The following is a 53541-nucleotide window of genomic DNA, read 5'->3' as shown; positions in this document are numbered from 1 at the left end:
ACAAATCACAATTGGCAATTCAAAAATCTCTGGAAGAATTGGAAACCTTGAAAAAATCACTTATGCAGGAGTATTTCGGTTAAGAATTGAGATGAAATAGCAGTTTTACACTATCATTGTAATTACCGTAATTATTTGTTATAATACTTCAAAGGAGGAAATCAGATGGTCGTAAAAACAAGAAAACAAGGAAATTCAATCACCATTACGATTCCAAGCGAGTTCAATATTCCAAGTGGTGTTAAATACGAAGCGAAATTGTTACCAAGTGGTGAAATTATCTTTACTCCTGAAGAATTGGATCATCAGGTCTCTTATGTTTCTGATGATGCCTTTAACTTGAAATTGGATACAATTTTTGATGAATACGACGATGTTTTCAAAGCTTTGGTGGAAAAATGACAGTCTATTTAACAGAAAAGCAAATTGAAAAAATCAATGCTTTAGTAATTCAACGGTATTCTCCAAATGAGCAAATTCAAACAGTTAGTCCTTCAGCGTTAAATATGATTGTGAACTTACCAGAACAATTTGTTTTTGGCAAGCCTCTTTATCCAACAATTTTTGATAAAGCAACAATATTATTTGTCCAATTGATAAAGAAGCATGTTTTTGCCAATGCCAATAAACGGACAGCGTTTTATGTTTTGGTGAAATTTTTAAACTTAAATGGTTATCACTTTTCTGTTTCTGTGGAAGAAGCGGTTGATATGTGTGTGACTATGGCGGTAGAAGCTTTAACTGATGAAAAAATGATAAGATACTCTAAATGGGTTTCTCAACATTCTGTCAGAGAAAAGGTCAAAAAGTAAGATAGTATGCTGGATTGAAATGAGCATAAGAAAATAAATAAACAGACAATATTAGAATTCTGAAATGCAGAAACTGATATTGTCTCTTTTTATTGATGAGTAATAATGAAAGTGAGAATTTATGGAATCAAAAGTTACAATTATCATACAAGAAATGTTACCCTTTTTAAACAATGAACAATTACTAGCATTGCGAGAGAGTTTAGAACGCCATCTAGTGGATGGAAAAAAGAAGCAGAAGTATTCAAATAATAATCTGTTGCAACTATTTATAACTGCTAAGCAGGTGGAGGGCTGTAGCGCAAAAACAATACGTTATTACCAGAGAACAATTGAAAATTTGTTTCATCATATTAAGGAATCTGTGACACAACTGACAACAGATGATTTAAGGAGTTATTTAGCAAATTATCAGTCTGAAAAGGACTGTAGTAAGGCGAATTTGGACAATATTCGGCGTATATTGTCCTCTTTTTTTGCTTGGCTTGAGCAAGAGGAATATATCATCAAGAATCCTATTCGAAGGATTAAAAAAATTAAAACAGAACAAACTGTGAAAGAAACTTATACGGACGAACATCTGGAAATTATGAGAGATAATTGTGAAAATTTAAGAGATTTGGCAATGATTGATCTACTAGCATCAACAGGTATGCGTGTAGGTGAACTGGTCCAGTTGAATCGTTCTGATATTGATTTTGAAAACAGAGAGTGCGTTGTTTTTGGAAAAGGTAAAAAGGAAAGACCCGTATATTTTGATGCTCGTACGAAAATTCATTTAAGAAACTATCTCAATGATAGAAAAGATGGTCATCCAGCTCTTTTTGTAACGCTAGTTGGAAAAGCCCAGAGACTTGGAATTGCTGGTGTCGAGATTCGATTGAGAAAGTTAGGACAAAAACTTGGAATACAAAAGGTTCATCCACATAAATTCAGAAGAACTTTAGCGACAAAGGCTATTGATAAAGGAATGCCGATTGAACAAGTCCAAAAACTGCTAGGTCACAGTAAAATTGATACAACCCTTGCCTATGCCATGGTTAACCAAAGCAATGTCAAACATTCACACCAAAAATTTATCTCTTAACCGCAAATCCCGATTTAACGAGATGTTTGGGGATGTTATTCTTAATGACAAAGAATGGAAATTTAGCAAATGGAACGAGATTCTAACTATAAGAAATGGTAAAAATCAAAAAAATGTTGAAGATAAAAACGGACAATTCCCTATTTATGGAAGTGGAGGAATTATAGGATATGCTAAAGATTGGATTGTGAAAAAAAATTCAGTAATTATTGGACGTAAAGGAAATATAAATAAACCGATTTTAGTAAGAGAAAACTTTTGGAATGTAGATACAGCGTTTGGTTTAGAACCTACTTTAGATAAAATAAACTCAGAATATTTATTTTATTTCTGTCAATTATACAATTTTGAAAAGTTAAATAAAGCTGTAACTATACCTAGCTTAACCAAATCAGATTTATTAGATATTTCTATCCCCCTCCCCCCTCTCTCCCTCCAAAACGAGTTCGAGGACTTTGTGGATCAGGTAGACAAATCACAATTTGCTTGTGAGATAGTTATAAAACTGTGGAGAAATAGCTTGAAATCTAGTATAATATAGGTATATTTTTATTCAAAGTGAGAGAAAAATGGGAAATTTTAGCTTTCTTTTAAAAAATGCAGAGTACGAGTCATTTTCAAAGCCTTGTATAGAAGCTGAAAATATGATAGCGACATCTACTGTAGCTACTGCTTTTATGGCACGCCGTGCTTTGGAGCAGGCTGTTCATTGGATATATAGTCACGATTCATATTTAGAAGCTCCCTATCGTGCTACCTTATCTTCTTTGGTATGGGATGATGATTTTAGAGAGATTGTGGATCCTGAGCTCCATAGGCAGATTGTTCTTTTAATTCGATGGGGAAATCATGCTGCACATGGTGGAGAAATTAAGGAACGAGAAGCGATTTTGGCTTTGCATCATTTGTATCAGTTTGTCAATTTTATTGATTATTGCTACAGTGACGAGTTTGTGGAGCGTTATTTCGACGAGCAGTTATTGCCACTTTCAGCAAACATCAAGTTTCGAGAAACGCCACAATCTATGGCGAAATTACAAAATAGTTTGCCAAATCTTCCTGATTTCGATGAACAGATGGCTAGTCAGTCATTGGCTGTTCAAGAGACTTATACTGAAAAACGTGAAACAGCAGCTCTACGGCAAGATGTATCTTTCCATATCGATCAACTATCTGAAGCAGAGACAAGAAAACTCTTTATAGATATCGATCTCCGTTTAGCAGGTTGGACATTTGAGGAAAACTGTCGTGTTGAGGTAGCCGTTCATGGTTTGAAGCATGGTACAGGAACTGGATACTGTGACTATGTCCTTTATGGCAAAAATGGGAAAGTTCTAGCAATTGTTGAAGCTAAAAAGGCATCTGTAAATCCAGAAGTAGGGGAGGTGCAGGTCAAGGAATATGCTGAAGTTCTTGAGAAACAAATCGGCTATCGACCAATTTGCTTTATTACCAATGGTTTAAAGCACTACATACTTGATGGTGTTAATCGTCGACAGATTGCAGGGTTCTACTCTCAAGAGGAGTTGCAACTTTTGATGGACAGACGTCACTTGCAAAAACCACTCGAGGATATTTCTAGCAAAATTAGGGACGACATTTCTGGACGTCATTATCAGAAACATGCGATTACAAGTGTCTGTGAAGCATTCTCCAATAATCGGAGACAGGCACTCTTAGTCATGGCAACTGGGTCTGGGAAAACCCGTACAGCGGTTTCCCTAGTTGATATCCTTTCGCGTCATAACTGGGTAAAAAATGTTCTTTTTTTAGCTGATAGAACTTCCCTAGTTAAGCAAGCTTATGATTCGTTTAGGAAATTACTTCCAGATCTTTCAGTTTGTAATTTCTTAGAGGATAAAGATAGTGCTCGATCTAGTCGTATGGTTTTTTCAACCTATCCGACCATGATAGGAGCGATCAGCGATCAAGAAGAAGTAAATCAACGACCCTTTACTGTTGGGCACTTTGATCTCATCATAATTGATGAATCTCACCGTTCTATTTATCAGAAATACAAATCAATTTTTGATTATTTTGATGCAAGGATTGTAGGATTAACTGCCACTCCGCGTCAAGATTTGGATAAAAATACCTATGGTTTCTTTAACTTGGAGAATGGTGTTCCAACATATGCATACGATCTGGAAGAGGCTGTAAAAGATGGTTATTTAGTAGCTTATCATTCGATTGAAACTAAGTTAAAACTACCAACGGATGGTCTACATTACGATGATTTATCCCAAGACGAAAAAGAATATTTTGATAACCAATTTGAAGATGGTAGTTCTGAGAAAGATATTGATCCTGCGGATTTTAATACCTCTATTTTCAATAGAAATACAGTCGAAATTGTTCTAGATGAATTAATGACAAGAGGGATTCAGACAGCTTCAGGTGACGAAATTGGTAAAACCATTATCTTTGCTAAAAACCATCGACACGCTGAATACATCAGAGATATTTTTAACGAACGCTATCCTGAAAAAGGAAGCGATTATGCTCAAGTGATTGATTATAGCATTAAGCATTATCAAACCTTAATTGATAATTTTAAAATTAAGGAGAAATACCCTCAAATTGCAATTTCTGTTGATATGTTGGATACAGGTATTGATGTACCAGAGGTTGTTAATTTAATCTTTTTCAAGAAAGTGCGTTCTAAAACTAAGTTTTGGCAGATGATTGGCCGTGGAACCCGTCTTTGTAGAGATTTATTTGGCCCTGAGCAGGATAAGAAAAATTTCTTGGTATTCGATTATGGTGATAATTTTGAATATTTCAAGGCTGATCCAAGAGAGGGAGAAGGTCGTCACATTGTTTCTCTGACTCAACGTTTGTTTAACATCAAGGTGGATTTGATTCGAGAACTGCAGGGACTTCATTATCAAGATAATCAGTTTGCTAGAGAATACCGTCAACAACTCGTAACAGAACTTCATGGACGTATGGTGAGCTTAAATGAGTTAGACTTTAGGGTTCGTATGGTCTTAGATACAGTTTATACTTACAGAAAATTGGAAAATTGGCAAAATCTAACGACCGTTACAAGTGAAACAATCCAGAAAAATCTTTCTCCTCTTCTTTTTGAAGAAAATAAAGGGGATGAGATGGCGAGACGATTTGATTTATGGTTGTTTCAGATACAGTTAGGACAACTGTTGGCTAAGCCAGCAACTGCCCATATATCTCAAGTTATGAAAACAGCTAAAGCTCTTGCCAGGGTTGGCAATATATCACAAGTTTTTGCAAAGGCTGAAATTATCAGGAAAGTACAAGAACCTGAATTTTGGGAAGAAGTTAGTTTGTCTGAACTTGAAAAAATCCGCCTTTCTCTAAGAGATTTATTGCAATTCTTAGATAAAACGAGCCGAAAAGTCTATTATGTCAATTTTGATGATCACATTCTTTCCACTGTTCATGATACTAAGCCATATTTACAAGTCAATGACCTGCGATCTTATAATGAAAAAGTTGAACATTATTTGAAAACTCATCTAGATGATGAAGCAATTTCTAAGTTATACCATAATGAAAAATTGACCTCTCAAGATTTACTTGCACTTGAAACATTGCTATGGGAAAAATTAGGTAGCAAGTCTGATTACCAACAACATTATGAAAATAAGGCAATTCCTAGATTGGTTCGTGAGATTATTGGTTTAGATAGAGAAGCTGCCAATCAAGTTTTTTCTAAATTTTTATCGGATGAAAGTCTCAATGCCAAGCAGATTTCCTTTGTGAAATTGATTGTTGATTACATTGTAGAGAATGGTTGCTTAGAGACCAAAGTTTTAACACAAGAGCCGTTTAAATCGTATGGTTCAGTTCAACTACTCTTTCAACACCAACTCCCTATACTTCGTAATATTGTCCAAACAATTGAACTCATTAATGATCGAGCTGGAGAAGCAGCATAAATAATAAGAGGTTATAAATGCAAACTCAAGAAGAAATGAATGTTTTGGTACCGGAAAAATTAGCAGAAATTGAGCGTGATTATGGTGTCAGAGTTTTATGGGCTATTGAGTCTGGTAGTCGTGCTTGGGGTTTTGAGTCTCCCGATAGTGACTTTGATGTACGGTTTATCTACAAACACAAGCAAGATTTTTATCTCCGTTTAAATGAACAGCGTGATGTTATCGAGCTACCAATTGACGATACTTGGGATGTGAGTGGCTGGGATTTAGACAAGACTTTAAAACTCCTTTATAAGTCAAATCCTACACTGTTTGAATGGTTACAGTCTCCAATTGTTTATCAACAAACGGATTTTATTGAGCGCATACGTCCACTTGCCAACCAGTATTTTTCTGAGAAAAAAATGCTCCACCATTACTTGAACACTGCTAGAACTCAAATGAATAAGTATCTTTCAGGAGACAAGGTCAAACCTAAAAAGTATTTCTATGCGCTGCGTCCTATTTTAGCCTGTCGCTGGATTGAAAAATACCATTCTGTTCCACCGATTTTGTTTGATGATTTGGTCAAAGAATTACTTCCGTCTCAAATGCAGGAGCATGTATCAAGATTGCTAGACATTAAGATAAATGGGCCTGAAGGTATGGAAATTTATCCGATAATGCCAATTCAAGATTATATTTTAGCTAACATCCAAGAGCTGGATACATACGTTCAAAGTGTTACAGAGGAAAAGAAAGACTGGAAAGCTCTCAATCAATTTTTCCTTGAAGAATTAGGCATGACTGAGGTTGTTTATGGGTAAATGGACATGTAAATGCGGGCAAGCAATGAACAACCATAGAGCGCCTGATCCAAATGCTTATTCAGTTTATTCGGATGAGTTGTTTGAAGAAATCATAAATAAAGCTGACGACCATAATAAAATTTCTTATGAAGACATTTCAGAAGCTTCTTTTTATATGCGGAAGTGCCCTGAGTGTGGCAGTTTCATGGTTTTTGGCGAAGACGGGGATGGAGATCACTTTACTTTTTATGAGCGCCAAGAAGTAGAAAAGGTAGAGCCTCTCTTTGATCCAGATCAAGAGTTAAATCTTGTTGTGGTTGAGTTTCAGGAGGGAGGGAATGGTTATACTTATATTTGTGATGACCCAAATATCCATATAGGACACGCTGTTATTGTCCCAGTCGGGAAGGAAAATACTGAAAAAACTGCTTTAGTTGTACAGAAGTATCATGCCCTACCAAAGGATATCACTTTTCCTGTTGAGAAGTTAAAACGTGTCATTCGTAGGTATTCACATTTCGACCCAATCACTTCGAAAAACGTTTTTAGAAATTTAAAAAAGCTAGGAAGAATTCTAGATGTTTGCTCTAAAAACGCAAACCCCAACTCTCAGCAAACATATTATAGTATCAAAACTCCTTTAGGCTATTTCTGGTTAGAATTAAATGGAGTTCCGATTCCAATGAAAATCACACAGATTCAAGTCAAAGATAAAAAGTACCAAGTTGATAGCGCCCTTTATATAAAGCCTTCAGAGATTAACTGTAGAAGATTTTATGAACTGGAATTATGTGCAGATTTTGATATTGATGCTTCTAGATGGATCGATATTCTCTCTGATGAAAACGTTTGGGGAAATACTTGGGAACTAAATGGTCTTCAATTTGGTATTACTGCAGGGGAGTCTCCAGAATTTGAAGACGAAGTTGTAGCGAGAAAGTATAGTCGTGTCCCACTTTATTATGACTGGCACCCTGAATGTGAAGATTATTATGGCTTCAGTTTAGCTTGGAAAAAATACGAGTCTGATAGCGATTTGTCAATAGATTTCTATACAACGTAAGAAGCAGGAGGATATGTATGAATCAAGCATGGGATTTATTGTTTGAGGGTAAGATTAATGAGGCTAAAAAATTAGTTGAAGCTGATTTTTTATTGGAAACTTGCACAGATTTTAGTTTGTTAAATTTGATGGGGTATATTTATCTTGAAGAGCAAAAATACAACGAGTGCTTAAGTATCTATCAGCGTTACATTGACTTAGCACGAACTAAAAGTGACCCAGAAAATGAACATATAGGCTATCATCAGTTAGCCATGGTTTATCGTGAAATGAATGAATTTCAAACGGCCCTTTTCTATATCGAAAGAGAGCAAAAAGTCATTGAAGAAGCTTTTACAGAGGATACCCTCAAATCTTCAGTTAACAATTATGAGCAAGGTTATTTACGATTAAAGCTAGGGAAAGTAGCAGAAGCATTCATGTATATGGAACAGTCCTTAAAACAAGCTTTGCAAACAGATGATTTGATTGCCCAAGCTTGTGCCTATAGAGGTTTAGGAGAGATTGGTTCGATACAAAATCCTGAAGAATCACATGAAAATTTTTTACAAGCTATCGCTCTTTTTGAAAAGGCAGGCGATCAGATTGGTGCTCAAGAGGTTAGAAAATTGCTAAATAATAAAAAGTAGCCTGTTCAGGCTACTTTTTTATTAAAACACACGATAGACATAAGGATTCTCAGGCTTGTCTACTTTTGTGAAACTCTCAACTTCCAGTGTTGGGAGTTTTTGTTTGAGTTCTTTATGGTAGTGGAGGGTCAGGGTTCCCCTAGCGGTAATCCAGGTATTGTCAGGATACTGGCGTGAGTTTCCCTTGGTCAAGAGCCCATATACACCAGAGTCTGCGATACAGTGAATAATCCCAAAGCGAAAGAGGAACTGGCTATCTGGATGGTTAGGATCGTTATAGACAAAGCCTGTAAACTCGATTTGCTTTCCTTCAAACTCTTGTGGATAGTCATAGAGAACTTCCATGACCTCCATATAGTTTTCATCTGTAACCTGAATGGTTGGCAGGGATAGGTATTTGTCAGCTGTAGCCCTCATTTCCTTTTCATAAGCAGACTTGGAAAAATAGGTACTGGTATCGGGTTTGAGGTATTGACTAGATGTACCTTCGCTTGCCTGAATAGTTGTGTCGATTCCCTCAGCAAGTGGGAAATGATATCCCTTAGCAGACACGGTTCTCGAGTCCAAACTTACTGTCGGAAAGGCAATTCCAATCAAGAGAGGTAGTGACAGTAACAGGATGCTGATTTGTTTAGCTCGACGACTTTCCATATGGCTGTGAGAGTTGATTTTTTTAATCCAGATGTAGAATTGGATCAGAGCCAACAGAAGAGAAAGAACCATTGAGATATAGACTAGATAGGAATAGTGGAGGTTGATGTAGTGGCTAAGCTTGCCAGATAGCTGCAGATACAGAGTTAGGACAAAATAGCCCAGTAAAATGAAAAATCGGATCATAGCATCACTCCTATCATGTAAGAATAAAGCAAGACAAACACTGTCACAATGCCCATGAATTGCCAGATGAAGTTGGTCTTTAAGTAGTGTTTCATCATGAGGAGATTTTTGATATCAAGCATGGGGCCGATGACCAGAAAGGCAAGGACGGGTGCTAGGCCGAAGCTCGAGAGGAGAGAAGCACCGATAAAGGCGTCCGCCTCGCTACAAAGAGAGAGGAGAAAGGCTAGAGACATGAGTAAGAGAATCGCAATGATTGGACTAGCACTGATAGAGGTCAGGATCCGAGTCGGGACATAGACCTGCACGATAGCCGCAAAGAGACAGCCAAAGACCAAGTAACGACCCATATCGAAAAACTCATCAATAGCTTGTATAAAGACCTGAAAGACCTTTCTAGCAGGAGTTAAGTGTGAAAAGTCATGTTCGTGACAAGTGATAGGATTCTCTTTTTGAATGGGTTCCTTCCAGAAAAATCCTAGGAAAATTCCAAGCACCAAAGCAATCACAATAGCTCCCAGCGCTCGCAAGAAGGCAAGTTTTATTGAATTGCCAAAGGCAGAATAGGTAGCGAAAAGAACGATGGGATTGATGATGGGAGCAGTCACCAGAAAGGGAACGGCCGTGTAGCTGGGGACTTTCTTTTCCAAAAAACGATTGATAATCGGGACGATTCCACACTCACAAGAGGGAAAGAGAAAGCCGATGAAGGTACCAAAAAAGATCCTCCCCCAACGATTGCGAGGGAGAAACTCAGAGACTTTATCTGGTGTGATATAGACTTCGATCCAGCCTGAAATGAGACTCCCAATCAAGACAAAAGGAAGGGCTTCAATCATGATAGAGAGAAAAATGGCTCCCGCTTGTAATACACTAGGAGGAAGAGATTGGAAAAATGTCATCTATTTTTTCTTCTCAACTTTTTCTTTTTTATCATTGTCATCTGGAAAAGTGACCTGAGTGAGATCAGGAAGTTTAGCAAACTCTTCAAACATCTTGTCCAAGTCATCCGTTTTTGTAAATTTAACAGCCATGGGCCTACCTCTTTTCTAAATTCTACCTCTATTATACTATTATTTTGAGGAAAAGGGATTATTTTTATTTTGATAATCAAAGAGGCAAAAACAGGTAAGGTGAAACAAGCCTTGTCCCTTATGGTATAATAGGTTTATGGATAAAAAATATGAAAAAATTTCCCAAGATTTGGGTGTAACCTTAAAGCAAATCGATACCGTTCTAAGTTTGACAGCCGAAGGGGCGACGATTCCCTTCATCGCGCGTTATCGGAAGGACATGACTGGTAGTCTGGATGAGGTGGCGATTAAGGCTATTATTGACCTGGATAAAAGTCTGACTAATCTCAATGACCGCAAGCAAGCTGTCTTGGCTAAGATTCAAGAACAAGGTAAGCTAACAAAGGAATTGGAAGAAGCTATTCGAAATGCTGAAAAGTTAGCAGACGTAGAAGAACTTTACCTACCCTACAAGGAAAAGCGTCGGACCAAGGCAACCATTGCCCGTGAAGCTGGACTCTTTCCTCTTGCTCGCTTGATTTTGCAGAATGTTATTAGCTTAGAGAAAGAAGCTGAGAAGTTTGTCTGTGAAGGATTTGCGACTGGTCAAGAAGCCTTGGCAGGTGCGGTTGATATTTTGGTAGAAGCCTTATCCGAAGATGTCAATCTACGTGCTATGACCTATCAGGCAGTGTTGAGACACTCTAAAATCACTTCGCAGGTTAAGGATGAAAATCTTGATGAAAAACAAGTTTTTCAGATTTATTACGATTTTTCAGAGACAGTTGGCAACATGCAGGGCTATCGTACCTTGGCCCTTAATCGTGGTGAAAAACTAGGCATACTGAAAGTCGGTTTTGAACATGCGACGGATTGTATCCTAGCTTTCTTTGCTGCTCGTTTCAAGGTGAGAAACGCCTATATTGATGAAGTTATCCAGCAATCTGTTAAGAAAAAGGTCTTGCCTGCTATCGAGCGCCGTATTCGGACAGAATTGACTGAGAAAGCAGAAGAAGGGGCTATCCAACTCTTTTCAGACAATCTGCGCAATCTCCTCTTGGTTGCTCCGCTGAAAGGGCGCGTGGTTCTAGGCTTTGACCCTGCCTTTCGTACAGGTGCCAAGCTGGCTGTCGTTGATGCAACGGGGAAAATGCTGACAACACAGGTCATTTATCCCGTAAAACCAGCCTCAGCTCGTCAGATTGAAGAAGCCAAGAAAGACTTGGCCGACCTGATCGGTCAATACGGTGTGGAAATTATTGCCATTGGAAACGGAACGGCCAGTCGCGAAAGTGAAGCCTTTGTGGCGGAAGTTCTGAAAGATTTTCCAGAAGTCAGCTATGTTATCGTCAATGAAAGTGGCGCTTCGGTTTATTCTGCTAGTGAACTTGCTCGCCAAGAGTTTCCAGAATTAACGGTTGAAAAACGCTCTGCTATCTCAATCGCCCGTCGTTTGCAAGATCCCCTTGCTGAATTGGTAAAAATCGATCCCAAGTCAATCGGTGTTGGTCAATACCAGCACGATGTCAGTCAGAAGAAACTATCTGAGAGTCTGGACTTTGTCGTCGATACCGTAGTTAACCAAGTCGGTGTCAATGTCAATACAGCTAGCCCAGCTCTTCTATCTCATGTCGCTGGACTCAATAAAACCATTTCTGAAAATATCGTCAAATACCGAGAGGAAGAAGGAAAAATCACTTCACGCGCTCAAATCAAGAAGGTTCCCCGTCTGGGTGCTAAAGCCTTTGAGCAAGCTGCAGGTTTCCTTCGTATCCCTGAAAGTAGCAATATCCTCGATAATACAGGAGTTCACCCAGAAAACTACGCTGCAGTCAAGGAGCTCTTCAAACGTTTAGATATTAAAGACCTAAACGAAGAAGCACAAAATAAGCTTAAATCCCTTTCTGTCAAGGAAATGGCGCAAGAACTAGACCTCGGTCCAGAAACCCTTAAAGATATCATTGCTGACCTTCTCAAACCAGGTCGTGATTTCCGTGACTCTTTTGATGCACCTGTGCTTCGTCAAGATGTCTTGGATATTAAAGACTTAAAAATCGGCCAGAAGCTGGAAGGTGTGGTACGGAACGTCGTTGATTTCGGTGCCTTCGTTGATATCGGGATTCACGAGGACGGCTTGATTCATATTTCCCATATGAGTCGCAAATTTATCAAACATCCCAGCCAAGTGGTGTCAGTCGGAGATTTGGTAACGGTTTGGGTCAAGAAAATCGATACGGAACGTGAAAAAGTTAATCTGTCGCTCCTAGCTCCAGATGAAACTGACTGAGTACGTTCAGTCTGTTTCCCTAGAAGACTTTGGTAGACCTTTCACGCACCAAGCCCAGTGGAATTCTCGTCTGCGAACGACAGGTGGACGATTTTTCCCCAAGGATGGGCATTTGGATTTTAATCCCAAGGTTTATCAGGAACTAGGTTTGGAGGTTTTTCGGAAAATTGTGCGCCATGAACTCTGTCACTATCACCTTTATTTTCAGAAAAAGGGTTATCGACATAGGGACCGAGAATTTAAGGAACTATTGAAAGAAGTGGATGGACTGCGCTTTGTACCACCTTTGAAAACACAAACTCAAATTCCCTACCTAGTCTATCAGTGCCAATCCTGCCAGCAAAGTTATCAGCGTAAGAGAAGGATTGATACCAAACGCTATCGCTGTGGAGTTTGTCGGGGTAAACTCGTCATCATAAATCGGCCTAAGGACTGATGATGATAGTTCTGATTCATGCTATACTACTTGTAAGAATACCGAAAGAGGAAACAATCATGAATACAAAATTTTATAAAATGAGACGAAATCGTATGGTGTCAGGAGTTTTAGCTGGTCTATCAGACAAGTGGAATTTTGATGTAACCCTAGTCCGCTTTCTCTTCGCCATTTTTACCGTGGCAAATTTTGGAATTGGTGTGATAATCTACATCATCCTTGCCTCTATCCTGCCAACTAAGGAAGAAATCGAAGCCGAAATGTACGGAACAGGACCACGTAAACGCAAGGAAGCCCAAGCCATTGAAGACAATGATGGCTGGTTTTGGTGATAATAGTAGAAGTATGAACTTCGTCCAATAGGACGAAGTTTTTTAAACTTGTCAAATCAAATCCTGAAATGTTATAATAAATCAATGAATACAATAATTTAGAGAGATTAATATGGCTAACGAAAATAAAACGTTTGAATTACAAAGTTCTGAAATTGACTTTGACTATGAACAGTTACTTGAAATAGAAAATTCTTTAGAAAATAACCTTAAGGATGTTGTTGAACACATAGAGCAACTTGATATAGATAGAGAAAAATTACAAAATAATGAATACCTTCAAGAATCTATTGAAAATATAGTTTGGGAACAAGTACAACTTCAACTTGCTGCCCAAATAGGTGAAGAGTTTATTAAAGATAACAATGGTCAAACTCTAGATTTACGAAAAGATGCACATATACAAACTGCTGAAAATTTTGAAAAAGGAAAACTAGCAACTCATAATAGAGACGTTGATTATCAAGAAAGATACGATACTTGGCAAAATAATTTTGTTAAAGATGACTTAGGAAATATTAAAACACACTCAACTCGTTCAGGAAAAATTGTAAATACTTTAACCAAAGATGCGAGAAAACCATTTGACGCAGGACGACCAACAGGTTCAAAAGAAAAAGGAACTCAGATGGATCATACAGTTTCTGCAGGAGAGATTATACGTGATCCAAAGGCAAATGCTTTTTTGACAAAGGAAGAGCAGATTGCTTTTGCAAATAGTAAAGTTAACCTTAACGAAATTAGGAGTGATATTAATCAAGCTAAAGGTGATCAATCAACAACTGAATTATTTGATAATCCAAATTCTAAAGGGCAATATGCTAAAGAAGTCCATAATATTAGTTCAAAAGAAGAGAAACAGTTAAGAGAGAAAGATAAAGAGGCACGCGCTGAATACGACCGAGTAAGAGACGAAGCTGAGAAGCGAGCTATAAAATCTGGTAAAAAATCAAGACGTGACGAGGCGTTAAAAGTTTCCGGAAAAGCTCTGAAAGCAGCGCTTTTACAGTTACTATCAGAATTTTTGCGAGAGTTAATTTCAAAATTTATCTCTTGGCTTAAAGACACAGAGAGAAACTTATCAACTTTTATTGAAAAGGTAAAAGAGGCCATCATTTCATTTGTAAACAACTTATCAAATCACTTATTAAACGTTGGGAAATCAGTGGTTACTATGATTGCTTCTGCGATAGTTGGACCTGTAATTAACACTTTTCTAAAAGCATGGACATTTATACACCAAGGTTGGAAGTCATTAAAAGAAGCGATTGATTATCTAAATAATCCAGAGAACAAAGAAAAAAGTGTTCAGATAATGATGCTAGAGATCGGTAAAATTGTTGTTGCAGGTTTAACGGCTACAGGTGCTATTGTAGTGGGAGAAGCATTAGGAGCATCACTAACAGCAAGTTTTCCAGTTTTGGCTATCTCTATACCACTTTTGGGTACAATTGGTAGTGTTATTGGAACATTTATGGGAGCGACCTTATCTGGAATTATTGGCGCTTTTGTATTAAAAATGATTGATCAGCAAATTGTCAATAAACAGATTACTGAATTAAGTTCTAAGAAAATTGATCAAAATAATGAAATGTTAGTAATCAAAGATCAATTACTAGATGTAAAGACCATAAAGCTTCAAGTAGAAAAAGATTCTGTTATCAATACTATTAAGGAAAGACATGATCTGGCTGCTTCAATAATGAAAGAAAAGCTATCAGATATTTTTGCAGAATCTACAAGAGACGATAAAAGTGACTTTGATGAGATTGATAGTTTATTACAAGAATTATTAGATTAGGGAGATAAATATGGAACAAGAAGTAATTGAGCAAGAACAGGAAAAATTTGAAATAAATATTAGCCCATATGATTTCAACGAAGCTAAAGAGCACCTGAAAGAATTTGCTGAACAAAGTCGAGATGATTTGTATTTTGATAAGGTTAGAACTCATGAAGAATTCTTTGGTTTTGGTCTTGATTTTGTTGAGCATGGAGTTACTGGTAAAGAGTTTAACACTTTAGTAGAGCAAGTTCAAAATTACATTTCAAGATTTTATGAAGATCAACTGAAATTAACAGAAGAATTTGGTCAAGTTTATAAAGCTTTAGAGGGTCTAGATAAAGGTTATATTCAAGCGATTGTTACTACAGTGGCGGCAAATGAACATACCAATAAGAAAATTCAGAAAGAACAAGCTCGTATTGATAAAACAATTGAGAAGCAAGCATCTACACTCCAAGTACTAAAGCAATTTAAAGAAAAATTCAATGAAAACAATCATAAAGAAGCCATTGAGGAACATGAGGAGCGACTTTCAAAATTAGACGATAGAATTGTAAGCTTAGAGGATACAGTAAACGCGCTTCCTTTGGAGCCTGTCTCGCATACTTCTGAAATTGAAGAACTCAGAAAAGAATTGAAAGAAAGTAAAGAACAAATTAAACTTATTTCTAGTCGACTTTTAACTGTTTTTATCATATCTGGAGTATCTATCGGAATGTTGATAATCACTTTACTATTTATGTTTTTGAGGTAATTATGACTGTATCTCGTGACAAGCTAATTGAGAGCGCCAAAAAATTGGATCGACAACTAGGTAACGAGTCGACTTTTCTCACAAAAGTGAATGAGATTATAATTGATCATTCTAACACAAATAAAGTAGCAGATCTATATAAATCTATATATTTATTTCAAAAAGAGAATAAAATAAGCAAGATAAGTCAAACGCTAAAAGAATTATCTGATAATTTAGCTTGTTATTTAGGTTACTCTTATCTTTTTGAAATACTAGGGAAGGAGCTAGGAAAACGTAACAACTCTTCTTTGGATGAATTGATGAAGGAATTAAATCAATTAGTTGGTTTACAAAAAGTTAAAGAGGAAGTTTCGAGGTTAGTTATATATCAAAAGGTTCAGTCCAAAAGAAAAGAGTCTGGGCTAAAAGTACCAAAGAGAACTTTACATATGGCGTTTATGGGGAATCCTGGTACTGGAAAGACGACAGTGGCCAGAATTGTAGGTCGGATGTATTATCAATTAGGCCTTCTTTCAAAGGGGCATTTTACCGAAGTCTCCAGAACGGATTTAATTGCTGGTTATCAAGGTCAAACAGCTTTAAAAGTAAAAAGTGTCATTGAAAAAGCAAAAGGTGGCGTTTTATTCATTGATGAAGCTTATAGCATTACAGAAAATGACAATACTGATTCATATGGCCGAGAATGTTTAACAGAATTGACAAAGGCTTTAGAGGATTCAAGAGATGATTTAATTGTTATTGTTGCTGGATATACTGATCCAATGAATCATTTTTTTGAATCGAATCCTGGTCTGAAGTCTCGCTTTAATTATTTTATAAATTTTGAAAATTATTCTTCTAAAGAATTGTTAGATATTCTTGAAACTCTAGCAAGAAAAGACGACTACCAGATAGATGACAAGCTGAAAGAAATATTATTAAATTATTTTAATGATAAGTTAGAAAGCAATCCCACCAATTTTTCTAACGGTCGTTTCGTTCGAAATCTTTATGAAGATTTAATAATGAATCAAGCTGTTCGAATAGATCAAAGAGAAAATTTTACTTCAAAAGATTTAACTTTGTTGATAAAAGAAGACTTTTCTTTAGAAGAAAACTGTTCTGCTTATATAGAAATATAATTAATTGAAAGAATACATCATCAAATTGTAGCTACATTTCTTACTGATTGATGTAGACTGAATAGTGAATTTTAACCCTTGCATCCGCAAGGGTTTTCTTCTTGTATTTCATTTATGGTAAAATATTGATAGCGAAATTGCTTGATATTCTTCAATCTTACAAAAATGTAAGATTAAAGTCTCTTTTGTAAGGTTAGGTTATGGCAGGCCACCTTTTTTTGCGATAAACTAGACTCATAAAGAACAAAGGAGCAAAACCATGAAAAGAATTTTACAAAAGAAAACAAGAAAACCAAGTCAAAAAGATATCGAGCGTGTTCAACTGGGATGCGCTATGATGCAAGCACAGTTTCAAATGATGGGATATTAAGAAGGAGAAAATCATGACACTTTTAGATGTAAAACACGTTCAAAAAATCTACAAAACACGTTTCCAAGGCAATCAAGTAGAAGCCCTCAAAGACATTCACTTTACAGTAGAAAAGGGTGACTACGTTGCTATCATGGGAGAGTCTGGCTCAGGGAAGTCTACCCTACTCAACATCCTAGCCATGCTGGATAAACCAACTCGTGGTCAGGTTTACCTAAACGGAACAGACACAGCAACCATTAAAAATTCTCAGGCTTCTAGCTTCCGTCGTGAGAAGTTGGGATTTGTTTTCCAAGACTTTAACTTGCTAGATACTCTATCGGTCAAAGACAATATCTTGCTTCCGCTAGTGTTATCACGAAAACCCATCACAGAGATGATGAAAAAATTGGTAGTGACAGCTGAAAATTTGGGCATCAACCAATTGCAAGAGAAGTACCCTTACGAGATTTCAGGTGGTCAAAAACAGCGGGTAGCAGTTGCACGCGCTATCATCACAGAGCCTGAAATTCTTCTTGCGGATGAGCCGACTGGGGCACTTGACTCCAAGTCATCTGCAGCTCTTCTAGATGTTTTTGATGAAATCAATGAGCGCGGGCAAACCATTCTCATGGTAACCCACTCAACCGCAGCAGCCAGCAGGGCCAAGCGCGTTCTCTTTATCAAGGACGGAATCCTCTATAACCAAATCTACCGCGGAGACAAGACAGAACGTCAAATGTTCCAGGAAATCTCTGATACCTTGACTGTTATGGCGAGCGAGGTGAATTAGTATGTTTCGATTGACCAATAAGTTAGCGGTATCGAACTTAATCAAAAACCGCAAACTCTACTATCCCTTTGCTTTAGCTGTTCTCTTGGCTGTGACCATTACTTATCTCTTTTACTCATTGACCCTTAACCCTAATATTGGCAAGATTAGGGGTGGAGAGACTATCTCTATGACACTCGGTCTTGGTATGGTGATTGTCACCATAGCCTCTGCCATCATCGTCTTTTATGCCAATAGTTTCGTCATGAAAAACCGTTCCAAAGAACTAGGGATTTATGGCATGTTAGGATTAGAAAAACGCCATTTGATCAGTATGGTCTTTAAGGAGCTCCTTATTTTTGGCTCCCTAACCTTGACAGCTGGACTTGGGCTAGGAGCTCTCTTTGATAAGCTCATCTTTGCTCTGCTTCTGAAGCTAATGAATATGAAGGTGGAGCTCGTAGCGACTTTCCAACCAAGCGTCTTTATCCTAGTTAGCCTTATTTTTGGAGCTATTTTCCTAGGTTTGGTTTTTATCAATGCCTTTCGTATTGCACGCATGAATGCCCTTCAGCTCTCTCGTGAGAAGGCCAGTGGTGAGAAAAAAGGACGTTTCTTGGGCTTGCAAACGATTCTTGGATTAATCAGTTTGGGTTCAGGATACTACCTAGCAGTGACAGTTGAAAATCCTTTAACTGCACTCATAATTTTCTTTGTAGCAGTCTTGCTGGTAATCTTTGGTACCTATCTCTTGTTTAATGCAGGGATTACAGTATTCCTACAAATCTTGAAGAAAAACAAGCGTTATTATTACCAACCCAACAACATGATTTCCGTATCCAATCTCATCTTCCGTATGAAGAAAAATGCGGTTGGTCTTGCGACGATTGCCATTCTTTCAACCATGGTCTTGGTGACCATGTCTGCTGCAACTAGTATCTTCAAGGCTTCAGAAACCTTCAAGAAATTCATGAATCCACATGATTTTGGAATTACAGGGCGAAATGTTGAAAAAGAAGATTTAGATAAACTTTTGAGTCAATATGCTAGTGATAAGGGATTAACTGTCACCAAAAAAGAAGTCTTTCGTCATAGCAGTTTTGGTATCGAGAGCCAAGATGGAACCAAGCTCCGTATCTTTACAAAGGGGAATAACTTCGTTCAGCCGAAAACCATTTTTATGGTCTTTGACCAAAAAGACTATGAAAACATGACTGGTCAAAAACTCCCCCTTTCAGGCAATGAAGTCGGCTTGTTTACCAAGAATAAGGTACTTGAAGGACAGAAAGAACTCACTCTAAATGATCAGACCTACACAGTTAAAGAAGAAATTAAAAATGATTTTATTCTGGAACATGTGCCAAATCAGTATAACATTCTCACATCGGACTACAATTATCTTGTTGTTCCTAATTTGCAGGCCTTTATTGATCAATATCCTGATTCCTCTCTCTTTGATCAACTTTATGGTGGTATGAATGTAACAGCTAGTGAGGAAGAACAGCTCAAACTCGCTGACGACTTTACAGAATACCTTCGTAACTTCAATAAAGATTTAAACAAAGAGGGAAGCTATGTATTCGGAAGCAATCTAGCTGATAGCAGTGCGCAAATTAGTGCCCTTTATGGAGGTGTCTTCTTCATCGGTATTTTCCTTTCTATCATCTTTATGGTGGGAACAGTCCTGGTTATTTACTACAAACAAATTTCTGAAGGCTATGAAGACCGTGAACGTTTCATCATTTTGCAAAAGGTTGGACTCGATCAAAAGCAAATCAAGCAAACGATTAACAAACAGGTTCTAACTGTTTTCTTCCTTCCATTGCTCTTTGCCTTCCTACACCTTGCTTTTGCCTATCATATGCTTAGCCTCATCCTAAAAGTCATTGGCGTGCTGGATGCGACCATGATGTTGACTGTCACTTTGTCCATTTGTGCCATCTTCCTCATCGTCTACGTTTTAATCTTTATGATTACCTCAAGAAGCTATCGCAAGATTGTGCAGATGTAAAAAAGATACCTCGATGCTGGTCGAGGTATTTCTTTTAGCTTAGATACTAAAGAGTTGTCCCAAGAGGAAGGTTACTCCCATGGTCAGAAGTCCGATACAGAGGTTACGGATCATAGCTGTTTTCGTAGGAGCCTTGCCTAATTTAGCACTGGTATAGCCGGTGACGAGAAGGGAAAGGGCCACGATAAAAACAGTAGCAGGAATGCGATAGTCACTTGGAAAAACGGTGATCGAAAGCATAGGAGGAAGACTTCCCAGTACAAAGGCGATAAAGCTAGAGATCGCAGCATGCCAAGGGTTGGTAAACTCTTCGTACTCGATACCGTATTTTTCCTCAACTAAGGCTTTGAGTGGATTTTTCAAAAAGGCTTTGTTGGTCAAGAGTTGAGCTGACGTTTCACACTCACCATTTTGTAAGTAAGCAGCATAGAGGGATTGTTTTGCTGATTCGATGTCCTTATCCAAGAGTAATTGCTCTCTAGCAACAGCGGCTTCTTCTGTGTCTTTCTGAGTGGATACAGAGACATATTCGCCACCTGCCATAGAAAAAGCACCAGCGAGGATAGCGGCTAGTCCAGATAAAAAGATAATCCAGATATTGCTGGTCGCACTAGCAACCCCGATAACCACTCCAGCAATGGAAATAATCCCATCATTGGCACCGAGAACGCCCGCGCGTAGGATATTGAGTCGTCCTGCAAAGTTTGCATCAATTTCATGTTTCAATTCTGTCATAGTCATCTCCTTTCTCTCCATTATAGAGAAAAGAGTAGGGGAATACAAACTTTTTAAACTATCTGAAAAAAGTTCTACGATTCTAATTTTTAGGCCCTTTGAAGTTTCTCCGAAAAAGTAGTGCTATCCTACTGTACTGGACCTTTTTAAACTTATCTATGGTATAATAGAAGGTAGATTTATCAATTGGAGTATGAAGGATTTTATGATTAAACTTGTAGCAACCGATATGGATGGAACCTTTCTGGACGGAGAGGGTCGGTTTGATATGGAACGCCTCAAAAACTTACTTGTTTCCTACAAGGAAAAGGGGATTTATTTTGCTGTGGCTTCGGGTCGTGGTATCTTGTCCCTGAAAAAGCTATTTGCGGATGTGCGTGATGAAGTGATTTTTATAGCTGAAAATGGGAGCTATGTTGAGTTTCATGGGGAAAATATGTACGAGGCTACGATGTCTCGGGACTTTTACTTGAGCACTTTTGAAGCTTTAAAGAAATCACCTTATTTTGATGAAAGAAAAATGCTTCTGACGGGCAAAAAAGCTTGTTATGTATTGGATACAGTGGATGAGACTTATCTCATGATTAGTCGTCACTACAATGAGAATATTCAGAAAGTAGCGAGTCTGGAAGATATCACAGATGAGATTTTTAAATTTACTACGAACTTCACAGAAGATACGATAGAAGCTGGTGAGGCATGGGTCAACGAAAATGTTCTTGGTGTGAAAGCCATGACAACTGGTTTTGAATCCATTGATATTGTCTTGGACTACGTTGATAAGGGTGTGGCTATTGTTGAGCTAGCCAAAAAACTGGGGCTTAGCATGGATCAGGTCATGGCTTTTGGCGATAATCTCAATGACCTTCTCATGATGCAGGTCGTCGGGCATCCAATCGCTCCTGAAAACGCGCGACCAGAGATTTTAGAATTGGCAGAAGCAGTGATTGGCCACCATAAGGACCAGTCAGTAATGGCTTATATGGAGGGCTTGTAATGGCAGATATTAAATTGATTGCACTTGATTTGGATGGCACCTTGCTGACAACGGATAAAAAGCTGACAGATCGAACTAAGGCAGTCCTAAAAGCTGCGCGTGATCGTGGCATCAAGGTCGTACTGACAACAGGGCGTCCTCTGAAGGCTATGGATTTCTTTCTCCATGAGCTAGGAACAGATGGACAGGAGGATGAGTACACCATCACTTTTAATGGAGGGCTTGTCCAGAAAAATACGGGGGAGATTCTCGATAAAACAGTCTTTTCAATCGACGATGTGGCACGATTGTACGAGGAAACTGAAAAACTAGGGTTGCCGTTAGATGCCATTTCAGAAGGAACAGTCTATCAAATCCAGTCGGACCAAGAAAGTCTCTATGCTAAGTTCAACCCAGCCCTGACTTTCGTACCTGTCGCTTTTGAAGATCTATCTAGTCAGATGACATATAATAAATGTGTGACTGCCTTTGCCCAAGAACCTTTGGATGCAGCGATTCAACAGATTTCTCCAGAATTGTTTGACCAATATGAAATCTTCAAATCGCGTGAACTCTTATTGGAATGGTCGCCGAAAAACGTCCACAAGGCAACAGGTTTAGCGAAATTAATTAAACACCTAGGAATCGACCAAAGTCAAGTCATGGCTTGTGGGGACGAGGCCAATGACCTTTCTATGATTGAGTGGGCAGGTCTGGGAGTTGCCATGCAAAATGCAGTTCCAGCAGTTAAGGAAGTTGCTAATGTCGTTACCCCCATGACCAACGACGAAGAAGCCGTTGCCTGGGCTATTGAAGAATACGTGCTAAAGGAGAATTAGAATATGGGATTATTTGACCGTTTATTCGGAAAAAAAGAAGAGCCGAAAATCGAAGATATTGTAAAAGAAGCTCTGGAAAATATTGATTTGTCAGAAGAGGTTGAAGAAAACCAAACGGCTATCGAAGAAACAAGTCAGGAAGAGATAACAAGGGAAAAAGTGGAAGAAACTCTTGCTCAAGAAGAAATTCCTCAAGTCTCGACAGAAGAAGTGATTGAACCAGAAGCAGTCGAAGAAACTGCTCAGGAAGAGGTTGAGCTAGAAGTTGATGAGACAGAGCAAAGCCAAGAGACGGAAGAAGCTCTAGAAGAAGAGAACCAAGAAACTGTAGAGTTCGAAGAAGGGTTAGCTACTGAAGTAGTAGAAGAAGAACTTCCTCAGGCTGAGGAAACTGTTCAGGAAAAATATGACCGCAGTCTCAAGAAAACGCGTACGGGATTCGGAGCACGCTTGAATGCCTTCTTTGCCAACTTCCGTTCTGTTGATGAAGAATTCTTCGAAGAATTGGAAGAACTGCTCATCATGAGCGATGTCGGTGTTCAGGTTGCTTCAAACTTAACAGAAGAACTACGCTATGAAGCTAAACTCGAAAATGCTAAGAAGCCTGATGCACTTCGTCGTGTCATTATCGAGAAATTGGTTGAACTCTATGAGAAGGATGGCAACTACGATGAACAAATCCATTTCCAAGATGGTTTGACAGTCATGCTCTTTGTCGGAGTCAATGGTGTTGGGAAAACAACTTCTATCGGGAAATTGGCTCATCGCTACAAACAAGCTGGCAAGAAAGTCATGCTGGTTGCGGCAGATACCTTCCGTGCTGGAGCTGTTGCCCAGCTAGCTGAATGGGGCCGTCGTGTGGATGTTCCTGTTGTGACGGGGCCTGAAAAGGCTGATCCAGCAAGTGTAGTCTTTGATGGGATGGAGCGTGCTGTAGCAGAAGGTGTTGATATTCTCATGATTGATACAGCAGGTCGTCTGCAAAACAAGGACAACCTCATGGCCGAGTTGGAAAAGATTGGTCGCATTATCAAACGTGTCCTGCCAGAGGCGCCACATGAAACCTTCCTGGCACTTGATGCCTCTACGGGTCAGAACGCTCTAGTACAGGCCAAAGAATTTTCTAAAATCACCCCTGTTACTGGTATTGTATTGACCAAGATTGATGGAACTGCCCGAGGTGGTGTTGTTCTGGCTATCCGCGAAGAACTCAATATCCCTGTAAAATTGATTGGTTTCGGTGAAAAAATCGATGATATCGGTGAATTCAACTCCGAAAACTTTATGAAAGGTCTCTTAGAGGGCTTGATTTAATACAAAATAAATAATCCTGCAAGATACACTTGCAGGATATTTTTATTATTCTAAACGACCTTGTTCACGATAGGCGATATCTGGTTAGCGCCTTTGTTGTAGGTATAGTGGCGGTTGAACGCAATACAACAAAGATTGTCTGAAAACAGCAACCGAGTGCGTACTACACACCCCCTATGTCAGGACTGAAGGTTTTGTGCGGGCTACGGCTTGCTGGTTGCGCTCAATCATGATGTGGTTACGGTAGGCAACACCACACAGATGTTTGCCGCTGCGGTCGTAAACGATAGTGAGAAGTTGAATTGTTAAAGAAGGGGAAAGACCGTCTGATAAGGCTTAGGATAGTGTTTTCAGACGGCATGGTGTTATTTTTGTTAGATTTGCTAAATAATGAATATTTTTAAAATTGGTTGTTCAAAATTTTTTAAATTTCCTCTAGTTTTTCTTTCATCAAGTTTTCTAGCCAGTCTTCAAATTTTTCAAATTCAGTATCCTCTTCCCACTCTTCAGGAGGAACATCAGGAAAAAAAACACCAAAATTTTCATTTTCTTTTGTAAGAAGGAAACCAGCTTGATCGCCAGTTCTTGGAATGGAAATAGTAATTAAGATATTAGGGAATAAATTACAATCAGTTCCTTCAAAAACTTGTTGTGACCAATCATAAAGCTCGTTAGGAGCTAAAAAATCGAATCCAGGTAGTAACTCATCTTGAAACAAAGTACAAGATCCTACTGTTAGAAGAAATTCTCTATATATTCTAGGGAATGTGACTTTATATTTTTTTTCAAAATCATTTATCTCATCTAAAGAAACATCATATCTTTTTTTAAAAATAAAATTTGATTTTCCATAATTAATTAAGTTTCCATTACTAGATTTGATTAAATCTTGTATATCTACAAGAATTTTTTTGAAATTATCCATAAATTAATATCCTTCATTCAATTTTTATATCTATTATCTAGGAACAATATAGTTAATTATTCCTGTTGAGGGTGCTATATGGCAAATGTGTTCGTAGGGCAGACCCAGTACCGTGTATAGTTCCAGTATGAGGGTGTTTCACAGGAGTTGGACTCCACCATGTATTTGAACCACCATTTTTAAGTGGAATTATATGATGAGGAGTGGCTCCTGCAGGCCATGTATGCCCTGTTCCAAGTTCCCACTTTCGTATTAAGCTTTTTTGTCTTCGAGAAAAGTTTCTACGCATCATGCGATTTTGTTGGACGCTTCTTTGTTTTGCACTAGGTAGTTTATCCTTAATCAAACATTTTTGTCTTTGACTAACAGGAATCAGTGACCACTTATCAACATCATCCATAATATCATCATACTGGAATAATTCTTCTAAGCTTCTTATTCCGTTTTCTCTTCAAACCTAATGGACCAAACCAAGCATTTGTATTAGAAGCAAAACTATACAAATTGCTCCCACCTAATAGTAAGATAGGATCCTGGTTCACAAACCGACCCGCATCAGGCTCATAATACCTGAAGAAGTTGTAATGCAGCCCCGTCTCACGGTCGGCATACTGGTTCTGCAGGCGGAAGGGGTGGTATGCGCTATCCGTTACCTTGATTTCCTCTTTCAGACAATCTTACTGGAACATTGAGTCTCAACCTAACCTAGGACAACTATTTGAATTTCTGTTTAGTCATAATCAATTAATATTCAACGCTTAATTATATTTATTTATCAAAAGCGGTTGGATCAAAAACAGAGATATATTTTATATTCATTTTGATAGCTTCTTCGAACGGAGGGTCATCTTCAGAAACTTCCAGTGCAATTCCTTCAATAATTTTTGAAAAAAAAGCTTCTTCACATTCATCGTAATAGAAACCTAAATTAGAATTTAAGATATCATTAATAGGTATTCCTATTTTAATAGTTCTGAATTTGCCTTGATATCCTTCTAATGCAGAAATTTTATAAATTTCTCCTGAAGTAATATCTACGTTAATTTCAATTGGGATATCAGTAAATATATATCTGCATGAATAAATATTAGTTTGAAAAAATTTTAATTTTCCATTTAAATTATATTCATTAATGATACTGGAGTAATTTTTAATATTGTCTTTTAATCTGATTCCCCCTAAACTCTTCGCGGGGATAATTTCATCATAAATATTCATTATCAACCTTTCATATTATTCTGCAGGAAATCTTTGCGTTCCACCTTTACCAGAAGATACTTTCCAATAAGGTGCTCCCTCATAATGCCTAGGGCTCCCTGGGTGGTATTGAATGTAACGATCAGTAAATTCATTACCCCGTGAATTTAATTCTCTTAATGTAAATCCTTTATTGTCTCCACGAGTTTTACTCATTACGTCTTGCTGTATAGTTTTTAATTTGAGGATCAAATTTGTTGTGAACCATCAAAATTTGTGTCTAACCCATCTATATATTTCTCAAAATCAAGGTGATATAGTTTTTTTAAATTTCTAATCCAGATAACAAATTCAAAGAAAGTCTTAATATTTTCATCTGTTATTTCAAATATCCCGTTGTCTTGGTGAGATTCTTGGATAGCTGAGATAATTCTTTTAAATATTTCTTTATTTTTCCTAATTTCATCAATAGGTAACGTTTGTAATCTATCGATAAAAAATAATTCATCCTCAATACTTAAAATAGAGGGTAAGTTTTCCAATTTTTCATTTAGTTTAAAAATAGTATTCATATTATTTCCTGGTTAGTATGGTTTGACCTTTTTCATCGGGATGTCGAGGATATTGTGGGCGGGATTGAAGGCGAACAGTTCGCTACTGGCTTTGCCTTTTCAGACGGCCTAGGGGGGGCGAGTTCGTAACGGCTGGCGAGCTTACCTTTATGTTTTGTTGGGTCTCGTCGACCCAACCTATGGTCTAAAAATGGTCTTAAAGAGGCTTTTTACCTTTAAATACATTAAATCTTGATAGATTTGCTCCTTTTGATTGAATATGTTTTATAGCTAATTCAAATTCATTAAATTCATTGAATTCTTCTATCTCATAATCTTCAGCCTGATCCAATTTATTTTTGGGTACCGTATAGTAATATGTAATATAAATTCCATTACTTTTCTTAATAGCAAACACTTGATAAACAACTTCTCCATCAATTTCAATAAGTTCATCATATCCTTTTGTTTGTAAATTAGTTAAATTTAACATATCTATTTTCCTATAATATCAATAAGTACTTGTTTTCCATCCGGACATCTAATATTTATATGCGGGTATTTTCCATGTCCTGTTCCTTTTGGATTATCATGTTCTTTACAACGCCCCGTTTCTTTATACATAGCATAATCTTTTCCTGATTCACAAACCGCCCGGCATCCTGTTCATAATACCTGAAGAAGTTGTAATGCAACCCGGTTTCTTTATCAAAGTATTGGTTTTGAAGTCGGAACGGCTGATGCGTGTTCTTGTAAAACCTTTCATCCTTTTTCAACGATCTCAAAGAAGATAGTGAGGTCGTCCTTACACAATTTAGATTCTAAATAGGGTTATCTTGTAGAAAGGAGTACCACATATCATCTATATCAGCACCATCAAATATATATTTATATCCACTTCCAAATATATATTCCTCAATAAATGAAGAGAAAGGAATACTTTTTCTACTATCAACATTAAATGTTACTTGATCATTGAGCCTATTTAAAAAAATTGGTTCATATAAAACTTGTCCTATTTCATAAGTATAGTCTTGTAAATTTTTTGGTACTCTATACTGTCTATCCAATATCTCTTCTGTACCCCATAATTCTATATCTCCAAAAGAACCCCCATTACATAATAATAAAAATTGTTTATGTTCAGGTGCCAAAAATTGCTCTAGCTGTTCACTTATCCTATCCGCACCTTGAGGAATATTTCCGTATAAAGGAGCATCAGGTAAGTCAGACAAACAATTTCTATAATGTTTAATTATTTGAGATAAGTTCATAACAACCTCCAGTCATAAATGTGATTAATATTCTACAGAATACGTATTTTTATAGGAGTACCTACAGGTAAATACCTTATTTGAGCCCAAATTTGTATATTTGGTGCAAACTGATACCGATTATCTCCACCCCACAACCCAATCGGATCTTGGTTAATGAAACGCCCTATCTCCGCCTCGTAATACCGCATCAGATTGTATTGCAGCCCTGTCTCTTCATCGAAGTATTGGTTTTGCAGTCTGAACGGCTGGTGCGCGTTCTTGTAAACCCGCCCGTCCTTTTTCAGACAACCCCAGGCGGTGTATTCGCCGTACCACAACAGATTACCGTGGATGTCGGTCATCTCCCTCGGTATGCCGATGTGGTCGCAGTGGAAGTAGTGGGTCTGTTGGTCGCTTTCTCCGTCTTCATTAATGGGGTTTCGATAGGCGAAACCGCTTGCGTACGGTACACAACCTGCATATTCAGGCTACAACTTGCTCTTGTGTAAACAACTCGACGATTTCTAGCATATTAGTCATGTGGTTTGTTATTAAAAATATCTAACCATGCATCCTGTGTAAAGACTATTTCCTCGTAATTAATACCATCATCGATATCGCTGACACCAATGACATAAATTAGAGCATTGTCATCTTCTAGTATGCTCGATTCAAAATTTTCTAGACTTGGATTATTTTGAAATGAGCTTATGAAATTTGGGATTTTATTTTCATTGCTCATAATAACTATAGTTGTTAGAGAGGGACCGCAATCATATAAAAGATTTTCAAAATAATCTTCGTCAATTGGTTTTAAAAATTCAATAATTCCTATACGACTTGGAATGAATTTTAACAAAAAACCACAAAAGCCATTTTTAAGGTTACCATGCCATATAATCTTAACATTATGATTTTTAGATAGAGATTCAAAAAATTTTAAATCTAACCCAGTTGCACATAAAAAGCAGCGGTAATTTGGACTCTTATTTACTTTTTCTAAAATATTTTTCAAGTTAATCTGAGTGTTTTTTTCACTGCTTTCTCTTTGAATTCTTTTATACATTTTCCAATCCTCTATATTTATTTGTTTTTTGATATGAAAATGCCCTGGATCTCTAGTTCTCCACCATAATTTACCTGGAGGCAGGTGTTTATTTCGAATATATTGATTAAACCTTCTTAGTGTGGGATTTCCTATTTGATTAACATATTTTCCATTTTTAGCTGGAGAAGCACCCCATGAAATAGAGTTTTTAGTTTTAAACCATCCAGACTTGCTATAGGATGGTTTCTTTCTTGCAGGGCCAAAGGCATTTTTACCTTTACTGGTAGCTAATTTGCCAGCCTTCCCTAATGTTGGTCCAGCTACTGCACCGATAGCACCACTAGTTGCAACGCTTCCATAGTCGATATCACTCCATTTTTTGCCATTTGCTATGTTAGAAACTACTTGAATGCAAGCATCAGTAGCAGCTCCAGAAGGCAGCAACAATTAATATTGGAATGAATGCAATGTTTCCACTTGGATCAACCCAGATTTGCACATTAGGTGCAAATCTATATAAATTCTCTCCACCAAGTAATCCGATTGAGTCCTGATTGATAAATCGCCCTGCATCCGACTCATAATACCTGAAGAAGTTGTAATGCAAACCGGTCTCTTCATCGAAGTATTGGTTTTGCAATCTAAACGGCTGATGCGCGTTCTTGTAAACCCTCTAATTCTTTTTCAGACGACCTAGGGGATCGAGTTCGTAGCGGCTGGAGAGTTTGCCCTGTGTGCGGAAGATTTCGCGGTGCAGCTTATCGTGTTCGATGTCGGTGATGACTTCGTCGTCGAGACTGATTTGGTGCAGGTGTCCGCTACCGTAATACAGGTAGTTGATCTGTCTGCCGTCAGGGGCGTATTGGTAAGCGGTTTCCTGAACCTTGTCGTTATCGCGGGCGAAGGTGCGAATCAGCCGTCCCAATACATCTCGTTTGGATTCGGTTTAGATTATTCTTCATTTGGATAGGCTAACAGTGGGCTAAAATCTACCTTCCATATATCTAGTTCATATAATCTTCCATCGCTATAAGAGTATAACGTCGCTAATACAGGGACATCATCTTTGTCATTAAATTGATATTCTGATATAGCTATAATTTCTAGATTGTTTTTTTCATTATGCTCATTTAAAAATGAAATGCTACCCATCCCCTCATCATCAAGAGAAATAACACTATCAGTAAAAGAGGTTTTTAAACTATCATATTGGGGCTTTTTATTAGCCAATAAAATTTTGAGTAGATTAACCTCATTACTTGTAAGCGGTCGTTTATTAAATTCCATGTATCCTCCCTACATTTAAAGTACCATTTTTTAATTTAAATGCTGTATATTGAATATCTATACCATTTACTGTAATTTTTTGATTAAAAGGTTTGCCATTTGGGACTTGATTAGCACATTTGGATAAATCGGCTATTACTGCTTTTTTTACTAACTCTCTATCTAATCCTAAATCATCAGTATGCCGAAAGGCGTGATAAATTTGATTAGGATTACTTCCAAACTGTATATTTAATAGACCTAATGGGTCAAACCAAGTTTTTGCGTTAAATGCAAATTGATAAAAATTCTCCCCACCCCATAGCCTAATTGGATCCTGATTCACAAACCGACCCGCATCAGGCTCATAATACCTGAAGAAGTTGTAATGCAGCCCCGTCTCGTGGTCGACGTACTGGTTTTGCAGGCGGAAGGGCTGGTATGCGTTATCCGTTACCTTGGTTTCCTCTTCTAGACAATCCCAGCCGGTATAGTTGCCGAACCATAAGAGGTTGCCGTCTTTATCGGTCATCTCACGCGGGATACCGATTTGGTCGCAGTGGAAGTAGTGGGTCTGTTGGCGGTTTTCGCCGTCTTCGGTTGTCCAATCGTGGACTTGCGCTAAAGGCTTGTAGGAATCTTGATCGGTGTAGATATAGGTATACCTGCCGTCCGCGTACACTTCCTGTAAGAGGTGGCTGCCGTCCCAAACGAAGCGGGTTTGGTTTTCGAGGCCGTTCCCGCTTAAATCATGCGGGAATGACGTTTCTGAAACTTCTTTGTCTTTCAGACGGCCTTGCAGGTGTATTGTGTCTTAACCCAACCTACGGCTACTACATGATTCAATTTTATCTTGCTAGTCGATTGTATTAGTAATTTTGGTGTTTTAATTTACCTCAATTCCATCAACATATTGAGAATCCTCAATATATACAGTTGAGAAGCTTTGTATAAAGTCGGGAGTTTTTTGGTCATCTCTTTTGGGTTTGAAGAATCCTTTCATAATTGTCCAATCGTATATAGATATATCAATAGGGTACTTTGATAACGTTCCACTAATTTTATATTTTTCTATCCATTGAACAGCTTTTTCTTTAGTTGAAAAGATAGCCGATGGGAAGCTTGCTCTGCTTCCTTGAACAACCCACATGTAAAATTCATTCATAGTCATGTCCTTTTTAGTTTTGTTTAAGTTGTTTGTACGAAGAATAATCCACCAGATAGATCTCGATTTATAAAAATATATCCGATGTTCTCAGTTAGATAAAAAATTTCATTTACTTTTTCAGGTAGATCCATTCCTAAGATTTGACCTATGAAAATATATTTTTCTAGAAAATCATCACTCTCTTGCTGTAAATATTCAGGTCGTCCTCCTAAAAAACTCATTTCATCTAAATTCTCAATAGGATTAATTGGATAAAATTTATCTAGGTTAAACTTGAACTGATGTTTATCTCCGATGATAACTCTCGTGTATCCTTGAATAGCATCGTCAATTTCAGTAATGTAGTCAAGAAAATAATCTTCTTCATCATAATAAGAAAAAACGTAAATTGCTTTATCTTTATATTCCTTATCCTGAAAATCTGTTTTTAATTGAGGTGCAATTGTTAATAGATTTTCAATTGGTATAAAAGCAACCAATGCTAACTCATGACCATCTGGCGCTATCACTTTATTTGAATAGTCTAAATCTAGCCCAACTAATATATTATTTATATTGGGTTTACAATCTAAAAAGTTAAAATTAACGTATCCATTTTTTTTCATTTAAATTCTCCTAAAAATTTAAGGGCATTTCTTACCTGCTTTTTTCAATTTTCTAAGAAATTTATTGGCTTCTTTTCTTAATCCTCCTCCTCCAGAAGTTTTAGGTTTGTAAAGATAATCGGCTAAATCTTATTAATTAATTGATATTTATCAATATTTTTAATTCGTCTGGTAGTTTGGCACCATTTCTATATGCCTTTTTAGCCCAAAATATGGCTTTCTCTTTATAGCCTTGTGTGAAAAATAAATCAGCTAAATTGAATTGGGCAATTGGATGTCCATTTTTTGCCGCTATCTCTAGCCATTTAAATTCCAAATCTTGATCTAAAGATACAAACATATGGTATTGATACAATTTAAATGCTGAGTTTTTATCTCCATTAGTGGCCTTCTCTTCGAGAATATGAATTTCTTCATCTGAAATCCAATAAATACTACCTGTTGATATGCAATTAGTCATTTTCTCATTCCTTTCTGGTTGTTGTTTACATGATATTAAAGGTGTTGATTCCCATCGGTGTTAATTTCCCGTTACTTGGGAACCAAAGATATTCATTTGATGCTTTAACTATAGTATTTAATTCATTAGCAATTTGTTTTCCGAGAGGGTTTGCTCCTTTTCCTGTATTACAGGATAAAATCTCAACCGTCATACTTGACTTATAGTTAGGATTTTTTTAATTCTCGCTGCTAATTTTTTAGCATCTAATCTTTCACCTGTAGCCCCATCTACCATCAACGAAGGATTGTCATGCCCTCCTACTTGGAAAGTATTCGATTTATTGGCAACTTTTTGAACGTAAGAGTGTATGTCTTCATTAGCTGGGAATAAATTCATATCAAGTCCAGCTAAACCTAACCAATCGACCCATACTTAGGTATTAGGTGCAAACCAATAAAGATTCTCGCCCCCCACAACCCAATCGGAAGGGTTGGTGCGCTGTTCCCGTTACGTTCGTTTCGCTCTTCAGTTTACCCCAACCATAATAATCCCCGAACCAAACCAGGTTGCCTTCACCATCGGTCATTTCTCTCGGGATGCCGATTTGGTAGCAGTGGAAGTAGTGGGTTTGTTGTCAGCTTTCGCCATCTTCAGTTGTCCAGTCGTGGACTTGCGCTAAAGGTTCGTGTGTACCGTAATGCCCTATGTCAGGATTGGAAGTTTCATGCAGGCTACGACTTGCTACATTATATGTATCTTTATCATTATCTGAATTGTCAGGACAACGATTTTTATATAAGAAGAAGGTCGTCTGAAAATCATTTCATACAAGCATGTAAGTTAGAAATTTATTGTAACTATTTTTTCATGATTATTTTCTTCCCAGTATTGTTTGTAGAAAGATAATGCATCATGTATTAAATAATATAACTCACTATTTCTATCCTTTAGTTTATTAATATTATTAAAATTCAAAATAATTTCTTTCTCTTGAATCCAACTTAAATCTCTCATGCATTCATCTAAAGCATCTAAATTTGATCCAAAATAGCTTGGAAAATTAAGTTCTTGATTTAATGTATTTAAAAAAATTTGTTTTGTTTTTAATTTTAATAAATTTATATCTATGATCTTTTTATTGGTATTCATAATGCAACCTCCCTATGCTTCCTGCTAAATAGGTTCAAATATTTGCAGAATTGGTACGATTTTTCCATTTTCCAAGGTAGTAGAATCCGTTATTCGGTATAGATATAGCTATATCTGCCGTCCGGGGGAACTTCTTGCAAGAGGTGGCTGCTACCACATAGTCTTAAAATTTTTACTACGTAAACAATGCTAGAATTTTCTACATATTGCGATATTACGCAAGATATAGCTTGCATAAATTATTGTGCCAAATACCCTGTGTCATAATCTAAATCGTCAGTTTCCACAAACTCATCTAAGAAAAGATATATTTCTTCTATATCTACTGGAATTGGGATGTTTATCGCATAGAAATTTACATTAAATGCTTCAAACTCACATCCAAGATCTATTAGTTTCGTTAGTATTTTATCTTTAAATTTCTGATTTTCATTAAAGAAAACAATCCGCAATGTACTATTTTGACTATGAATTATCGTTTTATCATAGAATAAGTAATTTTCTTCCGTTTGTATTCCACTAACAATATCACCTAAAGAGATTTCTTTGCTATAAAAAGGAATATTATTTATTTTAAGATAGCCTTCTTCAGTCACTTCTGCCCAAATGCTTTCCATAGATACTGGAGGATAACCATCAATTACTTCTAGATTTAAAAAAAGCTTTTTCATTTTCATTACCTTATATAACCTTGCTACCTACTGTAGGAACTTAATTTAACAACTCGCACTTGGTTAAGTTAAACTTTAGTAATATTCTTTATAGAATCATACATTAATTCTTCCAAATAACTAATATTTTCATTGCAAATAGTTATTTCTTTGTCTTTGAAAAAATAATATCCTCTTGAGTCAGATATATCAACCATTCCTTTTGAATTCTCTCGATTTATAAATAACTCTAAAACTATTTCATCATTATCGTCGTATATAAGAATATTTTCCTTTAAAAGTAGACTGAATACAATTCTTAAACTAGATTGTTTTAAGTAAATATCTAAATCCGCTTTAAGAATTTTATCATTTGAAGCTTGAGTTTCTCTTAATTTTGTAAAATGTTCAATTATTTTATTAATTTCCATTTTAAACCTCCGTTTATTTAATTATTGCATTTTTGACTGCTTGCGTAAATGAATGTGTGACATCTGTTCCCCTAGTAGAAGCCCATTCCTTCAATTTTATAAAACCAGGGGCATTAATTGGCCGAATGGATACATGATTTCCATGATCATTAATGGCCTCAAGTCCTGATTTTTCAAGTTTTGAAACATCAATTGCTTGGCATTTTCCAGTAGGTTTATCCATTGATGTAGATAAGCCACTTAAAGTATCCTTCCCAGGTCTTTGAGTTAAAGTATTATCAGTTGCAGAACCCATTCGATATACGATGCCTTTAGTTAATTTTTGGGATAGACCTAACCAATCAACCCATCCTTGCGTATTCGATGCAAGTTGATAAAGGTTAAGGCCCCCTAGCAACCTAATCGCGTCTTGGTCAGATTGGACGGGGGATCTTTTATTGAACTTGCCGTTCATATGGAACATATCGCCGGTGCGCACGATATAGCGTTTGCTCATTGTAACTGAGGAAGAATGGCGCATCGGCCAGGCTAGTTTGGTGACGGTACGGGAAAGTATGTCCTTGCTTCCCGGAAGTTATAAACAAAGTTGGATAGTACTTATTATTTTTTTTGTGTTTCGACACTAATTTCCTGGTTAAAATTTTGGATTAATTTTAAAAAATTAATGATTAAGTTGATTTGAGTAGTGTTAAATATCATACTTTGGTTTCTTAGGGCAATATATAAAAATTCAACAACGTAACCATATAAATAAAATTTAGATAAATTAGAAAAAATATATTTTAAACAGCAAGGAGTAAAATATAATATAGCCTTATTAGTATATGCTTGCCACTCTAATGATTCAAGTATTGAGAGAAAATCATCGTATGTTATCTCAATCCAAGTTTTAGTAGATAGTTGCGTTATAGAAAATATATAAGAGTTATCACTATCATCAAAACTTATGATGTTATTTTTATCAACTTTGAAAACTGGAAAAGTAGTCCTAATTTTTTCCTCTAGATAATTTCGTTCTTGTATATATTTTACCTCCGTAAGAAATTTTTCAAATTCACAATATACCCCTAAGTCTTTGACAAACTTTGAAATATATTCTAAAAAATCATAAATGATATTGATTTCATCTTTGGTTAAAGATTGCAGTAAATTAAATAGTTCACTCACTTCACCTTGGGATATATTAGAATAATAGCTAAATAATTCTATGAAACAATCATTATCTATACTAGGGTTTTCTATTGAGGTTAGTAAAAGTGTGTTTAAATGTAAGGCATTTTCATTTTTTTGTTTATCTGACATTTGATTTTTAATTAATAAAATTAGATTGTTTTTTATCATGTCTTACTTTCTACATTTTAAGGTGTGGCACCATTTGATTGATTTATTATCTATTTTTTATTTACGTTTATTAAAATTATTTAATAGTTTTATTATCTTCTCTTTATTTTTGCTGGATGAGTTAATTGCAATTCTAATGGCATTTTCTCCAAATTCATTTTGTATATTTTTATCAGATCCATTGTCAAGGAGTAATTTCACCATTTCTATATTTCCAAACATGCATGCATAATGTAGGGGTGTATATCCTAAGTCTCCTTTAAGATCAATCAATGCCCCATTTTGAAGAAATACAAGAGCATCATTTAAAGAATTATTTCTGGCTGCAATATGTAAAACTGTATCATCCATACCTCCTACTTGATTTATATCTTCAATAGTGTCACCCAAGAAATCAGGATGCGTTTCATATTTTTTTAAAATACATAATAATTCTTTTTCCATTAATAATACCTATAATTGTAAGTTGATAAATTTAATATCTGGATTTTATTTAATACTCGTGACACAATTTTCTTTATGCTCTTTTTTAGATTGTTGAATCTGTTTTTACGTTCTTGTATTTTTTGAGTATGACTGTCTTGGCCGTATTCGTAGGCGGTTTTGGCTTAGATTGTTACGGAATAAATGTTTCAGACGACCTTAATGTATGCGTTAGGAGGAGGCTAATTCTATTTACGCTTGTTTTAAATATCCTTCTTTTTTAATAAAAATATCCTGAAAATTTCATGGCCAAAACCGTCATCAAATTTAGAGTAAACAATGTTAAAAATGCCTTTATAATTAAAATCAGATGAATATTCATGTAACCATGAGAAATTTTCTAAATTTAAGACTGGATAATTTCTAAATGTATTTTCATATTTCGACCTATAAATACATATGTTAGGTATATAAAAACTATATAGATTATGTGATACAGAACTTATATCCGGGTATGTTATACATATTGATAAATCGTTATCTATCAGAATATCTTTTGCCATTAAATTTATATTATTAATGTAAAACAGTGCAGTATTTAAAAAGAACAAATTCAACTGTTTTGGGGATAGCATTTTCAAAAATGGTTTTTCTCTTCCAGTTCTAGTAATCAAGGGAATTTCCTCAAATTCAACAGGATGCTTAAGTAATTTAATAATTTCATCATACTGATATGATTTTTCAGTTTTTGCTAACTTTGTTAATAGTTTTAAGTATTCCATTATGTATTCCATCCATGGCAAAATAAGAAATCTCTATCATCTTTAGAGAATGTGGGGATCATCGATGTTTATCGTGAGTAGTGCGGTTGGTTTTACTGGCTTTAAAGACGAAAGCAGGTTTGAGGTTGAGGCGTACGTCAAGAAACTATTTAAATTCTTCTAATAATTTTTTTCTTAATTCCGCAAATTCATCCGATAAATTATTTTTAAGTTCAGTATAAATTTCATCATCGATTTTACTTTGAGTGAATAGTGTCTTTTCAATATAAGGTATAACTTTTTTAGAACTAATTGAAATTAAAAATGCAATAATTTCATTGTAAATATAAGATTTTTCATTAAATTGGCTTAGTTTATCTATTAGTAAATTTTCAATTGATTCTGATCTATAATGTTTTCCTTTTAAACCATACAATACCCATGAGATAATTTTGTGATGCTTGCTGTTTAAATTTTTTATAAGATATTCTTTTATATAATCTCTTTTTGGGAAATATGCAGAACTAAATGCAATAGAAATAATTATAGAATATCTATTTATATTCCAAATAGAACTAATATTATTTTCTATAGTGAGAAACTCTTCTTCTCCTAGATTATATTTTCTAAATAGATGTCCTAAAGAAGATATTGCAGATGATTTCACTTTAATACTTTTGTCATTTTGAATAGAGTAAATTAATATAGAGAAAATTTCTTTCAATTCCGTAGTGCTAAGTTTTTCTTGCATTTGTCCCAAGATAAAATTTGCAATTTCTCTATGTTCACTATATCGACTTGTTAAGAGAATATTTCTGATTATATCAATAATCTCTTTATACTGAAAAAATTGTAGTCTTTTTGCTGCTTCATATTGAATAATAGTATTAGAATGTAGTAGTTTTTCTAATAAGTCATTAATTGATAGATCTTTACATTCTAAAAAAGCGTCAAAACTTGAAATTCTATCATTTACCATATTATTTTTTCCTGTTACACTTATCATTCGAATGTTGAGAATGGCAACATTCCCAAGCTTTTTGAGTAGATTTAGCTTGTTTGGCAGATATTTGCCCACAATCAATTAATTCTTGCAATACTTCACATTTATCTGGTTTTTTTCCTGTGCTTTGAAAATACTCATTTATTCTTTCATAAATTTGATTAGCAACCCCAGTATCTACTTGATTTCCATTTGCTGCCATCATTACTGTATCAAGCGCTTTTTTCCCTTTTTCATAAATAATACCTATACCTAAAGTTACAAGCGCAGCTTTACTTAACACAATCAATTCAGGAGCAATAAGGGGTATTGCAAAAACTGCCAAGTTTTTAGGGTCTTTCGATCTTTGTACGTTCAGTGCAAACTGATACAGATTCTCCCCACCCATTAACCCAATCGGAATGGTTGGTATGCGCTATCCGTTACCTTGGTTTCCTCTTTCAGACGAGCCCAGCCGGTGTAGTTACCGAACCACAGTAAATTGCCGTCCTTATCGGTCATCTCTCTCGGGATGCCGATTTGGTCGCAGTGGGAGTAGTGGGTTTGTTGTCGGCTTTCTCCGTCTTCGGTTGTCCAGTTGCATACCTGTGCCAAGGGTTCGTGTGTACCGCACATGCCCTACGTCAGGATTGGAAGTTTCGTGCGGGCTACGACTTGCTAACTCAATCTAGTGGTCATTTTTACTATTGTTATCATTGTGTATCTCAATATTTTTTTTATGTGCGAATAATAAATCTAGAATTTGAGATATATTCTTTGAGTCAGGGAATTTTCTAGGATTTTTTATGTTTACGAAATTATCAATTTCCAAGTTGTGTAAATGACTTATTAGTAAAATTGTAGATAGTGGGTATTTATATGAGGAAGGATTTTTTAAAATATCCTCTATTGCTAAATTACTTCCAAAATAATATTTTTTCATTGGTAACACATAATTATCGAATATGGCAATAATTATCTCATTTATTTCATTTTCGGATGTTTCTGGATATAAAGAAATAATGCCAAAATCTTTAAAAATAGAATCAAATTTTCCAAGTTCTGAACCATGTACTTTAAAATTACTTGGTGTGTCATTTTCATCAAAAATATCGTTTATTTCAGGATAAAATTTTGGGATAGTTGTACTTAATTCTATAAATTTTTGGTCTAGAATATTTTTCTCATTTATATAAGAAACGATAGAAAATGAGCATAATGCCCCAATTTTTACATGCTTACCTTTTTTAAATTGGAAATTAATTTTTCCAAAAATAATGTCATTAAAAAAGAGTGAAATAATACAATCGTGTTTTTTAAATGAAATATGGTTAGCTTCTAAATATGAGCAGAAGCTATTTAATATTTTTTTCTTCATTTTTTATACCTCAATAAAATAAATGTTATATCACTTCCATTGACATTAACAACTTTGCCTATAGAAGTTAAAATAGTTCCTTCTCCTTTTCTTGATGTATTTGCATTTGTACAACGACCAGTTGGTCATACAGGTCGTAGAAATAGTTCTGTACTTCGCCGTCGGGCAGTTCGCGGTGGATGGGGTTTACGAGGTCGTCGTAGTAGCAACTTGTGGCGTTGTAGGTTTTCAGGCGGTTGTCTTGAACGGTAGGGCTAAGAGTTATTTAATCAAATTTATTTTCAAATCTCATAAAAAAACATCCTTTATATGTATTCAATAAAAGAATATTATCATTATTTTCAATAATATATATTTTCTCATATAGAAAATTTGGAAAATCAGCCAATACATCTGTAACTGCACTATCTATTGCTTCATACTCATCATCTGTCAGTGGTGAATCAATATATACATAAAGAGCAAATAATTCTTCGGTCATATCAAATGCAATAAGTCTGACTTTGTTACAAATTGCCCCAAGAAAAGCCATTTGCATACTTAGAATAATTTCTTTTTTCATAATTAATTCCTCAAATAAAATATAGAATTTATGTTATATCAGGCAATGCAGGAACAATATGGGCTCCTTTTTTGGATGAATGAATTATTCCCCATCCTGTCGGAGTCTCGTCTCCTGTATCCTTATCAACACAACTTCCAATATTATAAAATGAACTTTCTATTTATTTTGACTAATACTTCTACTAATTTGAATATTACCTTGATGAAAAGAATCAAATAAATCCTGAGTATTTGCAGTTAGAATGCTCCGACCAGGGATAAAGTTATTATGCCCCGCAATATGTCTACCCTGTTGCCCTATATGAATGACTATTGAAATAGATAGCCCCAACGGTTCAACCCACCCTGCATCAGGTTCGTAATACCTGAAAAAGTTGTAATGCAGCCCCGTTTCACGGTCGCAATACTGGTTTTGCAGGCGGAAGGGGTGGTATGCGCTATCTATAAATATGATTTTTGAATTTTGCTTAAATATTATCTTCTTCGCAAGACAAGAAGTAGTCATAATTATTTATGTCTAACTTCTCACATAAATAAGGTTCAATTATTTTTGCAACTTCATTTGATATCCAATATTCTTCATACATCGGACCAGTTTCATGAAAAATTTTTTGTAAAAAATCGAGAGATGGTTCATTCTTAAAATTTATAACCTCAATAAATTTTTCTCCATTTTTTTCAAATTTTGATATAAATCTTATGATTTTTTTCACGGTTCTATCCTTCTGTTTTTAATGGAGTCTTTTAATTGTTTGCCAGTCTTGGGGTCAAATGCGCCAAGGTGTTTTCCTCGTTTGTCATATTTTTCAACTTCTCCATGTTGAGAGTCCCATTCGAGAATGCAGCCTCCCGGAAGCTTCCAACGTTTTCTTAATCCTCCACCTCCTTGCACAGGAGTTTTAGGCTTTGCTCTTTGGGCACCTGGAAAGCCAGGAAGAGAAGATGGTGCTGGAATAGGAGCAAGCCCTAGCGGGTCAATCCACCTTTGTACATTCGGAGCAAACCAATAAAAATTCTCCACACCCTCTAACCCAATCGGGTCCTGATTCACAAACCGTTCGACCTCAGGCTCGTAATACCGCATCAGGTTGTAATGCAGCCCAGTTTCACGATCGGTATATTGGTTTTGCAATCTGAACGGCTGGTGCGCATACTTGTATACCCGCTCATATTTTTCAGACGACCCCAGTCGGTATAGTTGCCGAACCAAACCCGATTGCCTTCGTCATCGGTCATCTCTCTTGGGATGCTGATTTGGTAGCAGTGGAAGTAGTGGGTTTGCTGGTGGCTTTCGCCGTCTTCGGTTGTCCAATCGCGGACTTGCGCGAGCGGTTCGCAGCTGTTGTTTTGCTCTCTCCCCAGCCCTCTCCCACGGGAGAAGGAGTAGATGTTGGGATGGAAAAAAGTTTATTCAACACTTCTTTGATTTATATTAATCCCAATAAAAGTCTGAATTATTTAATTCCTTCCACTCTTCCAAAGAATAAAGAAAAGGCAAAGAAAAGTTTTCCAATATTTTTTCTTTTAAATTTTCTGACACCATAAATGCTCCTGAATAATTATAATTGGTAGACAATAAAATATCCTTATCTGAATTAGTATATGCCTCCAGTGAATAATCATCTTCATCTAATGCTAAATCTGGGTAAACAATTTCATCCTCAATTTCCCAATCAACTATTCTTACTAAATAATAGACTTCATTCGTCAATAACTCACCTTTTGTATTGACAATAATTGCTTTACTCATTCCAAAATCATGATTAAACCCGTATTTTTTAATAAATTCCAAAAAATGAGCTGACATGATAAAGAAATCATTATATGGAAGAGAATCAAAAGTAACACCTCTTGCTTTCTTTAAGCAGACATAAACCTTTTCAGGCATTGGAGGAATTTCTTGTCCCTTTACGAACCAACTCCATGGAAAGTCAAAATCAGGATGCGTTTTTTTAGGGTTAAACTTCTCTGATATACCTAGAACACCACTACTTACACGTGGTAACCCCATTTTTGCTGCTTTATCCATGCTTTGTAGGGCATATCCCCATACTATTAATTTTTTCATAATATCCTCCTAATCTAATCGTTTGGGTGAGTTGGTAGATGAACATCCTCCAACAGATATGGACTTACTCAAACGTTTTTTTAACCTTTCTTGTAAATTTCGTACACGCTGTCGCACTTGTGCCTGTAATCGACCATGATATGGTTGCGGTAGGCGAAACCGCTAGTTCTTTGCTGTCACGTCCATAAACGGCAGTCAAATCGCCGTAGCCGTCGTCGGGGGATGAAATTTGAAAGAGGTCGTCTGAAAAACAGAAATCTCATGCTTACTGCACACATCCTACTTCGAGATTGAAGGCTTCATGCGAGCTATGTCTTGTTACACTTACTATATATACACGACGCTACGCCAGTTTATCAATCATCAGGATTTTCTTCTAAACAATTTAAAAACTCATCAAATGATTTCGCAATAATAATTGAATTTTTTTTAAAATTAGCTTCTCTTGATATATTTTCACTCCATACATCCCTTACATAATAAATAATTTGCCGACTATTTTTTTCTAAACAGAGGTAATTCCCTCCCCAATCAAAAGCAAAAGGAATCAGATTTATAGGTAACTCATTAAGTTCCCATTCATTTATTGTTCTTCCTTCCAAAGTAAAATCTGGATCATCCTCAAACTGCTTAGAATATTTCATTGGAATGAAGTCGCGAATTTCAATATAGTCAAAATCGATATTATCATTGACAAAACAAGAAAGAGTGGGAGTACCTCCATTCCATTTGAAGTAATGTGACTTGAATGAAGCTGGAAAAGATACTTCTAATTTTTTTTCAACCTCATTGAAATCATTTTCAGATAAATTTTTATCGCAATCATAAAAACTAAGCATAACAACCTCCTTTAACAATTTAACAAGCACCAGTCTCTTCACTTTTGGAGCGGTTTTCTTACCTCGATGTTATTTTTATAAATGTTGATTAGATTTCCCATCTCATCATATTCATAAGCAAAATCCATTACTTTGTTATCATTACTATATTTCTCAAATTTAATTAATTTTCCATCTTTATAGAACCCAATATAATAAGATATATTCTCTTTGCTTTTGCGGATATTGTCTACCTTATCTAAATTGATTTCATCATACAATTTTGCAGGATGGTTATACTTAGGAAAAGTCATTCCTAAATAGTATCTAACAGTCAAATCATTATATTGAGTATTTTTTGTAAGTTGTTGCGACATTTTTAAAGCTCCTGTCAAAAGCAAAATAGTTCCAATCAATCCAATCAGTAACTTTTTCATTTTACTTGCTCCAATTTTAAACCGTATTTTACAAAGATATGCTCTATAGTGTTTAAATCTTTATTAAATCAAGGTTTCTAAAGGGGATATAGCTGTAAAATATTATATATACCGTATTGTTAAACCAAGACGGTAGCAAAAATTAAGTTTTCGTAGCTTATAAACTTAAGAAAGTTGTCTCAAGTATTTGGCCTTTTTATATTGTCTTTTTGTAACAAAGTAACGTAGTCACTTTTAGTATGGAATAGGTGAGATAAAAAAACAGTGTTTCGTTTTTGGTCAATGAAGTAAAGCAAAACATATTGATCTATAATTTTTCCTCGTGTGGGATACTTGCTGTTAATCTTTACTCCGATTCTCTCATCAGCGTCAAAGCCTGCTTCAGGAAAAATCTCTAAACTTTTTAAGCTATCTAAGATTTTAGCCACAGTATTTTTGGCGGATTGAGGGGATAGAAGTACCGTAGCTATATAGTCGTGTATATTGTCGATAGCTTCCTCGACCTCTTTTGAAGCAATCACTTTATAAGCCATAACGTACCCTCATATCGTTTAGGGAAGTTCCTTCGCCTGCCTCGTATTCTCTCAAGGCACGCTCAGATTGGGCTTGTAATTCTTCAATCAACTGTTCTCTATGTAAATCTTCGGCCGTCTTAATAGGCAAATCTTGCTCCAGGACTATTTGCTCCACAAATAAAGAAATAGCATCTGTCATTGTCATTCCCTTTTCCTTGATAATTTTTCGAGCTTGTTCCATAGTGGCTTCATTCAGTTTAAAATTGTATTGTTTCGATAAAGTTATAGCCATGATATATCTCCAATCTATACGTTATAGATTGATTATATACTAGATATAGACTTTAATCAAGAAAAAAAGTTCTGTTTGATGACAGAACTAAGTTATTTCAATCAGAGTCATATTGCGATATGTTTTGATAAAATCACGATAAATCAGATACTTTTTATCATGATCAAGCAAGTCATTAAAGAGGTTAATAACTCCAGTTTTAAAGGTATCAATATCCTCAATAACAAGAAGAATATAAGGCGATATTTGTATTAGATGGATGTTATAGTTATCCTTGAGACGAATTTTTTATAAAGCCCTCTTGGGATGTGTGTTCTTATAAACCCGCTCATCCTTTTTTTAGACGACCCTAAGCGGTGTATTCGCCGTACCACAAGAGATTACCGTAGATGTCGGTCATCTCGCGCGGTAAGCCGATTTAGTAGCAGTGGAAGTAGTGGGTTTGTTGGCAGCTTTCTCCGTCTTCGGTTGACCAATCTTGAACCTGTACTTAAGGCTCGTAGGAATCCGGGAAACGAATCCAGTTTACTCTTCGAGGCCGTCTGAAGCTTCTCCGTCTTTCTTGAAGATTTTGACTTTAACCAATTTATTGAGGCTCGTCTCAATCTACAGCTTGCTTATTATTAATAATAGATTTTTTAGCTATATGTATTAGATCTTTATAATTTTCCATAAAAGGTTCTTCTAATGTGGATTCTAATAAGCATTCTAAGTCAAATAATATTTTTTGCTCAGCTTCATCAATAATTTCATTATTTTCAACGAACTTAACAAGCCATTCCAAAAAAACTAAGACTTCATGGTTGTTTAATTTAATAATATAGTCGTTGGACTCTTTTTTAATTTCCATAATATTATAATGCTCCTTGAGAAACTACATTTTGTAAATGACTGGTAATGAGATTGTTAAAGAACCAATATTTCAGACGACCTTAAAGAGGATAGTGAGGTCGTTTGAAAAACAGGAACCGCGTGCGTATCGCGAAGACTTTACGTCGTGATTGGAGGTTTCATGCGGGCTACGGCTTGCTATTCACCCAACAATGTTTCTTTAAATAAGTTTTCAAGTGATTCATATAACATTTCCATTTCTGATGAATCATGATAATAAATAAAAATATGTCCCTGTTGATCCATTAAAATAGGATTGCCTGAACCATCATCTGATATTGCATAAAGTTTATTCATTGGTTGTTCATATAATTCTAAAAGTTTTTGAAATCCCTGAGTTAATTCGATAACTGTTTCTTTTCCAATTAATGTTGAATTATGGAAAGCATGGATATCCAAACCAGCGCTTGCGCCGCCGAATTTTTTAATAAATTCAATGTAATCATCGTGAAATTTTATTCCTAAAATATTTTCAGCATGTTTAATTTCCTCACTACTAGCGGGTATCCCTTTAAGCTCAGGTTCATCTTGAAAATATTTAATAAGTAAATTCATTGTTTCTTGGCTAATCATTAAATACCTCTTCTTGATAATTCTTTTAAAGCTTGGTCATACCAAAACTCGCGCCACCAATATACTCAATTGATAAATCATCTAAATTTAATATTGCAAGCCTAAATCCAACAACGCAAAATCGTCTAATGAAAATCGAGATTGGAGGTTTCATGCAGGCTATGGCTTGCTTTGAAATCTATTTTTGAACGTAAGAAATTTATCATATGAATTTAGTTGTTCAGCAGAATAATTTTCCATAATTTCAGTATTATCACTATCTACAATAGAAACAAAAAATATGACATTATTTGTTTTTTTCTTATATATATTTTCTATCGCTTTTTTAAATCCTTCTATAATTGAATCATATACTTCTGCCTGATATTGCTCAAAATTATCGTCTGATATTAATGTATTTGCATCATTAAGAATATTTTGAATCTCATTATTGAATATACTATCTATTTTCTCAGGAACCTCACCAAGTCCTATTGCAAATTGAGGGTAATACCATTTAATAAAAGGCTGATCTTCTTTTGGGTAGTTTACTTTTTCTATTTCGTAGTGAGAAATAGTGTTAGCAGCCCAACCCAGATATGAACAATAGTCATCAATATATAATGTATAGGCAAAAACTTCATTAGAATTATATCTTTCTAATACAAATTTAAATGTCTCTGTAACTCCTTTAGATACATTCTGGATTAAATCTTGAATTATATAATTACTTAAAATACTCATTTTTATTTTCCTTTTATAAATTTTTGTTATCAATCAGTTTCTATGCACATTTACTACGTGATCCGTATTTTCCAAAAACCTTACCACCAATTCTAGTTAATTGCTTACTCATGTATCTATCTGTTTGAGCTTTGTTATACTTAATTTCCTATTTCTTTAAAATAACTAATATTTTTACCCAAAAGGCCACAATAAGCCATCCATAACCAAATGAAAAACCATGAAATTAAAATACTTATCCAATACTTTTGAATAAATTCTTTATATTTAATTAACATGGAAGTCCTTTGGCTATGATGTTTACAGCATATCCTTGAGTTATATTTGTTCATATAAAGTTAAATTCTTTTCTGTGCTTTTATATATATCTGTATAGAAATAAATTCTATTATCTTTTATCTCTTTCAGATAAACCAAGTCTTCGATACCTCCAATATACTCAATGGATAAATCATCTAAACTTAATATTGCAAGCCTAAATCCAACAACGCAAAATCGTCTAATGAAAACTGGAATATAAATTTTTCTATTGAAATATAACAAAGGCCCTCCAAAACCCTGTTCTTGAATAATAACTTGACCGTTAATGGACAAACTTCCAACTAAGGGAGAACCTTGATTAACTTCCATCAAATCAAGGTAACTGACTTCCCATTTGTCAAAAAAATTTTTTTCTTGAAATTCTAAAGGGGTTTCAAGAAAAATTTTTAACTTAGACATTTCTAAAACTTTCCCTTTCTTTTAATTTTTTCGATTTAACTTTTTGAACCTCTTCTGAATGCACTATAAATTGTAATTCGGCGCAAAAGCATACAAATTCTCCCCACCTGCCAACCCAATCGGATCCTGATTCACAAACCGACCCGCATCAGGCTCATAGTACCTGAAGAAGTTGTAATGCAGCCCCGTCTCACGGTCGGCATACTGGTTTTGCAATCGGAAGGGTTGGTGAGCAGTTCCAGAAATGTTGGTTTCACTCTTCAGTTTGCCCCAGCCGTAATAATCGCCGAACCAAACCAGGTTGCCTTCGTCATTGATCATCTCACGCGGGATGCCGATTTGGTCGCAGTGGAAGTAGTGGGTTTATTGTCGGTTTTCTCCGTCTTCGTTGATGTGGTTTAGACAGGCGAAACCGCGTGCGTGCGTACCGCAACACCCTGCGTCAGGACTGAAGGTTTTGTGTAGGCTGTGGCTTATTATAACTTACTTACAGAATATTTCATGTTAGAGGAAGAAACTCCATCTTCAAATTATTACTCACAACTAATTCTTTGAATTTATCAGAAAAAGCCCAAATTAAATCATCATTTATATCTTTTGCACAAAACTCAAAACCAGATATATTTCCCAAAAATACAGGTGGATAATCAATAAACTTCTCTCCATCTATTTCATAAAAATTCGATTTTTCCATATCTACTAATTTAGCAGTTAATTTAATTTTTCCAAGGAAAAATTAAAATTCATCATTCTTGATTCTAAGTTTAGCCGGAAAAAAATCTAATTCATTTTTTAATTTATCAGCTAATTTATTAATGAAAGTTTCAGAGAACAATAACATCTTAGGAATTGTTTGAATATAATCTGTTTTAGAAATATTTTTGGAGGTATATCCACTCTGAGCTATAAAAACTGCTTCATCTATATAATTACCTTTATTGTAATTAATAAATTCCACGATTTCTCTATCATCTTGTTTTAAGTCCACATACGCATCTTCATTATCAACAGCAGAGAATATTTGATAAAGAGTCATCATTTTTTCTTTTTTACTATTACTTTTAGAAATTGGTGTAGCGTAAGTATATTTATCAGTCACAGACCTTTCTCACAAAAAGTCAATATCTGTTACGCTCATTTTCGGTAGAATAAATTGAAGGTCTTCTGAAAACCAAAAACCGCGTGTATTTCGCATATATCCTACATCAGCATTAAAAGTTCCATATGAAATACAGTTTACTAAGATTCATAATAGTCATGCCTGATGTGCAAAGCACCATACATCCTCATACCCTTCATTATCAATTACAAAACCAAATCCTTCCATTAGGGCTAAATACGGCATAACCATTGGAAGTAAAGATTCCAAATGGCTCACATGCAAAGGTTGAAAGAAATCATCATCAGAACTATATTCTCCACAGTAAATAAACCATGTAATTTCATCAAGATTATCCGTAACTCTCAGTTCCCTACGTCCAGATATTGGTTGTTTCCCGATAGTATCTATAGCTATAGCTATCATATCGTTATCAGAAAGTGGGCTAAAATCAGAACCATATTTAGCACAAATAGCCTTCTGCTTTAATTCCAATACAAATTTATTCATTAACTATATTTCCTCGCTTTAATTTTATAGATTACTCTATTTTTTCTTTCCATTTCTAGAATCTATTATATTACCCATTCTTCTTGAGAATGCACTTAATTTACCACCCTGACTATTAGAACAAGCCCCACAATGTAGATTATTTATCTAAAGAACAAATATTTCAGACGACCTCAATAAAATATTAAGGTCGTCTGAAAAAAGGTCATGTATACTCAACAACCCAATCAGATCCTGATTAAACAAACTGCCTAGTTTGAGACTCGTAGTCACGCATCAGGTTGTGATGTAGCTTCGTTTCTTTAGGCTGATATGTCAGTTAATCGCAGAGAGGGGATCTGAAATAATACCTGAATTATAGATTTAAAATTCAATGTAATCATCATTATCCATGTAATAATTTAGAGCATCAATGAATTGATCTTTTGTAAAATTTGGATACCGTTCATCTAAGTCATCGTAAACATCCATAAATACATCCCCACTACATAAAATATCTAATCCATTTTCGTTTACAAAATCAGGAAAAACTTCTTTTCCATCTATTATTTTTGGACCGTTATCCAAATAACAAACCGTCTCTAAATCAAGAATACTCTCATCTTCATCAGAAGAAATATATATGTATGGAAATTTGGCAAATTTATCAGTATCATCATCATTGAATAATCTAGCACATTCAATAACTTCTGATATACTAATTTTTCTTCTATAAAATTTATCTAAATTCATTTTTTGTTCCTTCTATGATTAAATTAACATTTACCTAATGGTTTACTAGTGCGACCGTTTAATTTTCCTCGTCGACCTGGTCTACCACCTCCCCATATACTTCTTCCGCCTTTTCTTTGTGGGTGATATAGACCATGATTTCTTCTATGGTCATTATAATCAACCAGTACCAACCTTTTTGTATTCTCATGATGATGCCACGTTAGTCCCTGTTTATTTTTACCTTTTCCCCAATTGGGACTTGAACTCATATCTCCAGATTTCATCCATTCTTTTAATTCAGGATAACGATTAAGCATATCCCGTTTAAATGATGGGTTAGATTCTATTTTTTTAATAAATGCCTTATTTGCATCATTAAATTGCACAGCATCACTTGAATATCTAATTCCTGAATCTAACTTTTGGTCAAAGAAAATATGGTATTTCCCATTATTAGGTCGAGTAGCTAATCCTAACGGGTCAACCCAAGCCTGTACACTCGGAGCAAACTGATACCTATTATCTCCACCATCCAACCCAATCGGATCCTGGTTCACAAACCGCCCGGCCTCAGGCTCGTAGTATCTGAAGAAGTTGTAGTTCAGCCCCTCTCACGGTCGCAATACTGGTTTTGCAAACGGAAGGGGTGATATGCGCTATCCGTTACCTTGGTTTCCTCTTTCAGACGACCGCAGGCAGTGTATTCGCCGAACCACAAGAGGATGCTGTCTTTATCGGTTAAATCTTGAGATATCGATTTGGTCGCAGTGGAAGTAGTGGGTTTGTTGGCCGCTTTCTCCGTCTTCGTTGGTCCAGTTGCATACCTGTGCCAAAGGTTCGTAAGAACTGAAGGTTTATGCGGACTACGGCTTGCTTGATTCACCCCACGTTTACTCAGGGATTTATACGCTAGCTTGGTTAGTTTTTTATTTTAACTATTTGTTTTCATGTTTATATTTGGAATTCTGCTTTTCATTATGTATATCAGTGAGTAGGTTAGTAATAGACATCCCATTTTTTTGAGCAAGTAGAGCCCATTTTTTCGCTTCGTCTAATTTGTTTTTGTCTTTACTGTCTTGGTAATGATCAAAGAATATATAGGCCAAATCATATTGTGCTTGAGTATTACCTAATTTGGCTGATCGAATTAACCAAAATATAAATTTATCATTGTTAAATTCATAAAAAGCAAAATAATTAGCTAATTTTGATGCTGCTTGACTATTACCAGAGGAAGCATCAATTTTTAACTTTTCTAGATTAGTTTTAGAAATATACATACTGTCATTTATTGAAATGTTGGCATTAGATTTCATGTCTCTATCCTTACTGTATTAGTTATTATAAGACGTTAGAAAAATACTAAAAGAAATAAATCTAAGGATTTTATGGCTTAATTGTAACATATTTACCTCCATTTAATACTTCTCCTGTAACTGCACTAACATTTTCTGTTGCACCACGTACAGGTGCTTTTAATTCATTAGCCAATTTTTGAGCAAATGAATTGTCCCCTTTTCATGTTTGACAAGCAACTAATGTTACTGGTTTCCCTTTGCACAAGGTTTATGTCTACTCCAGTTTTTGAACAATTATCACATTTGTTCATTAGTCCTAATGGATCATTCCATTTCGTTGTATTAGGTTCAAACCAATACAAAATCTCCCCACCCAACAACCCAATCGGATCCTGATTCACAAACCGACCTGCATCAGGCTCGTAATAACGCATCAGGTTGTAATTTAGCCCCGTCTCACGGTCGGCGTACTGGTTTTGCAGGCGGAAGGGCTAGTATGCGCTATCCGTTACTCTAGGCGGTTGTATTCGCCGTACCACAACAGATTGCCGTCTTTATCGGTCATTTCACGCGGAATGCCGATTTGGTCGCAGTGGAAGTAGCGGGTTTGTTGGCGGTTTTCGTTGATGTGGTTTCGATAGGCGAAACCGCGTACGTGCGCTTACATCGGAGTTGGAAGTACAATTAGAGCTACAGTTTGCTTATGGCTTGTGATTACCAGCTAGTAATAGGTCTATGCAAATTTGCCCAAAAGTTTAATAATGATTGTTCAAAAAAACGAAATTCAGACAGATCCTTGTCCACAACTAGACCTAATTCTTTGAAAAGATATTTAGATTTTGTTCTCTCAATAACATCATATTGACTTAATAGCTTAGCAAACCCTTCTTTTGAGGATATCTCAATTTCATTATAGTATATTTCAAGACTTACTGCTTTATCATGAAAAATTGTAACCTCAGTTAACTTTTCATTATCAAACCTCAGTACAAAATTATTTATCTCTATGATATTTTTTGCTTTTGAAATAACATTTTCTGATATATCATATTTTTTAATAATATCTGTTAGAGAATAATGAAATTCAAAATTACCTATAGCCTTATAAGGAACAAATATTAATTTATCATAAACTGGGGTTGAATCTTTAAGTTTACTTTTTTGAAAGTCTGAGTACTTTTTACCTGTATTTTCATATAAGTCTCTTATACTTTCATCGTAAATTAATACCTGCAAAAATAATTTATCCTTAGAGTCAACATACAAAAGTAAATTATATTGTGGAAAAATATAAAAATAATTTCCTTCATCAGAAATTTCTATTAAAGGATTCTCTTCTTCTAAAAATTTTTCTAAATTGAAGAAGTTAATAATTTTTCCATCTAAGCTGAATTCATTGCAACTTCCAGAGGATGATACAGTAATTAATTGAGAATCAGACTGTATCTTATGCTTTCTATCAAACTCCAATGAATAACTAGGATTATTTAAAATAACATCATCAAAATCAGCCTTTTTTTGACCCAATACAATTCCATCCAAAGAATTATTTGATATTTTCAACATAATATATATCCTTTCCTGTATTTGTCGATGTCAATTAGTTTCTCAGTTATCAGGGAAAATAACCTCTAGATAGAATGTCATTGCTAATGGTAATGAAATTTTAACGAACAAATAAATCAGACGAACTCAACAAAGATATTAAAGATCAGCTGGAAACGAAAACCGTGAGCGTGCGATCCAAACGTACTATTTGTTGTGATCGAGGGTTTCATAAGGGCTATAACTTACTCATTCATCTTCATAAGCATCACCATAGCTTTGAAAAGAGGAATCTAACCAAAACCATTCTTTTTCATTTGAAACCAATTTCTCCAGTAGTTCTGTAAATGACTTAGCAATAATGGGAGACTCATCAGGTGTAGCATGAGTTTCTATAAAACTATCATAACAAAAACCAAATCTTTTTTTGTTTAAGTCTATACTGATAAATTGACTACGCTCTTGAGAAGATGCAATCATGAACCAATCATTACTGATATCATCTGCCAATTCCTCCCAAATAACATCATCAGCTGGATATAGAATTTGGTTTGTTGGTTGCAATTCTGAAAGTGAACTGATTCTTATCTCACAAGAAGTATCAATATTGAGAATAGCATATTCATAATTTTCATAAAAGAATTCTAAATCTTTTGGCAAAGAAAAAGCAAATTCTGGTTTTGATACCGCTTTCAAGAATTGATGGCTATTTTTTTGTTCTAATTTTTCAATTAATTCTTTGATTTTCATAAGATACTCCTTAGGACTGAAAGTTTTTGTTCAGGCTACAGCTTTCCTACTTATACAAGTTATATTCTGTTTTTTGCTAAAAAAATATTTTCTAGTGTTTTCTTAAACGAAACCATATCAGTGTCTATATTTATTTCAATATCAATATGTTTCTCGATTTTCAAAGATTTCTGAATATCTTCTCCGAAATCGAATGATAAAATATTACCTTTTAAATCATAATCAACGTTATTGCTTTCAATTGAAAACGTTTGTTCATTGAATTCAAGATATATTTGATCATCTTCGTCTTGATTGAACGTTAGGGTTAAATAATGAAAATTTCCCAAATCAAAGTAGATATATGACAAACCTTCATCATCCGACTCATCAAATGAAATTACTACGGGGTTCCACATAGATTTATTTTTAATTAGCAAACTATAACCTCACACAATCGGATTCTCCCAAAATATACTCAATATATTCATTTATTTTTTTATCAGGTTGATAAGTAATAATTAGATTTTCAATACTATTTTGATAAAATTTTTGTTTTTCTTGAAAATAAATAACTAATTTATTGGAATAAATTTCTACCTTTTTGA

General features: G+C 35.5%; 81 protein-coding genes and 2 pseudogenes (2 of these 83 running past the window's edge). 20 read left to right on the top strand and 63 right to left on the bottom strand.

Annotated elements, in window-relative coordinates; translation table 11 throughout:
* The 9 genes from ACUW6H_RS03060 to ACUW6H_RS03020 form a co-directional block, all read left to right on the top strand.
* On the top strand, positions 1 to 83 hold the final stretch of the coding sequence (locus tag ACUW6H_RS03060) for a restriction endonuclease subunit S (protein ID WP_454360986.1). It extends 1036 nt beyond the left edge of the window; the window shows 83 of its 1119 coding nt (coding positions 1037-1119); its start codon lies beyond the left edge, outside the window; it ends in the stop codon at positions 81 to 83.
* 82 nt (positions 84 to 165) lie between these two features.
* Complete coding sequence (locus ACUW6H_RS03055; protein ID WP_000260600.1) at positions 166 to 402, top strand: AbrB family transcriptional regulator; 237 nt, start codon at positions 166 to 168, stop codon at positions 400 to 402.
* Complete coding sequence (locus ACUW6H_RS03050; RefSeq protein ID WP_454360984.1) at positions 399 to 812, top strand: type II toxin-antitoxin system death-on-curing family toxin; 414 nt, start codon at positions 399 to 401, stop codon at positions 810 to 812. The genes ACUW6H_RS03055 and ACUW6H_RS03050 overlap by 4 nt, the downstream gene beginning before the upstream one ends.
* A gap of 121 nt (positions 813 to 933) precedes the next feature.
* On the top strand, positions 934 to 1899 hold the full coding sequence (gene xerA / locus ACUW6H_RS03045) for a site-specific tyrosine recombinase/integron integrase (protein ID WP_454360982.1): 966 nt from the start codon (positions 934 to 936) through the stop codon (positions 1897 to 1899).
* Positions 1865 to 2440: a restriction endonuclease subunit S gene (locus tag ACUW6H_RS03040; protein WP_454360980.1), complete on the top strand. Its 576-nt coding sequence runs from the start codon at positions 1865 to 1867 to the stop codon at positions 2438 to 2440. The genes xerA and ACUW6H_RS03040 overlap by 35 nt, the downstream gene beginning before the upstream one ends.
* Before the next feature lie 28 nt (positions 2441 to 2468).
* Positions 2469 to 5819, top strand: coding sequence for a DEAD/DEAH box helicase family protein (locus ACUW6H_RS03035; protein ID WP_454360978.1), 3351 nt, complete (start codon positions 2469 to 2471; stop codon positions 5817 to 5819).
* 17 nt (positions 5820 to 5836) lie between these two features.
* Positions 5837 to 6625, top strand: coding sequence for a nucleotidyltransferase domain-containing protein (locus tag ACUW6H_RS03030; RefSeq protein WP_454360976.1), 789 nt, complete (start codon positions 5837 to 5839; stop codon positions 6623 to 6625).
* Complete coding sequence (locus ACUW6H_RS03025; protein ID WP_454360974.1) at positions 6618 to 7670, top strand: hypothetical protein; 1053 nt, start codon at positions 6618 to 6620, stop codon at positions 7668 to 7670. The genes ACUW6H_RS03030 and ACUW6H_RS03025 overlap by 8 nt, the downstream gene beginning before the upstream one ends.
* 17 nt (positions 7671 to 7687) lie before the next feature.
* Positions 7688 to 8299, top strand: coding sequence for a tetratricopeptide repeat protein (locus tag ACUW6H_RS03020; protein WP_454360972.1), 612 nt, complete (start codon positions 7688 to 7690; stop codon positions 8297 to 8299).
* Between the two features lie 21 nt (positions 8300 to 8320).
* Here ACUW6H_RS03020 and ACUW6H_RS03015 read toward each other — a convergent pair whose 3' ends face one another.
* The 3 genes from ACUW6H_RS03015 to ACUW6H_RS03005 are packed head-to-tail and all read right to left on the bottom strand — an operon-like array spanning position 8321 to position 10170.
* Positions 8321 to 9136 carry a TIGR03943 family putative permease subunit gene (locus ACUW6H_RS03015; protein WP_454360970.1) on the bottom strand — a complete coding sequence of 272 codons (816 nt, stop codon included), beginning with the start codon at positions 9134 to 9136 and terminating at the stop codon, positions 8321 to 8323.
* Positions 9133 to 10038, bottom strand: a complete 906-nt coding sequence (locus tag ACUW6H_RS03010) for a permease (RefSeq protein ID WP_454360968.1) — start codon at positions 10036 to 10038, stop codon at positions 9133 to 9135. Before ACUW6H_RS03010 ends, ACUW6H_RS03015 begins: the two co-directional genes overlap by 4 nt.
* Positions 10039 to 10170, bottom strand: a complete 132-nt coding sequence (locus tag ACUW6H_RS03005; RefSeq protein WP_000268699.1) for an SPJ_0845 family protein — start codon at positions 10168 to 10170, stop codon at positions 10039 to 10041.
* A 136-nt stretch (positions 10171 to 10306) separates the two neighbouring features.
* Here ACUW6H_RS03005 and ACUW6H_RS03000 point away from each other — a divergent pair, with 136 nt between their 5' ends.
* From ACUW6H_RS03000 to ACUW6H_RS02965, 8 genes are all read left to right on the top strand, one after another.
* A complete protein-coding gene (locus ACUW6H_RS03000; RefSeq protein ID WP_454360966.1) occupies positions 10307 to 12436 on the top strand; it encodes a Tex family protein in 2130 nt (709 codons plus the stop codon).
* Entirely contained in the window at positions 12423 to 12872 is a 450-nt protein-coding gene (locus ACUW6H_RS02995) for a SprT family protein (protein ID WP_000778616.1), read from the top strand. Before ACUW6H_RS03000 ends, ACUW6H_RS02995 begins: the two co-directional genes overlap by 14 nt.
* A 59-nt stretch (positions 12873 to 12931) precedes the next feature.
* The gene (locus ACUW6H_RS02990) at positions 12932 to 13204 is read left to right on the top strand and encodes a PspC domain-containing protein (RefSeq protein ID WP_001092797.1); all 273 of its coding nucleotides are present in this window, start codon (positions 12932 to 12934) and stop codon (positions 13202 to 13204) included.
* A gap of 112 nt (positions 13205 to 13316) precedes the next feature.
* Positions 13317 to 15005 (top strand): hypothetical protein, encoded by a 1689-nt coding sequence (locus ACUW6H_RS02985; protein WP_454360963.1) that lies wholly within the window; start codon positions 13317 to 13319, stop codon positions 15003 to 15005.
* Positions 15006 to 15015: 10 nt separating this feature from the next.
* Positions 15016 to 15744 carry a hypothetical protein gene (locus tag ACUW6H_RS02980; protein WP_454360961.1) on the top strand — a complete coding sequence of 243 codons (729 nt, stop codon included), beginning with the start codon at positions 15016 to 15018 and terminating at the stop codon, positions 15742 to 15744.
* Between the two features lie 2 nt (positions 15745 to 15746).
* Positions 15747 to 16868: an AAA family ATPase gene (locus ACUW6H_RS02975; RefSeq protein ID WP_454360959.1), complete on the top strand. Its 1122-nt coding sequence runs from the start codon at positions 15747 to 15749 to the stop codon at positions 16866 to 16868.
* A gap of 383 nt (positions 16869 to 17251) precedes the next feature.
* Positions 17252 to 18010, top strand: a complete 759-nt coding sequence (locus ACUW6H_RS02970) for an ABC transporter ATP-binding protein (RefSeq protein WP_000173369.1) — start codon at positions 17252 to 17254, stop codon at positions 18008 to 18010.
* A gap of 1 nt (position 18011) precedes the next feature.
* Positions 18012 to 20000: an ABC transporter permease gene (locus tag ACUW6H_RS02965; RefSeq protein WP_454360955.1), complete on the top strand. Its 1989-nt coding sequence runs from the start codon at positions 18012 to 18014 to the stop codon at positions 19998 to 20000.
* A gap of 39 nt (positions 20001 to 20039) precedes the next feature.
* On the opposite strand, the gene ACUW6H_RS02960 is transcribed toward ACUW6H_RS02965, so the two are convergent.
* A complete protein-coding gene (locus tag ACUW6H_RS02960; RefSeq protein ID WP_093585511.1) occupies positions 20040 to 20735 on the bottom strand; it encodes a VIT1/CCC1 transporter family protein in 696 nt (231 codons plus the stop codon).
* 205 nt (positions 20736 to 20940) lie between these two features.
* Between ACUW6H_RS02960 and ACUW6H_RS02955 the strand changes: the two genes are divergently transcribed.
* From ACUW6H_RS02955 to ftsY, 3 genes are read left to right on the top strand one after another with little or no spacing between them, the layout of a single operon-like run.
* Complete coding sequence (locus ACUW6H_RS02955) at positions 20941 to 21732, top strand: Cof-type HAD-IIB family hydrolase (RefSeq protein ID WP_454360953.1); 792 nt, start codon at positions 20941 to 20943, stop codon at positions 21730 to 21732.
* Complete coding sequence (locus tag ACUW6H_RS02950; RefSeq protein WP_454360951.1) at positions 21732 to 22550, top strand: Cof-type HAD-IIB family hydrolase; 819 nt, start codon at positions 21732 to 21734, stop codon at positions 22548 to 22550. Before ACUW6H_RS02955 ends, ACUW6H_RS02950 begins: the two co-directional genes overlap by 1 nt.
* Positions 22551 to 22553: 3 nt before the next feature.
* A complete protein-coding gene (ftsY, locus tag ACUW6H_RS02945) occupies positions 22554 to 23864 on the top strand; it encodes a signal recognition particle-docking protein FtsY (RefSeq protein WP_454360949.1) in 1311 nt (436 codons plus the stop codon).
* A 424-nt stretch (positions 23865 to 24288) separates the two neighbouring features.
* On the opposite strand, the gene ACUW6H_RS02940 is transcribed toward ftsY, so the two are convergent.
* The 59 genes and pseudogenes from ACUW6H_RS02940 to ACUW6H_RS02650 all read right to left on the bottom strand — a co-directional run.
* Positions 24289 to 24789, bottom strand: a complete 501-nt coding sequence (locus ACUW6H_RS02940) for an SMI1/KNR4 family protein (protein WP_454360947.1) — start codon at positions 24787 to 24789, stop codon at positions 24289 to 24291.
* Between the two features lie 407 nt (positions 24790 to 25196).
* Complete coding sequence (locus ACUW6H_RS02935) at positions 25197 to 25448, bottom strand: RHS repeat-associated core domain-containing protein (RefSeq protein WP_454361278.1); 252 nt, start codon at positions 25446 to 25448, stop codon at positions 25197 to 25199.
* 109 nt (positions 25449 to 25557) lie between these two features.
* Positions 25558 to 26007, bottom strand: coding sequence for a hypothetical protein (locus ACUW6H_RS02930; RefSeq protein WP_268705162.1), 450 nt, complete (start codon positions 26005 to 26007; stop codon positions 25558 to 25560).
* Positions 26008 to 26022: 15 nt separating this feature from the next.
* The gene (locus ACUW6H_RS02925) at positions 26023 to 26202 is read right to left on the bottom strand and encodes a hypothetical protein (RefSeq protein ID WP_142320621.1); all 180 of its coding nucleotides are present in this window, start codon (positions 26200 to 26202) and stop codon (positions 26023 to 26025) included.
* Between the two features lie 32 nt (positions 26203 to 26234).
* Positions 26235 to 26558 carry a hypothetical protein gene (locus ACUW6H_RS02920; RefSeq protein ID WP_061586953.1) on the bottom strand — a complete coding sequence of 108 codons (324 nt, stop codon included), beginning with the start codon at positions 26556 to 26558 and terminating at the stop codon, positions 26235 to 26237.
* Positions 26559 to 26754: 196 nt separating this feature from the next.
* Positions 26755 to 27030, bottom strand: coding sequence for a hypothetical protein (locus ACUW6H_RS02915; RefSeq protein WP_033629652.1), 276 nt, complete (start codon positions 27028 to 27030; stop codon positions 26755 to 26757).
* Positions 27031 to 27032: 2 nt separating this feature from the next.
* Positions 27033 to 27161 (bottom strand): hypothetical protein, encoded by a 129-nt coding sequence (locus ACUW6H_RS02910; RefSeq protein ID WP_263283991.1) that lies wholly within the window; start codon positions 27159 to 27161, stop codon positions 27033 to 27035.
* A 17-nt stretch (positions 27162 to 27178) separates the two neighbouring features.
* A pseudogene (locus tag ACUW6H_RS02905) lies at positions 27179 to 27313 on the bottom strand (RHS repeat-associated core domain-containing protein); the annotation flags it as partial.
* 45 nt (positions 27314 to 27358) lie between these two features.
* A complete protein-coding gene (locus tag ACUW6H_RS02900; RefSeq protein WP_454360943.1) occupies positions 27359 to 27811 on the bottom strand; it encodes a hypothetical protein in 453 nt (150 codons plus the stop codon).
* A 32-nt stretch (positions 27812 to 27843) separates the two neighbouring features.
* Entirely contained in the window at positions 27844 to 28155 is a 312-nt protein-coding gene (locus ACUW6H_RS02895) for an RHS repeat domain-containing protein (RefSeq protein WP_454360941.1), read from the bottom strand.
* A gap of 170 nt (positions 28156 to 28325) precedes the next feature.
* Complete coding sequence (locus ACUW6H_RS02890) at positions 28326 to 29285, bottom strand: hypothetical protein (protein WP_454360939.1); 960 nt, start codon at positions 29283 to 29285, stop codon at positions 28326 to 28328.
* Positions 29260 to 29487: pseudogene (locus ACUW6H_RS02885) on the bottom strand (RHS repeat-associated core domain-containing protein); the annotation flags it as partial. The pseudogene ACUW6H_RS02885 and the gene ACUW6H_RS02890, both read right to left, overlap by 26 nt.
* 27 nt (positions 29488 to 29514) lie before the next feature.
* The gene (locus tag ACUW6H_RS02880) at positions 29515 to 29766 is read right to left on the bottom strand and encodes a hypothetical protein (RefSeq protein ID WP_045610482.1); all 252 of its coding nucleotides are present in this window, start codon (positions 29764 to 29766) and stop codon (positions 29515 to 29517) included.
* A gap of 26 nt (positions 29767 to 29792) precedes the next feature.
* Positions 29793 to 30128: a DUF6984 family protein gene (locus ACUW6H_RS02875; protein WP_444817840.1), complete on the bottom strand. Its 336-nt coding sequence runs from the start codon at positions 30126 to 30128 to the stop codon at positions 29793 to 29795.
* Positions 30118 to 30639, bottom strand: a complete 522-nt coding sequence (locus ACUW6H_RS02870; protein WP_454360936.1) for an RHS repeat-associated core domain-containing protein — start codon at positions 30637 to 30639, stop codon at positions 30118 to 30120. The genes ACUW6H_RS02875 and ACUW6H_RS02870 overlap by 11 nt, the downstream gene beginning before the upstream one ends.
* Before the next feature lie 354 nt (positions 30640 to 30993).
* Positions 30994 to 31272 carry a DUF7710 domain-containing protein gene (locus tag ACUW6H_RS02865; RefSeq protein WP_444817842.1) on the bottom strand — a complete coding sequence of 93 codons (279 nt, stop codon included), beginning with the start codon at positions 31270 to 31272 and terminating at the stop codon, positions 30994 to 30996.
* A gap of 23 nt (positions 31273 to 31295) precedes the next feature.
* A complete protein-coding gene (locus ACUW6H_RS02860; protein WP_209283186.1) occupies positions 31296 to 31880 on the bottom strand; it encodes a hypothetical protein in 585 nt (194 codons plus the stop codon).
* A 136-nt stretch (positions 31881 to 32016) separates the two neighbouring features.
* Positions 32017 to 32340 (bottom strand): sel1 repeat family protein, encoded by a 324-nt coding sequence (locus tag ACUW6H_RS02855; RefSeq protein WP_444817843.1) that lies wholly within the window; start codon positions 32338 to 32340, stop codon positions 32017 to 32019.
* A 189-nt stretch (positions 32341 to 32529) separates the two neighbouring features.
* Positions 32530 to 32718 (bottom strand): hypothetical protein, encoded by a 189-nt coding sequence (locus ACUW6H_RS02850; protein ID WP_209283185.1) that lies wholly within the window; start codon positions 32716 to 32718, stop codon positions 32530 to 32532.
* 43 nt (positions 32719 to 32761) lie between these two features.
* The gene (locus ACUW6H_RS02845) at positions 32762 to 32908 is read right to left on the bottom strand and encodes a hypothetical protein (RefSeq protein WP_444817844.1); all 147 of its coding nucleotides are present in this window, start codon (positions 32906 to 32908) and stop codon (positions 32762 to 32764) included.
* Between the two features lie 254 nt (positions 32909 to 33162).
* A complete protein-coding gene (locus tag ACUW6H_RS02840; protein ID WP_061586962.1) occupies positions 33163 to 33471 on the bottom strand; it encodes a barstar family protein in 309 nt (102 codons plus the stop codon).
* Positions 33472 to 33710: 239 nt separating this feature from the next.
* Positions 33711 to 34142, bottom strand: coding sequence for a DUF4265 domain-containing protein (locus ACUW6H_RS02835; RefSeq protein WP_414338398.1), 432 nt, complete (start codon positions 34140 to 34142; stop codon positions 33711 to 33713).
* A 68-nt stretch (positions 34143 to 34210) separates the two neighbouring features.
* Positions 34211 to 34552 (bottom strand): hypothetical protein, encoded by a 342-nt coding sequence (locus ACUW6H_RS02830; RefSeq protein ID WP_444817845.1) that lies wholly within the window; start codon positions 34550 to 34552, stop codon positions 34211 to 34213.
* Between the two features lie 13 nt (positions 34553 to 34565).
* Positions 34566 to 34847, bottom strand: a complete 282-nt coding sequence (locus ACUW6H_RS02825; protein WP_454360931.1) for a hypothetical protein — start codon at positions 34845 to 34847, stop codon at positions 34566 to 34568.
* 305 nt (positions 34848 to 35152) lie between these two features.
* Complete coding sequence (locus tag ACUW6H_RS02820) at positions 35153 to 35854, bottom strand: hypothetical protein (RefSeq protein WP_454360929.1); 702 nt, start codon at positions 35852 to 35854, stop codon at positions 35153 to 35155.
* Between the two features lie 96 nt (positions 35855 to 35950).
* On the bottom strand, positions 35951 to 36337 hold the full coding sequence (locus ACUW6H_RS02815; protein WP_454360928.1) for an ankyrin repeat domain-containing protein: 387 nt from the start codon (positions 36335 to 36337) through the stop codon (positions 35951 to 35953).
* Positions 36338 to 36579: 242 nt separating this feature from the next.
* Positions 36580 to 37098 carry an Imm15 family immunity protein gene (locus ACUW6H_RS02810; RefSeq protein ID WP_454360926.1) on the bottom strand — a complete coding sequence of 173 codons (519 nt, stop codon included), beginning with the start codon at positions 37096 to 37098 and terminating at the stop codon, positions 36580 to 36582.
* Positions 37099 to 37243: 145 nt separating this feature from the next.
* Positions 37244 to 38056 carry a hypothetical protein gene (locus tag ACUW6H_RS02805; protein WP_454360924.1) on the bottom strand — a complete coding sequence of 271 codons (813 nt, stop codon included), beginning with the start codon at positions 38054 to 38056 and terminating at the stop codon, positions 37244 to 37246.
* Position 38057: 1 nt separating this feature from the next.
* Positions 38058 to 38405: a polymorphic toxin type 34 domain-containing protein gene (locus ACUW6H_RS02800; protein WP_454360922.1), complete on the bottom strand. Its 348-nt coding sequence runs from the start codon at positions 38403 to 38405 to the stop codon at positions 38058 to 38060.
* 62 nt (positions 38406 to 38467) lie between these two features.
* Positions 38468 to 38581, bottom strand: a complete 114-nt coding sequence (locus ACUW6H_RS02795; protein ID WP_454360920.1) for a hypothetical protein — start codon at positions 38579 to 38581, stop codon at positions 38468 to 38470.
* A gap of 166 nt (positions 38582 to 38747) precedes the next feature.
* Complete coding sequence (locus tag ACUW6H_RS02790; protein ID WP_454360918.1) at positions 38748 to 39437, bottom strand: hypothetical protein; 690 nt, start codon at positions 39435 to 39437, stop codon at positions 38748 to 38750.
* A gap of 265 nt (positions 39438 to 39702) precedes the next feature.
* Positions 39703 to 39999 carry a hypothetical protein gene (locus ACUW6H_RS02785; protein WP_454360916.1) on the bottom strand — a complete coding sequence of 99 codons (297 nt, stop codon included), beginning with the start codon at positions 39997 to 39999 and terminating at the stop codon, positions 39703 to 39705.
* 28 nt (positions 40000 to 40027) lie between these two features.
* Positions 40028 to 40141, bottom strand: a complete 114-nt coding sequence (locus ACUW6H_RS02780) for a polymorphic toxin type 50 domain-containing protein (protein WP_454361276.1) — start codon at positions 40139 to 40141, stop codon at positions 40028 to 40030.
* Between the two features lie 17 nt (positions 40142 to 40158).
* Positions 40159 to 40506: a polymorphic toxin type 50 domain-containing protein gene (locus tag ACUW6H_RS02775; protein ID WP_454360914.1), complete on the bottom strand. Its 348-nt coding sequence runs from the start codon at positions 40504 to 40506 to the stop codon at positions 40159 to 40161.
* Positions 40469 to 40714 carry a DUF7683 domain-containing protein gene (locus ACUW6H_RS02770; RefSeq protein ID WP_061586973.1) on the bottom strand — a complete coding sequence of 82 codons (246 nt, stop codon included), beginning with the start codon at positions 40712 to 40714 and terminating at the stop codon, positions 40469 to 40471. The genes ACUW6H_RS02775 and ACUW6H_RS02770 overlap by 38 nt, the downstream gene beginning before the upstream one ends.
* Positions 40711 to 41133 carry a colicin E3/pyocin S6 family cytotoxin gene (locus tag ACUW6H_RS02765; RefSeq protein WP_454360911.1) on the bottom strand — a complete coding sequence of 141 codons (423 nt, stop codon included), beginning with the start codon at positions 41131 to 41133 and terminating at the stop codon, positions 40711 to 40713. The genes ACUW6H_RS02770 and ACUW6H_RS02765 overlap by 4 nt, the downstream gene beginning before the upstream one ends.
* Positions 41085 to 41237, bottom strand: coding sequence for a hypothetical protein (locus ACUW6H_RS02760; RefSeq protein ID WP_414162708.1), 153 nt, complete (start codon positions 41235 to 41237; stop codon positions 41085 to 41087). The genes ACUW6H_RS02765 and ACUW6H_RS02760 overlap by 49 nt, the downstream gene beginning before the upstream one ends.
* 196 nt (positions 41238 to 41433) lie before the next feature.
* Complete coding sequence (locus ACUW6H_RS02755) at positions 41434 to 42069, bottom strand: Imm43 family immunity protein (protein ID WP_454360909.1); 636 nt, start codon at positions 42067 to 42069, stop codon at positions 41434 to 41436.
* A 356-nt stretch (positions 42070 to 42425) separates the two neighbouring features.
* Complete coding sequence (locus tag ACUW6H_RS02750; RefSeq protein WP_454360907.1) at positions 42426 to 42908, bottom strand: SMI1/KNR4 family protein; 483 nt, start codon at positions 42906 to 42908, stop codon at positions 42426 to 42428.
* A gap of 38 nt (positions 42909 to 42946) precedes the next feature.
* Positions 42947 to 43324, bottom strand: coding sequence for a hypothetical protein (locus ACUW6H_RS02745; RefSeq protein ID WP_454360905.1), 378 nt, complete (start codon positions 43322 to 43324; stop codon positions 42947 to 42949).
* Positions 43325 to 43503: 179 nt separating this feature from the next.
* Positions 43504 to 43857 (bottom strand): type II toxin-antitoxin system RelE/ParE family toxin, encoded by a 354-nt coding sequence (locus tag ACUW6H_RS02740; RefSeq protein WP_454360904.1) that lies wholly within the window; start codon positions 43855 to 43857, stop codon positions 43504 to 43506.
* Positions 43847 to 44131, bottom strand: coding sequence for a type II toxin-antitoxin system RelB/ParD family antitoxin (gene relB, locus ACUW6H_RS02735; RefSeq protein ID WP_454360902.1), 285 nt, complete (start codon positions 44129 to 44131; stop codon positions 43847 to 43849). Before relB ends, ACUW6H_RS02740 begins: the two co-directional genes overlap by 11 nt.
* A 601-nt stretch (positions 44132 to 44732) precedes the next feature.
* Entirely contained in the window at positions 44733 to 44981 is a 249-nt protein-coding gene (locus tag ACUW6H_RS02730) for a hypothetical protein (protein WP_454360900.1), read from the bottom strand.
* A 179-nt stretch (positions 44982 to 45160) separates the two neighbouring features.
* Positions 45161 to 45595 carry an SMI1/KNR4 family protein gene (locus ACUW6H_RS02725; protein ID WP_454360898.1) on the bottom strand — a complete coding sequence of 145 codons (435 nt, stop codon included), beginning with the start codon at positions 45593 to 45595 and terminating at the stop codon, positions 45161 to 45163.
* Between the two features lie 159 nt (positions 45596 to 45754).
* A complete protein-coding gene (locus tag ACUW6H_RS02720) occupies positions 45755 to 46318 on the bottom strand; it encodes a DUF4303 domain-containing protein (protein WP_454360896.1) in 564 nt (187 codons plus the stop codon).
* Between the two features lie 318 nt (positions 46319 to 46636).
* On the bottom strand, positions 46637 to 47038 hold the full coding sequence (locus ACUW6H_RS02715) for a hypothetical protein (RefSeq protein WP_454360894.1): 402 nt from the start codon (positions 47036 to 47038) through the stop codon (positions 46637 to 46639).
* 63 nt (positions 47039 to 47101) lie between these two features.
* The gene (locus ACUW6H_RS02710; protein WP_454360892.1) at positions 47102 to 47359 is read right to left on the bottom strand and encodes an RHS repeat-associated core domain-containing protein; all 258 of its coding nucleotides are present in this window, start codon (positions 47357 to 47359) and stop codon (positions 47102 to 47104) included.
* Between the two features lie 178 nt (positions 47360 to 47537).
* Complete coding sequence (locus ACUW6H_RS02705; RefSeq protein WP_454360890.1) at positions 47538 to 47732, bottom strand: hypothetical protein; 195 nt, start codon at positions 47730 to 47732, stop codon at positions 47538 to 47540.
* 42 nt (positions 47733 to 47774) lie between these two features.
* On the bottom strand, positions 47775 to 48137 hold the full coding sequence (locus ACUW6H_RS02700) for a hypothetical protein (protein ID WP_454360888.1): 363 nt from the start codon (positions 48135 to 48137) through the stop codon (positions 47775 to 47777).
* A 156-nt stretch (positions 48138 to 48293) separates the two neighbouring features.
* Positions 48294 to 48647, bottom strand: coding sequence for an immunity protein Imm33 domain-containing protein (locus ACUW6H_RS02695; protein ID WP_070515438.1), 354 nt, complete (start codon positions 48645 to 48647; stop codon positions 48294 to 48296).
* Between the two features lie 363 nt (positions 48648 to 49010).
* A complete protein-coding gene (locus ACUW6H_RS02690; RefSeq protein ID WP_454360886.1) occupies positions 49011 to 49379 on the bottom strand; it encodes a DUF7716 domain-containing protein in 369 nt (122 codons plus the stop codon).
* A 23-nt stretch (positions 49380 to 49402) separates the two neighbouring features.
* On the bottom strand, positions 49403 to 49918 hold the full coding sequence (locus ACUW6H_RS02685; protein WP_454360884.1) for an HNH endonuclease: 516 nt from the start codon (positions 49916 to 49918) through the stop codon (positions 49403 to 49405).
* Positions 49919 to 50296: 378 nt separating this feature from the next.
* Positions 50297 to 50677 (bottom strand): hypothetical protein, encoded by a 381-nt coding sequence (locus ACUW6H_RS02680; protein WP_454360882.1) that lies wholly within the window; start codon positions 50675 to 50677, stop codon positions 50297 to 50299.
* A gap of 167 nt (positions 50678 to 50844) precedes the next feature.
* The gene (locus ACUW6H_RS02675) at positions 50845 to 51093 is read right to left on the bottom strand and encodes an RHS repeat domain-containing protein (protein ID WP_454360880.1); all 249 of its coding nucleotides are present in this window, start codon (positions 51091 to 51093) and stop codon (positions 50845 to 50847) included.
* A 74-nt stretch (positions 51094 to 51167) separates the two neighbouring features.
* On the bottom strand, positions 51168 to 51224 hold the full coding sequence (locus ACUW6H_RS02670) for a hypothetical protein (protein WP_454361274.1): 57 nt from the start codon (positions 51222 to 51224) through the stop codon (positions 51168 to 51170).
* A 149-nt stretch (positions 51225 to 51373) separates the two neighbouring features.
* Positions 51374 to 52225 carry a hypothetical protein gene (locus ACUW6H_RS02665; protein WP_454360878.1) on the bottom strand — a complete coding sequence of 284 codons (852 nt, stop codon included), beginning with the start codon at positions 52223 to 52225 and terminating at the stop codon, positions 51374 to 51376.
* Positions 52226 to 52453: 228 nt separating this feature from the next.
* On the bottom strand, positions 52454 to 52954 hold the full coding sequence (locus tag ACUW6H_RS02660) for an SMI1/KNR4 family protein (protein ID WP_454360876.1): 501 nt from the start codon (positions 52952 to 52954) through the stop codon (positions 52454 to 52456).
* Positions 52955 to 53013: 59 nt separating this feature from the next.
* On the bottom strand, positions 53014 to 53352 hold the full coding sequence (locus tag ACUW6H_RS02655) for a hypothetical protein (RefSeq protein ID WP_454360874.1): 339 nt from the start codon (positions 53350 to 53352) through the stop codon (positions 53014 to 53016).
* Positions 53353 to 53374: 22 nt separating this feature from the next.
* Positions 53375 to 53541 carry the end of a hypothetical protein gene (locus tag ACUW6H_RS02650; protein WP_454360872.1) on the bottom strand. The gene runs 178 nt beyond the window's last position, so only the last 167 of its 345 coding nucleotides appear in the window; the start codon falls outside the window, past its right edge; its stop codon occupies positions 53375 to 53377.

This window comes from Streptococcus sp. 151470009-6, assembly GCF_053628175.1.
This window is presented reverse-complemented; position numbering and strand designations above follow the sequence as displayed.

Bases quoted from the DNA above. Each gene is read 5' to 3' on its own strand.
- ACUW6H_RS03055 (WP_000260600.1), top strand. From the start codon at position 166: ATGGTCGTAAAAACAAGAAAACAAGGAAATTCAATCACCATTACGATT.
- ACUW6H_RS03050 (WP_454360984.1), top strand. From the start codon at position 399: ATGACAGTCTATTTAACAGAAAAGCAAATTGAAAAAATCAATGCTTTA.
- xerA (WP_454360982.1), top strand. From the start codon at position 934: ATGGAATCAAAAGTTACAATTATCATACAAGAAATGTTACCCTTTTTA.
- ACUW6H_RS03040 (WP_454360980.1), top strand. From the start codon at position 1,865: ATGTCAAACATTCACACCAAAAATTTATCTCTTAACCGCAAATCCCGA.
- ACUW6H_RS03035 (WP_454360978.1), top strand. From the start codon at position 2,469: ATGGGAAATTTTAGCTTTCTTTTAAAAAATGCAGAGTACGAGTCATTT.
- ACUW6H_RS03030 (WP_454360976.1), top strand. From the start codon at position 5,837: ATGCAAACTCAAGAAGAAATGAATGTTTTGGTACCGGAAAAATTAGCA.
- ACUW6H_RS03025 (WP_454360974.1), top strand. From the start codon at position 6,618: ATGGGTAAATGGACATGTAAATGCGGGCAAGCAATGAACAACCATAGA.
- ACUW6H_RS03020 (WP_454360972.1), top strand. From the start codon at position 7,688: ATGAATCAAGCATGGGATTTATTGTTTGAGGGTAAGATTAATGAGGCT.
- ACUW6H_RS03015 (WP_454360970.1), bottom strand. From the start codon at position 9,136: ATGATCCGATTTTTCATTTTACTGGGCTATTTTGTCCTAACTCTGTAT.
- ACUW6H_RS03010 (WP_454360968.1), bottom strand. From the start codon at position 10,038: ATGACATTTTTCCAATCTCTTCCTCCTAGTGTATTACAAGCGGGAGCC.
- ACUW6H_RS03005 (WP_000268699.1), bottom strand. From the start codon at position 10,170: ATGGCTGTTAAATTTACAAAAACGGATGACTTGGACAAGATGTTTGAA.
- ACUW6H_RS03000 (WP_454360966.1), top strand. From the start codon at position 10,307: ATGGATAAAAAATATGAAAAAATTTCCCAAGATTTGGGTGTAACCTTA.
- ACUW6H_RS02995 (WP_000778616.1), top strand. From the start codon at position 12,423: ATGAAACTGACTGAGTACGTTCAGTCTGTTTCCCTAGAAGACTTTGGT.
- ACUW6H_RS02990 (WP_001092797.1), top strand. From the start codon at position 12,932: ATGAATACAAAATTTTATAAAATGAGACGAAATCGTATGGTGTCAGGA.
- ACUW6H_RS02985 (WP_454360963.1), top strand. From the start codon at position 13,317: ATGGCTAACGAAAATAAAACGTTTGAATTACAAAGTTCTGAAATTGAC.
- ACUW6H_RS02980 (WP_454360961.1), top strand. From the start codon at position 15,016: ATGGAACAAGAAGTAATTGAGCAAGAACAGGAAAAATTTGAAATAAAT.
- ACUW6H_RS02975 (WP_454360959.1), top strand. From the start codon at position 15,747: ATGACTGTATCTCGTGACAAGCTAATTGAGAGCGCCAAAAAATTGGAT.
- ACUW6H_RS02970 (WP_000173369.1), top strand. From the start codon at position 17,252: ATGACACTTTTAGATGTAAAACACGTTCAAAAAATCTACAAAACACGT.
- ACUW6H_RS02965 (WP_454360955.1), top strand. From the start codon at position 18,012: ATGTTTCGATTGACCAATAAGTTAGCGGTATCGAACTTAATCAAAAAC.
- ACUW6H_RS02960 (WP_093585511.1), bottom strand. From the start codon at position 20,735: ATGACAGAATTGAAACATGAAATTGATGCAAACTTTGCAGGACGACTC.
- ACUW6H_RS02955 (WP_454360953.1), top strand. From the start codon at position 20,941: ATGATTAAACTTGTAGCAACCGATATGGATGGAACCTTTCTGGACGGA.
- ACUW6H_RS02950 (WP_454360951.1), top strand. From the start codon at position 21,732: ATGGCAGATATTAAATTGATTGCACTTGATTTGGATGGCACCTTGCTG.
- ftsY (WP_454360949.1), top strand. From the start codon at position 22,554: ATGGGATTATTTGACCGTTTATTCGGAAAAAAAGAAGAGCCGAAAATC.
- ACUW6H_RS02940 (WP_454360947.1), bottom strand. From the start codon at position 24,789: ATGGATAATTTCAAAAAAATTCTTGTAGATATACAAGATTTAATCAAA.
- ACUW6H_RS02930 (WP_268705162.1), bottom strand. From the start codon at position 26,007: ATGAATATTTATGATGAAATTATCCCCGCGAAGAGTTTAGGGGGAATC.
- ACUW6H_RS02925 (WP_142320621.1), bottom strand. From the start codon at position 26,202: ATGAGTAAAACTCGTGGAGACAATAAAGGATTTACATTAAGAGAATTA.
- ACUW6H_RS02920 (WP_061586953.1), bottom strand. From the start codon at position 26,558: ATGAATACTATTTTTAAACTAAATGAAAAATTGGAAAACTTACCCTCT.
- ACUW6H_RS02915 (WP_033629652.1), bottom strand. From the start codon at position 27,030: ATGTTAAATTTAACTAATTTACAAACAAAAGGATATGATGAACTTATT.
- ACUW6H_RS02910 (WP_263283991.1), bottom strand. From the start codon at position 27,161: ATGTATAAAGAAACGGGGCGTTGTAAAGAACATGATAATCCAAAAGGA.
- ACUW6H_RS02900 (WP_454360943.1), bottom strand. From the start codon at position 27,811: ATGAACTTATCTCAAATAATTAAACATTATAGAAATTGTTTGTCTGAC.
- ACUW6H_RS02895 (WP_454360941.1), bottom strand. From the start codon at position 28,155: ATGACCGACATCCACGGTAATCTGTTGTGGTACGGCGAATACACCGCC.
- ACUW6H_RS02875 (WP_444817840.1), bottom strand. From the start codon at position 30,128: ATGGAATTTAATAAACGACCGCTTACAAGTAATGAGGTTAATCTACTC.
- ACUW6H_RS02870 (WP_454360936.1), bottom strand. From the start codon at position 30,639: ATGACCGATAAAGACGGCAACCTCTTATGGTTCGGCAACTATACCGGC.
- ACUW6H_RS02865 (WP_444817842.1), bottom strand. From the start codon at position 31,272: ATGAATGAATTTTACATGTGGGTTGTTCAAGGAAGCAGAGCAAGCTTC.
- ACUW6H_RS02860 (WP_209283186.1), bottom strand. From the start codon at position 31,880: ATGAAAAAAAATGGATACGTTAATTTTAACTTTTTAGATTGTAAACCC.
- ACUW6H_RS02855 (WP_444817843.1), bottom strand. From the start codon at position 32,340: ATGACTAATTGCATATCAACAGGTAGTATTTATTGGATTTCAGATGAA.
- ACUW6H_RS02850 (WP_209283185.1), bottom strand. From the start codon at position 32,718: ATGAATTTATTCCCAGCTAATGAAGACATACACTCTTACGTTCAAAAA.
- ACUW6H_RS02845 (WP_444817844.1), bottom strand. From the start codon at position 32,908: ATGACCGATGGTGAAGGCAACCTGGTTTGGTTCGGGGATTATTATGGT.
- ACUW6H_RS02840 (WP_061586962.1), bottom strand. From the start codon at position 33,471: ATGAATACCAATAAAAAGATCATAGATATAAATTTATTAAAATTAAAA.
- ACUW6H_RS02835 (WP_414338398.1), bottom strand. From the start codon at position 34,142: ATGAAAAAGCTTTTTTTAAATCTAGAAGTAATTGATGGTTATCCTCCA.
- ACUW6H_RS02830 (WP_444817845.1), bottom strand. From the start codon at position 34,552: ATGGAAATTAATAAAATAATTGAACATTTTACAAAATTAAGAGAAACT.
- ACUW6H_RS02825 (WP_454360931.1), bottom strand. From the start codon at position 34,847: ATGGGTTCTGCAACTGATAATACTTTAACTCAAAGACCTGGGAAGGAT.
- ACUW6H_RS02820 (WP_454360929.1), bottom strand. From the start codon at position 35,854: ATGTCAGATAAACAAAAAAATGAAAATGCCTTACATTTAAACACACTT.
- ACUW6H_RS02815 (WP_454360928.1), bottom strand. From the start codon at position 36,337: ATGGAAAAAGAATTATTATGTATTTTAAAAAAATATGAAACGCATCCT.
- ACUW6H_RS02810 (WP_454360926.1), bottom strand. From the start codon at position 37,098: ATGGAATACTTAAAACTATTAACAAAGTTAGCAAAAACTGAAAAATCA.
- ACUW6H_RS02805 (WP_454360924.1), bottom strand. From the start codon at position 38,056: ATGGTAAATGATAGAATTTCAAGTTTTGACGCTTTTTTAGAATGTAAA.
- ACUW6H_RS02795 (WP_454360920.1), bottom strand. From the start codon at position 38,581: ATGACCGATAAGGACGGCAATTTACTGTGGTTCGGTAACTACACCGGC.
- ACUW6H_RS02790 (WP_454360918.1), bottom strand. From the start codon at position 39,437: ATGAAGAAAAAAATATTAAATAGCTTCTGCTCATATTTAGAAGCTAAC.
- ACUW6H_RS02785 (WP_454360916.1), bottom strand. From the start codon at position 39,999: ATGAAAAAAGAAATTATTCTAAGTATGCAAATGGCTTTTCTTGGGGCA.
- ACUW6H_RS02775 (WP_454360914.1), bottom strand. From the start codon at position 40,506: ATGACTACTTCTTGTCTTGCGAAGAAGATAATATTTAAGCAAAATTCA.
- ACUW6H_RS02760 (WP_414162708.1), bottom strand. From the start codon at position 41,237: ATGACCGATGACGAAGGCAATCGGGTTTGGTTCGGCAACTATACCGAC.
- ACUW6H_RS02755 (WP_454360909.1), bottom strand. From the start codon at position 42,069: ATGAAAAAATTAATAGTATGGGGATATGCCCTACAAAGCATGGATAAA.
- ACUW6H_RS02750 (WP_454360907.1), bottom strand. From the start codon at position 42,908: ATGCTTAGTTTTTATGATTGCGATAAAAATTTATCTGAAAATGATTTC.
- ACUW6H_RS02745 (WP_454360905.1), bottom strand. From the start codon at position 43,324: ATGAAAAAGTTACTGATTGGATTGATTGGAACTATTTTGCTTTTGACA.
- ACUW6H_RS02740 (WP_454360904.1), bottom strand. From the start codon at position 43,857: ATGGCTTATAAAGTGATTGCTTCAAAAGAGGTCGAGGAAGCTATCGAC.
- relB (WP_454360902.1), bottom strand. From the start codon at position 44,131: ATGGCTATAACTTTATCGAAACAATACAATTTTAAACTGAATGAAGCC.
- ACUW6H_RS02730 (WP_454360900.1), bottom strand. From the start codon at position 44,981: ATGGAAATTAAAAAAGAGTCCAACGACTATATTATTAAATTAAACAAC.
- ACUW6H_RS02725 (WP_454360898.1), bottom strand. From the start codon at position 45,595: ATGATTAGCCAAGAAACAATGAATTTACTTATTAAATATTTTCAAGAT.
- ACUW6H_RS02720 (WP_454360896.1), bottom strand. From the start codon at position 46,318: ATGAGTATTTTAAGTAATTATATAATTCAAGATTTAATCCAGAATGTA.
- ACUW6H_RS02715 (WP_454360894.1), bottom strand. From the start codon at position 47,038: ATGTCTAAGTTAAAAATTTTTCTTGAAACCCCTTTAGAATTTCAAGAA.
- ACUW6H_RS02710 (WP_454360892.1), bottom strand. From the start codon at position 47,359: ATGATCAATGACGAAGGCAACCTGGTTTGGTTCGGCGATTATTACGGC.
- ACUW6H_RS02705 (WP_454360890.1), bottom strand. From the start codon at position 47,732: ATGGAAAAATCGAATTTTTATGAAATAGATGGAGAGAAGTTTATTGAT.
- ACUW6H_RS02695 (WP_070515438.1), bottom strand. From the start codon at position 48,647: ATGAATAAATTTGTATTGGAATTAAAGCAGAAGGCTATTTGTGCTAAA.
- ACUW6H_RS02690 (WP_454360886.1), bottom strand. From the start codon at position 49,379: ATGAATTTAGATAAATTTTATAGAAGAAAAATTAGTATATCAGAAGTT.
- ACUW6H_RS02680 (WP_454360882.1), bottom strand. From the start codon at position 50,677: ATGAAATCTAATGCCAACATTTCAATAAATGACAGTATGTATATTTCT.
- ACUW6H_RS02675 (WP_454360880.1), bottom strand. From the start codon at position 51,093: ATGCGTTATTACGAGCCTGATGCAGGTCGGTTTGTGAATCAGGATCCG.
- ACUW6H_RS02665 (WP_454360878.1), bottom strand. From the start codon at position 52,225: ATGTTGAAAATATCAAATAATTCTTTGGATGGAATTGTATTGGGTCAA.
- ACUW6H_RS02660 (WP_454360876.1), bottom strand. From the start codon at position 52,954: ATGAAAATCAAAGAATTAATTGAAAAATTAGAACAAAAAAATAGCCAT.
- ACUW6H_RS02655 (WP_454360874.1), bottom strand. From the start codon at position 53,352: ATGTGGAACCCCGTAGTAATTTCATTTGATGAGTCGGATGATGAAGGT.